We start from the raw sequence: 57,426 nt of genomic DNA, 5'->3' as shown, positions 1-57,426 counted from the left end.
GGCTGCCTTCCGGGCGGGAGAAGGGCAAAAATTCCAGGGGGTTGCACCCCATGCTACGCTGCGTGGTCCCTCCGAAATCCCCCCTCGATGGCCACCGACAGCGACACCCTCAAGCCCGCGCCCGACTCCAACGCCGCTGCCCCCGAGCTGCGCCTGTTGGATCGCCGTGCCTTCGTCGGATTTCCCTCCCTCGAGCTGGCGCCCGGGCTGTCCATCGCCGATTTCGCCCTGCAGATCCCCGACGTCACCTTCCCCTTCAACGTCAGCGCCGGCGCCTCCCGCTACCAGCGCAAGAAGCTCCTCTTCGGCTTCCTCGAACTGCACGTCGATGCGGACCTCGTGGCCCGCAAGGTCGCCGAGCTCGCCGGTCGCGTCGCGGGCCTCGGGGACCTCAAGCTGCACTTCCGCCCCGGCTACCTCGAGGGCCAGGCCGTCCTCCAGCCCCCCGAGCGTACCCCCGTCACCTTCAAGCTCGCCTTCGACGCCGATGGCGAACGGCTCGCCCTCTACGTCTACGACGTGCGCCTGTACGGCTTCTCCTCCACGCCGTCCGTGCAGATCCCCGGTCTGCTCGCCGCCAGCGTGGCCCAGCTCGGCCTCCTGCCCGAGGTGGAGGTGCGCGGCGCCACCGGCTTCTCCACCCGCGTGCTGCCCGCCCTCTGCCAGCGCGCCGCCGTGAGCCGCGGCTTCAAGATGCCCGTGCTCGACACCGCGCGCCTGTCCTCCGCCGAGGTCGGCCCCGCGGGTCTGCGTCTGCGCTTCGCCGCCGGCGGCATGCCTCCTCCCGCTCCCCCCGACGAGGAGCTGCTGCTCGCCCTGGAAGGCTCGCGCGCCTTCGCCGAGGCCGAGGCCTTCCTCGCCCAGGGCAAGCTCGCCGAGGCCCGCGACGCCTTTCTCCAGGCCGGTGACGCCCAGGACGCCCACCCCTTCGCCGCCGAGCGCCTCCTCTCCCTCCTCGTCGCCGACCCCCAGGCCCATGACCTGGCCCTCGACGTCGCCGCCACCCTCCTGCGCCGCCGCGACAAGAGCCCCGCCGCCCTCTGGGGCGAGGCCGTCGTGCGCGAGCGCCGTGGCGAGCACGCCCGCGCCGCCGAGCGCTACCTCGCCCTGTGCGCCCTCTCGCGTCGCGCCTCCGAGGAGGCCGCCGCCTTCTTCTCCGCCGAGGCCGCCGCCCGCGCCGCCCGCGACCACGCCCCCCAGGTCGCCGTGAAGGCCCTCCACGAGGTGCTCGGGCTCCGGCCGGATCATCTCCCCTCGCTCAAGGCCCTCGCCCGCGCCGCCGACCAGAGCCGCGACCGCGCCGGCGCCGTGCGCGCCTACCGCCGCATCGCCGCGCTCGCCCGCGATCCCTCCGAGGCCGCCGAGGCCCACGTGCACCTCGCGGACCTGTGCGCCCAGACCGAGGACGACGTCGCCGGCGCCCGTCTGCACTGCGAGGCCGCCCTGCGCCTCTCGCCGGATCATCCCGATGCGCTGCTCCTGCTCGGCGACCTGTGCCACCGCGGCGGCGAGCACCTGCGCGCCCTCAAGGCCCTGGACCGTCTGCGCGAAGTGGCCATGGCCCGCCACGAGCTGGACCGCGTCGGCCGCGCCAACCTGCTCGCCGGCCGCGTGTGGGAAGAGGGCCTGCAACAGCCCGACAACGCCCTCCTGCGCTACCGCGAGGCCGCCTCGCTCCTGCCCCACGAGCCCGAGGCCCTCTTCGCCTCCGCTCGCGTGGCCGAGACGCTCGGCAAGTTGCAGGAGGCCCTCGCCGGCTACCAGCAGGCCCTGGAGCTCGCCGGCCCCTCTCCGCGCTCGGAGTCCGTCCGCCGCGCCGCCCACCAGAGCCACCACGCCCTGGCCCGTCTGTCGCGCACGAAGCTCGGCGACCCCGCCCGCGCCCGCGAGCACCTCGAGGCCGCGCTCGCGTTGGATCCCCGCGACGCGGTCGCGCTCGACGAGCTGATTCCCTACTTCCGCGCCACCGGCCGCATGCTGGAGCTCGCCGAGGCGCTGGAGAAGGCCGCCGCCGTCCACGAGGAGCCCGGTCGCCGCGCCGCCCTCTGGGCCGAGGCCGGTGAGCTCTACCGCGGACGGCTCCAGCAGCCCGAGCGCGCCGAGCGTCTCCTCACCTCCGCGCTGGAGGCCGACCCCCAGCACGCCCCCGCCCTGGAGTCGCTGCTCTCCATCGCCGAGGCCCGCCGCGATGGCGGTCTGCTCACCCGGTGCCTGTCCACCCTCGCGCGCCTCACCCCCGAGCCCGCCGAGCGCGCGCGCAAGTACCGCCGCCTCGCCGTGGCCGCGAGGGATCTCGCCTTCGACCTGGACCTCGCCGCCTCCGCGCTCCAGGAAGTGCTCAAGTCCGAGCCGGATGACCTGACCACCCTGGGCGAGCTGTGCGCCCTGCAGCGCAAGCGCGCCGACATGGCGGGCCTCGCCGTCGCCCTCCAGGAGCGGGCACGCGTGGCCGAGGCGCAGGGCGACAAGCGGCTCGCGTCGGCGGCGCTGCGCGAGCTGGCCAACGTGCTGGAAGCCCGCCTGGGCCGGCTCGGCGAGGCGCTCGTGGCCCTGGAGAAGGCCGCGCGGCTGGCGCCGGAGCAGGCCGTGCTCCTGGAGCTGGCCGACCTGTCCCTGCGCTGCGAGCGCCCCGAGCACGCCCGGCGCGCCCTGGAGACGTTGCTGTCCACGCTGCCCCGCACCACTGCCCCCGATCGCCTCGCGGACATCCGCGCCCGTCTGGGCCGCGCGTGTGAGCTGGCCGGAGACCGCGAGGCCGCCATCACCGCCTACTCCCAGGCCTTCCCGCTGCGCCGCCTGGATGACGCCCTGGCCGAGCGGCTCGAGGCCCTCTACGCCGAGGCGGGCGAGACGCGCGAGCTGGCCGAGCTGTGGGCCTCGCGCGCCCAGGCGCTCGCCGCCGCCGACCGCGCCGCGGAGGCCGCGCCCCTCTTCCTCAAGAGCGCCCGCGCCCTCCTCGAGCGCGGCGAGAAGGGCCCCGCGCTCCTGCGCCTGTCGTCCACCCTGGACGCGAGCCCCACCGGGCCGCTCGCCGCCGAGGCCCTCGACGCGCTCGCCGAGCTGGAGCTGGAGCGCGGCGAGAAGCTGGAGGCCGCCCGGCTCCTCGCGCGCAAGGCCGCGCTCGTGCCCGAGCCCCGCGCCGGGGCCCGGCTCCTCTTCCGCGCCTCCGTGCTCTCCCTGGGCACCAGTCGCGAGGAAGCCTTCCTCGCCGAGGCCCTGGAGCGCGATGGCTCCTTCGCTCCCGCGCGCATGCGCCGGGGTGAGTTGCGCATGCAGGCGGATCCCCGCGCCGCCCTGGAGGACTTCGAGGCGGTGCTGGTGCTGCCCGCGACGGACCCGGACGCCCCGCGCGAGGACGAGCTGCTGGAGCTCACGCGCCGCGCCGCCTCCGCCGCCCAGCGCGCCGGCCGCCCCGACGCCGCCCGGCGCCTGCTCGGGCACTACTGCTCGCTCGCCCCCGAGGACCTCGAGGCCCAGTTGGAGCTCGCGGGCCTCCACCGTCAGGCGGGCGCGCACGAGCCGCTGGCGGACCTGCTCCTGTCCCTCTGGCCCCGTCTCACCGGAGACGCGCGCCGCGCCGCCCGCCGTGAGCTGGCCGGGCTGTGTCTCTCCCAGGGCCGCAACGCCGAGGCTGCCGATGCCCTGCGCGGCCTGCTCGCCGAGGAGCCCCTGGACACCTGGGCCACCCAGGCCCTGTTGGAGCTGCTGCCCCCGGCGGGCTCGGGCACCGCCCAACAGGAGGTCGAGCGCCTCACCCTGCTCGGCACGCTCATCTCTTCCTCCGAGGGCGAGGCCCGTGCCGAGCTGCTCGCCCGCCGCGCCGCCCTCCACCGCAACGCCGGCCGCGCCCAGGTCGCCCGCGACGACTTCCTCGCCGCCACGCGCCTGTCCCGCCGGCCCGCGCCCCTGTGGCTCGCCCTCGCCGCCATCGCCCGCGAGGAGGGCGAGGACGTGGACGAGCTGGTGGCCTGGCGCCACGTGCTCGCCACCGAGCCGGAGCTCGCCGAGAGCGCCCGCTCCCGGCTGCTCGCGCTCGCCTCGTCGCTCATGGACAAGGACGCGCGCGCCCCGGCCCGCGAGGCCCTGCTCGCCGCCGTGTCCCTGTCCCTGTCCCCCTCCGAGCGCTGTGATGCCTTCTTCGCCCTCGCGACGCTCGCGCACCGCGACGGGCAGCTCACCGCCGAGGCGGAGGCGCTCGCCGAGGCCGCGCGTCAGGGGCCCGTCTCCCGCCGCGTGGAGGCACTGCTCTCACGCGCCCGTCTCTTGGAGAAGGCCGGAGAGCGTGAAGAGGCCGCGCGGGGCCTGGAGGCGGCGCTCGCCCTCGCTCCCCGCCACTCCGGGGCCACCGCCGGGCTCCAGCGTGTGCTGCGTGACCTGGAGGACTGGCAGCGGCTCACGGCCCTGCTCGCCGCCGAGGCCCCCCACGCCCCGCCCGCCGAGGCCACCGCCCTCTACTCCGAGCTGGGCACGTTGTACCTGGAGCGCCTCGCGCAACCCGAGGCCGCCGAGGCCGCCCTGCGCCAGGCGCTGCGGCTCACCCCGACGGACAGCGCGCTGCGCCGCCGCCTCGTGGTCCTCGCCGCCAGCCGGGGCAACTCCACCGAGGCAGCGCAGTTGCTCGACGTGGAGGATGGGCTCCTGCCTCCGGACGAGGCCGCGTCCCTGCTGCGCGAGGCGAGCACCCATGCCCGGGCCGCGGGCGACATGTCGCGGGCGCTCGATCTGGCCCGCCGGGCCCACGCCCTCGTTCCGGCGCGGGACGGAGACCTGGCCGAGCTGGCCGAGCTGCTCTTCCTCCATGGCGACGTGCGCGAGGCGCTGCCCCTGCAGGAGCAGCTCGCCGCCGCGGCGGACTTCTCCTCGGACGCCGAGGCCTCGGAGAAGGCCTGGCTGCGTCTGGGCGCGCTCGCCGAGAAGCTCGGGGACACCCGGCGCGCGATGTCCGCCTACAAGCGTCTGCTCGCCGAGCGCCCGTTGAACGAGGTGGCGGTGCAGCGGCTCTCCGCGCTGCTGGAGAAGGACGAGCCCCGGGCCTCCTTCGAGGTGCTCGTCACCCACGCGCGCGCCCTGCCTCCCTCCGAGCACACCGCCCAGCGCCTCGTCGTGCTGTCCGAGCGCGCCCGCGAGTCCCTCGCCGATACCTCCCTCGCCGCCGCGCTGCTCACCCAGGCGGCGAACATGGCCGAGCACCCGCTGCCCCTGCACGAGGCGCTCGCGGCCCTCCACCGCGAGGCGGGTCAGCTCCCCGAGCTCATGGGGCAGCTTCAGCTCATCGCCTCGCTCAACGAGGAGGCCGGCCAGCGCGATGCCGCCATCTCCGCCTGCGCCGAGCACGCGCACCTGGCGGAGATGTCCGGCCGGGTGGACGAGGCCATGCGCTCGCTCAAGGCGCTGTGCTTCCTGCTGGAGAAGGAGGGCCGCAAGGACGAGGCCGCCGCCTGCGAGCGCCACCGCGCGGAGATGCTGCGCGACGTGAAGCTGGACATGTCCGCCGCCGAGGCCGCGCTGGAGCGCTCCTACGCGCTGTTCGCCCAGCTCGACACGGCGCGCATGGGCATGGAGCTCGCGAGCCGCCGGAACGATGCCGCCGCCGAGGCCCGGTGGCTCGAGCGCGCCCTGCCGCTCATGCCGGCCACCCCCGCCCGGGCCCGCTCCCTGCTGCGGCTGGCGCGCCTCTTCCTCGACGAGCTCGGGGACACGGACAAGGCCGAGGGCTTCCTGCGCGACGCGCTCCTCCAGGATCGCTCCCTCCAGGAGGCCGAGACGCTCTTGTGCGAGCTGCTCGAGCGCGAGGGCCGGGTGGCCGAGCTGGCCGCCTGGTTCGAGGACGCCGCTTCCCGCGTGGAGGAGCCGGCTCGCCGCGCGGAGCTGTTGATGCGGGCCGCCACGCTCTACCGCGAGCGCGCCCGGCGTCCGGATGCCGCCGCCATCGCGCTGCTCGCCGCGCGCGCCTCGCTGCCGGATGACCTGGACCTGACCCGGCAGGTGGCGGATCTCCTCCACGAGATGGGCCGATCCGCGGACGCCGCCGAGTTCGACGCCCTCCTCCTGGAGGCCGACCCCTTCCAGGAGCCGCGCTACTCGCGCCACCGCGCCTTCCTGGCGGAGACGGAGGACTTCCAGTCGCTCGCCGCGCTGTTGATGCGCCGGGCCCAGCGCCAGCCTCCCGTCGAGGCCGCGGAGAGCTACCTCGCCGCCGCCCGGGCCTTCCGCGAGGCGGGCGCCCTGGAGCGCGCGCTGCTGTGCGAGGATCAGGCCTTCGAGCTCGCTCCCTCCAGCGCCGAGGCCTTCCACCTGCTCCGGGCCCGGGCCGCGGGCGACGTGCGCCGCCAGGCGGAGTTGCTCGCCCTGCGCGCTGGCGCCGTGCGTCCCGAGCAGGCCATCCCCCTGCTGCGCGAGCGCGCCGAACTCCTGCTCAAGGCGGGCGAGTCGCTGCTCGCCGCCCAGGCCTTCGATGAGCTGCTCGCGCGCGCGGGGGACGACGTGGAGGCGCTCGCCACCCGCGCCGAGCTGGCGGCCGAGGGCGGAGGACCGGCCGCGGCGTGGCCCTATGACCGGCGGCTGCTCGCCGCGGGGGGGATTCGCTGCCGGTACCCCTGCGGGTGCGCACGCAGATGCGGCTCGGACACGCGTCGCTGGCGTCGGGGGCCCACCATGACGCCGCGCGCGCCTTCGAGGCCGTGGTGTCGCTGGATGGAGACGGGGCCCGGGGCCAGGAAGCCCTGTCCCTGCTCACCGAGGTCTACGGCCACACGGGCGACTCCAAGGGCCTGTACCGGGCCTCGCTGAAGCTCGCGCGCAAGGCGGACGCGGCCACCGCCGAGGTGCTGTACCGCCGCGCCGCGGACCTCTTCGACGACCCCAAGGACGCCATCGACGCGCTGCTGCACCTCATGCGCCTGCGTCCCGCGGACGCCACCATCATCGACCGCGCGGTGCGGGGGCTGCGCTCCCTGGGCCGTCCGGCGGACCTGGTCGCCGTCTACGAGGCCGGGGCCCAGGCCGCGGGGGGCTCGCGGGCCGCGGAGCTGCTCCTGGCCGCCGCCGAGGTCGCCGCCGAGCAGCTCGATGATGCCTCGCGCGCCGCGGCCCTTCGCGAGCGTGCCGCCGAGGCCGACCCGGACAACCTCCCCGCGCTCCGGGGCCGCCTGGTGGGGCTGCGCGCGCGCGGAGAGCAGGCCGCGCTGCGCGACGTGCTCACGCGCCTCATCGGCGTGACGGAGGACGCCGACGAGGCCTCCCTGTTGCGGCTGGAGCTGGCGTCGCTCGCGCGGGCCGCCGGGGACGAGTCCTCCGCCCGCGAGGCCCTGGAGGCCGTGGTCGCCCGGGGCGCCTCGGGGGCGGGCTACAAGGAGGCGCTGGAGGCGCTGGAGCCGCTGCTCGTGGAGAACCCGGGACGGCTCGCGGAGGTGTACCTGGCGCGGGCGGAGATCCTCCCCGACGCCGAGCGCACCCAGTGGCTGTGGGCGGCGGTGCGCGAGTTCGAGTCCGCGGGCCGTCTGCCGGAGGCGGTGCGCGCGGCCTGGTCCGCCGTGTCCGTTGCTCCAGATGGAGAGGCCCTGCGCCGGGTGTCCGCGCTGCACCGGGCCCTGGGCGAGTCCCGGCGCGCGGCCCAGGCCCTGGCCCAGGCCGTCCGCCTCGTGTCCGCCGAGGAGCGCCCCGCGTTGCAGTTGGACCTCGTCGACCTCTGGGAGGCCGCGGGCGAGCGCGCCGAGGCCCTCGAGGTGCTCGAGCGCCTGGCCAGTGCGTCCTCCCCGGCCGTGGACTCGCGGGGGGTCGCCGAGCGTTTCCTCCGGCTGGAGTCCCCCGTCCGCGCCGCCGAGGTGGGCTTCGCGGCCGTGCTGGCGTCGGGGGACCTTGCTGGAGCCCTGTCGCTCGCCGAGGGGGCCCGGGACGAGGCGCGGATCCGCGAGGCGCTCTGGGCGATGGTGGAGACGGGCGGCGCGGAGGAGGCCCACCTCACGCGGCTGACTGCGATGCTGCGCGACAGCGCCCAGCTGGACGGGCTGCTGCGGCTGGCGGAGCTGATCGCGCCGAGGGACGAGGCCCTGGCCACGTGGCTGCGCGACGAGGTGGTCAACGCGGAGTCGGCGCCGGTGGAGCTGCGCTTGCGCGCGTTGGAGCCGCTCTCGGCGGTGCCGGACTTCAAGCAGCGGCTGTGGCGCCTGCTGCCGGGATTGGGAAGTGCTCCGGCGGAGCTGGCCGAGGCGGTGCTGACGTATGTCCGGGCGCTGCCCGTGCCGGAGCGCGTCGAGGCCCTGGCCGAGGCGGCGGATGGGTGGCCGGAGCGGCGGGGCAAGCTGTTGCGCGAGCGCTTCCGGTTGCAGCGGGACGGGGGTCTCACGTCGGACGCGGCGGACACGCTGGGCCTGCTCATCCTGTTGGAGACGGAGCCGCGCGCGCGGGGCGAGCTCTACGTGGAGCAGGGCGACATGCTGATGTGGGCGGGCGACAAGGTGCGCGCCCGCGAGGCCTTCGAGAAGGCGCTGGTGGACGCGCCGGGCACGGTGCGTGCGTTGGAGTTCCTGCTGCCCCTGTACGAGGAGGAGCGCAACCACGCGCGCGTCGTGGAGGTGGCGCAGCAACTGGCGGCGGTGCTCGCGGGCCCGGCGGCCATGGGGCTGTGGCGCGAGCGGTTGGCGGAGGCCTACGAGGCGCTGGGCCGTCTGCCCGAGGCGGCCGAGCAGCTCCAGGCGCTGCCGGAGACTCCCGAGCGGCTGGAGCGGCGGGCGCGCATCGCCGAGGCGCAGGGCCTCACGGGCGAGGCGCTGCGGCTGCGCGAGCGCCTCACGGACGATCCGGAGCAGTTGCAGGACATCCTGCGCCAGTACCTGGACGCGCAGCTGGTGGTGTTCGCGGTGCACCTGGCCGAGCGCCTGTTCCAGGCGGACCAGCTCTCGCCGGAGATGAAGCGCCTGGTGGCCGAGCGGCTCTCGCCCACGGTGCATGGCGCGGCACTGGCCACCCACATCTGGCCGGAGCTGTTGCACAAGCAGCCAGCGGACGCGGATGGGTGGACGCTGTTCGCCGAGGCGCTGGCCGCCAGCGACGACATCCCCGTGGAGGTGGCGCGGGTGGACGGCTTCGGCGCGGCGCTCGTGTCGAGCACGGCGAGTGCCCCGGGGGTGAGCATCTCCCCGGTGTCCCCGCGCGACGGCTTCCGGCACGCGCTGCCTCCCGACGTGGTCGCGGTGACGGCCGAGGCGATGCCCCGGCTGCACACGGCGTTGCAGCTCACGCTCCAGTCGCTGGGGGCGGGTGGGGTGCGCGTCTTCCTGGCCCCGGCGGGCGGCGCGGAGGCGTACCTCGCCTCGTCCGAGGAGCTGGTGGTGGGCGTGGGCGCCCTGGCCTGCTTCGGGCTGGTGGAGCTGGGCTACCTGTGCGCGCTGGCGCTGTGCCTGGGCGCCTCGGGCGAGGCGCTGAGCCGGCCCGGTCCGGTGCCCGGCTTCGACGAGGCGGCGGTGGAGGCCTTCCGCGCGGTACCCGCGTCGCTCGCCGCCTCGCGTGTGCTGGCGCACCTGTCGCCCGAGGTCCGGGGCTCGGATCCCTCCGGGCTGGACGTGGGGGCGGTGCTGCGCGACAACCCGGCCTTCCACGCGGTGGCGCGCGCGGCGCTGGAGTCCGTGTAAGGTCGAAAGGTCATGCCGCTCCCGCGCCGTCCGCTCCTGTTGCCCCTGCTCGCGTTCGTGGCCTCCGCCTGTGTGGCGGAGACGGTGTACCCGGGGGACGTGGTGGTGGGCCTGTTCAGCTTCCATGCGCAGGCGGACTGGGCGAGCACGGACTGCGACGCGGGCAGCCCGGACTTCGGCCGGCTCGTCGACGGGGGCTTCGACTTCTCGGGGACCTTCTCGCGCGACAGCGTGGATGGGGGCGCGTGGCTCACGGTGAATGGCTTCTCGCGCCAGGCCACCTATGATCCGGCGACCCAGCGCTACGTGTCCGTCCAGCGCTCCGGGGCTCCGCTGCCGAGCTGTGGCGAGACGTGCCAGGGCGCGCAGATGGAGGAGACGCTGTCGGTGGTGGTGCTCAGCGACAGCCAGACCCAGGCGATGGGGAGCTGGTGCGTGAACCTGCCCACGGATGGGGGCCTGCCGGATGGCTCGGCGCCCGGCCCCACGGTGAACGGGTATGACGCCGAGAGGGCCTGTGGGAACTTGAAGGTGACCTTCCTCCCGGGCACGAGTGGGGTCTGCACTTGCACGACGTCGTGCACGGCGGTGTACGGCGTGGAAGGAGAGCGGCGTTTCAATGCTGGCAAGTAAGAAGAAGGCGGTGGTGTTGCTGTCGGGCGGGCTGGACTCGACGACCTGTCTGGCCATGGCGAAGGCGGCGGGCTTCGAGCCGGTGTGCCTCGCGGTGGCGTATGGGCAGCGGCACGCGGTGGAACTCGAGCGGGCGCGCGGGGTGGCCCAAGCGATGGGCGTCACGGACTACCGGGTGGTGACGGTGGACCTGCGGCAGGTGGGCGGCTCGGCGCTGACCGCGGACATCGACGTGCCCAAGGATCGGGCCGAGGAGGAGATGTCCCACGGCATCCCCGTCACCTACGTGCCGGCGCGCAACGCGCTCTTCCTCTCGCTGGCGTTGGGGCTGGCCGAGTCGGTGGGCGCGAGCGACCTCTACATCGGGGTGAACGCGGTGGACTACAGCGGCTACCCGGACTGCCGGCCCGAGTTCATCCGGGCCTTCGAGGCCATGGCGACGCTGGCGACGAAGGCGGGCGTGGAGGGCACGCGCTTCCGGGTGCACGCGCCGCTGTCGGGGATGACCAAGGCGGACATCATCCGCGAGGGCGTGCGACTGGGCGTGGACTACGGGATGACGCACTCCTGCTACGACCCGGATGCGCAGGGCCGGGCGTGCGGGCGGTGTGACAGTTGCTCGCTGCGGCGCCGGGGTTTCGAACAGGCGGGGGTGCCGGACCCCACGCGCTACACGACGGGAGCCTGAGCCATGGGGGGACTCGCGAACGGGTTGTTGGGGTTGTGGCTCGCCGCGGCGGGCTCGCCGGTGGTGGATGCCACCGAGGTGGTGGAGGACCTGATGGTGGACATGCGCTACGCCACCCCGGACAACTTCCTGAAGCAGAAGGTGTACCCGGACGGCGCCCGGTGTCTGTTGTTGCCCGAGACCGCCGAGCGCTTGAAGAAGGCGGCGGACACGCTGCGCGCCCAGGGCTACCGGCTGAAGGTCTACGACTGCTACCGGCCCATCGCGGTGCAATGGCAGATGTGGAAGATCATGCCCAAGCCGGGCTACGTGGCCAACCCCAAGAAGGGGGGCAATCACAACCGGGGCGCGGCGGTGGACCTGACGCTGGTGACGGCGGACGGTGCCGAGGTGGAGATGCCCACGCCCTTCGACTCCTTCGAGCGCGCGGCGCACCACGGCTACCCGGGTGGCACGAAGGCCTCGCGCGAGCATCGGGAGATCCTCCGCGCGGCCATGGAGGGCGCGGGCTTCAAGCGCAACGCCATGGAGTGGTGGCACTACGACTTGCCGGGCGCCACGAAGCTCCCGGTGCTGGACGTGCCCTTCACCGGGCGCTCCGAGGCGGAGTGAGCCGCCCCGGCCGCCCGGGCCTCACATCAGTGGCAACCGGGCGGCGACGGGAGTGACGATGCGCGCCGAGTAGTCCGGGGGCGTGAGCACCTGGACCGAGCCCGAATACGCGTAGCTCCTGCCGAGGAAGTCCGTGTAGGCGAGCTGGAAGGGGTAGGTTCCGGCGCCCAGCGAGGTGTACAGCGAGTTGGAGGAACTGTAGGTCACCCCCGACAGCTTCCAGGAGAAGCCACTCACGGCGAAGGCCTCCGCGCCCGCCGCGCGCCAGGTGGAGGCGAGGCTCAGCCACTCGTTCGAGCGGATGACGGTCCGTCCCGTGAACTCGGCCACGCGCGCGGCCTCCGGGTACATGATGTGGAGTCCGAGCCGGTCCAGCGCGGACAGACCATCCTGGCCGTAGTTGCCATCGATGCCGCACGTGGAGAACGCGTAGTGCATGACCGATTGGCGGTCATACAGGGTGATGTGCCCCGCGCTCGCGGTGCCGCCGTAACCCGCCGCGGTGCACGTGGCGGTGTTCACGTCATCGCGCACGTGCTCGTGGGCGAGGCCGAGCGCGTGACCGAACTCGTGCAGGGTGTGGTTGCGCCACGGGACACCGGAGGCGTCGGCGTCACTTCCGAGCTTGAGGTTGTAGCGGCAGCCCCGGTTCGCGGTGAGGTCATCGGGGGCGTTCGACCAGCTCCCCCAGCCATTGTTCTCGCCGGTGTACTGGCCATTGGCATCCAGGAACATGGGGCAGCCCTGGCCGGGCACCGCTCCCGTGAAGGGCACGCTGGTGGAGGGCAGCACCACCCGGATGTCGCCGCCGTACCAGTCATTCCCATTGGACAGCACGATGGGCGCCGGGCACGTGCCCAGGTAGTTGAAGCGGATGTTCGCGGCGCGCTCGAAGTCGCCGATGTACTCGAGCACCTGCTGGACCCGGGCGGGCTGGGAGCTGAGCGCGTCTCCCACGAAGCACACGCTCGGGGTCGCGCCGCGCACGCCGTTGTACCAATAGAGGGATGCCCGGGCATCGGGCGCGGCGAGCGCGGCCCCCAACAGGGCGGCGCTCGCCCAGAGGCGATGGAATCTCATGAGGAGCCTCGTGGAGGGGAGAGGGGAGACGCTCAGTAGATCGCGGCCCAGTTGATCAGCCGGCAGTCCGAGGACAGACAACCCAGCGACACCCCCGAGGTGGAGGACGGGTTGTAGTCGATGTAGACGGGCCGCCCCCCCGCGAGCGCCGTGGAGAACAGCGACAGCGTGCGGTTGGCGAACGCGGAGTCCGACGTGGAGAGGGCGAAGAAGTAGATGCCCCCGGCGGTGGAGGCGGTGCACCGCACGTGGATGCGGTTGGCGAACACCGCCACCTGGTTGGGCGTGCAGTTGGCCCCATCGGCGAGCGCGGGCGTGCTGGCGAGGGTCACGGCGAGGGCGGCGAGGGACAGCGAGCGGGTGATCTTCATTGGTGTGCGCTCCGGAAGGCGCGGGCGCGATGCGCGCCCCGCGTCTGCGTTACGCGGCCGGCTCCGGATATTCCCGGGTGATTTCTCGCGGCCCCGCTCACCGGTGGTGGGACTGGGACTGCTCGATTCCCCGGAGGATGAGCCGCAGGCCCCGCTCGAAGCGGTCATCGAATCTCGTGAACAGCTCCGCGCCCGCCGCGCGTGCGAGAGGTAGCCGCTCACCGTCGATGCGCTGGGCCCGTTGCTCCAGGTCGTAGGCCGGGTCGCGCTCGCCCGGCATGGGGTGCACCGCCTGCTCCTCGAGGGTGAAGCCCAGCGTGTAGTTGTAGACCGTGGAGAAGCCGGACACCGCGTCGCGCAGCGAGCACCCGGCATCCACCAGCCCGCGCAGCAAGGCGTCCATGGACTCGTAGATGGTGCCGTCGGTGAGTCGCGTGCCGCTGAACACCTTCGCCCCGTCCCGGTAGCCCAGCATCATCCGCCGCATGCCCCGGGCCATCTCCGCCAGGTTCTCCTCCCAGCCGCGCTGGGGCTGCACGGGCCTGGTCTTCCCGAGCTGCTCGCGCAGCATCGTGGTGGCCATCTCGTCGAGCAGCTCCTGCTTGTTCCTGAAGCGCCAGTAATAAGGATGGCGGCTGCGGCCGCTCAGCACATCCGTCGATCCGGTTTCGACGATCTTGTCGGAGTGCATCACCTGGAGCCGGTCCACATACTTCTCGACGACACCGATGTCGTGAGAGACGAGAATGACCAGGGTGAGGACTGGTACACCGCATCGATTAGACTGCCAGCATGTGAACGACACCGAACGACGGCGAGGCGGTAGGCCGCGTGGGAATTATCAACTGGGATGGCGCGTCCGAGGTATGGCTGCGCGCCACACGCAGCACCGCCGAGCAGAACATCCTCCAGACGCTGCCCTTCAACACGCACGTCCAGGTCATCAGGCTCTATGCCAATGGGTGGTCCTACATCTCCACCCCAGGTGGCCAGATGGGCTTCATCGCCTCCGAATACCTTTGGACCCACCTCCCTGAACCGGGCGCGCGTTTACACCGAGTGGAACCGGGCACTCCCAGCACGGCTATTGCCATCGCCGAGACGTATTACGACGACGTAGCTGATCAATGGGGCCAGGACCTGCGCTTCTATGTGAATGTCCTCGCCTATGCGAATCGAATCCCGGTGCCTGCGAGCACGACCGGATGGCGCGAGGTCCACTTCAATCATGGCACGTTGATCTGGATCCCGAGTCGTCGCTACGCCCAGTCCCTTCTGGGCGTCGTCAACTCCGGGTCCATCTCTCTCAACTTCGCCACGAGTATTGCCTCCTCAGCCGTTCGCATCGGGCAACTCTGGGACGATTTCGGCCGGGCAATCGCTCTGTCGGTGCGCTATCTGCGTGAGGCAGTCGGGCGACATGCCAAGAAGGCGCTGTTCGATGTCATCATGTCGCTGGCGGAGGTGGTGGTGGGCGGGATCGCCTTGCTGGCGATCTCGACGGCAGTGGGGGCGGCGATTGGAGCGTTGGCCGGCGGCGTCGGCGTGGCACCAGGCGCGGCCGCCGGGTTCGAAATCGGTCTCATCATCCTCGAATGGCTGGGGCTCGCGATGTTGTTGCAGTGGGCTGCCGAATCCCTCTGGAATGTGAGCGCGGCGTTCGTCAAGTTCATCGGGATCGTGTGGAATGCCCGTGGGAACGCGGCCGCGCTCGAGCATGCCGCACGGGAGTTCGCCGAGGCCGTCGCGCTCCTGCTGAGCGCCCTCATCGAAGGGCTGTTCATGCTAGCGGCTTCTCGCGGTGTGATTTGGATGGTGAGGACGCTGCGCGGAACCGCAACCGGCCGCGCCATCGGCGAGGCCCGGATGGCGGAATGGTTCAACGAGCGCCTCGATGCCTTTCGGGAAAAGCGTGGCGGACGTCCCCGGGATGTCCTGGGCCGCTTCTACCGGGGAGTGGAACTCGTCGAGCAAACCTCCAAGGGAAAGGAGAAGCCCAACGGGGAGTTCGATGGCGTCGACATGAACAGCAAGCTGTTCATCGAATACAAGGCGACCCGGGAGCTCCATCGCGAGAATCCACGCACGGGCCAGGTCCAACAGACCCCGGCCGAGTGGGCCGAAAAGCAGATTCGAGCCAAGACCGAGAAGCGTATCCAGTCCCTTCTCCACGATGCGGTCAGGACTCGATCGACAGTGAATGGCTCGGCCCAGGTGCCAGCCCTCGCGGAGATTCGAGGCTTCCGGCGCATCCAGTTCCGCATTGATGGTGACACGCCAGCACTGCGCACAGCCGTGGCGCAGGCGCTCAATACTCTCCGTGCGAATCACTTGGGATGGATGTTCGAGATACGTTTTGGTGTCAACCTGCTCCTGCCGCCTCTCCCCGACTGGGCGACCGCGGGACATTGATTGCGGAGACTCCTGATGTCCGTGGCGATCCTCATTGAGTTCAAGGCACCAGACCGGGAGGAACTCTATATCCCGGTGGCCACCCAGGGGGTGTACAGCACCGAGTGGGTCCCCATGGCGAGGAATCTCGGCCTCAAATGGTTACCGCTGTTCCGCACCGGAAGCCCCGTGGACGTGGAAGACCTGCCCATGGTGGTCGATGAGATCCGACAGTTACGCGCCGCACTGTCGGTCGATCGCGGGAAGGCTGCACTCCTGGAACGTATCGATTTCATCCTCGAAGCCCTCGACGAGGTGAAACCCGAGGAGATCGCCAGTATCTTCATCGGGTGAAGCCCTGGCTCGAGCCGACGTCCAAGCCCTCGGGAGCGGACTAGGAGGAGGCCGACAGGCCCACCCCGATTCCGCGGAGGATGAGCTTCAGGCCCCGCTCGAAGCGGTCATCGAATCTCGTGAACAGCTCCGCGCCCGCCGCGCGTGCGAGAGGTAGCCGCTCACCGTCGATGCGCTGGGCCCGCTGCTCCAGGTCGTAGGCCGGGTCGCGCTCGCCCGGCATGGGGTGCACCGCCTGCTCCTCGAGGGTGAAGCCCAGCGTGTAGTTGTAGACCGTGGAGAAGCCGGACACCGCGTCGCGCAGCGAGCACCCGGCATCCACCAGCCCGCGCAGCAAGGCGTCCATGGACTCGTAGATGGTGCCGTCGGTGAGCCGAGTGCCGCTGAACACCTTCGCCCCGTCCCGGTAGCCCAGCATCATCCGCCGCATGCCCCGGGCCATCTCCGCCAGGTTCTCCTCCCAGCCGCGCTGGGGCTGCACGGGCTTCGTCTTCCCGAGCTGCTCGCGCAGCATCGTGGTGGCCATCTCGTCGAGCAGCTCCTGCTTGTTCTTGAAGTGCCAGTAGAGCGCCGGGGCCTGCACGTTCAGCTCGCTCGCGATCTTCCGCAGCGTCAGCCCCTCGAGCCCCACCTCGTTGAGCACCCGCAGCGCCGTCTCCACCACCCGTCCACGGTCCAGTCGCGTCGCCACCTGGCTCCTCCTCCCGCTCGCGAGCTTGACAGCTTAACGATGTTAAATTACCACTTAACGTCGTTAAATTGCCGAGGAGAGGCGCATGGAGACTCGAGGAACGATTCCGGTTCTCGTCGTGGGGGCGGGGCCCACCGGGCTCACGCTGGCGTGTGACTTGTTGCGGCGGGGCGTGGCCTGCCGGGTCATCGACAAGGTGGCCACCCCCTTCGCGGGCTCGCGGGGCAAGGGGGTGCAGCCGCGCGGCCTGGAGGTGCTCGAGGACCTGGGCGTGCTCGACGGGATGAAGGCCCTGGGCGCCGCGCCCTATCCGCCGCTGCACGCCTACAAGGGGAGCCAGGTCGTGTGGACGGGCCTCATGCACGAGCACCGGGAGCCCTCGCCCGACGTGCCCCATCCCCTCCCGTTGATGCTCCCGCAGTACCTGATGGAGCAGGCGCTGCGGGCCCGGCTCGCCGCGTTGGGGGGACGGGTGGAGTTCGCCACCGAGCTGAGTGCGTTCGAGCAGGACGGCGAAGGGGTGACGGCCACGCTCGTCTCCCCGGGGAGCGAGCCCGAGCGGGTCCGGGTGCTCTACCTGGTGGGCGCCGATGGTGGGCACAGCCTCGTGCGCAAGCGGCTGGGGGTGCCTTTCGAGGGAGAGACGCGCGAGGACGATCGGATGCTGATCGCCGACCTCCACGTCGACGGGCTGGATCGCCAGGCCTGGCACGTGTGGTCGGACCTGGAGACGCGCAAGCTCGAGGTGGGCCTGTGCCCGCTGGCCGGCACGGACGTCTTCCAGCTCATGGCCCCCCTGGCTCCGGGCGAGGTGCCGGAGCAGTCGGAGGAGGGAATCCAACGGCTGTTCAACGCGAGGTCCGGCCGCTCCGACCTCCGGCTGTACGGAGTGCGCTGGCTGTCGGTGTTCCGGACCAACATCCGGCTGGCGGAGCGCTACCGGGTGGGCCGGGTGCTGCTGGCCGGTGACGCCGCGCACGTGCACCCGCCCGACGGTGGGCAGGGCCTGAATACCGGCATCCAGGACGCCTACAACCTGGGCTGGAAGCTGGGCGAGGTGCTCGCGGGCGCCCCGGAGGCCCTGCTGGACACCTACGAGGAAGAGCGGCTGCCCATCGCCGCGGGGGTGCTCGGCCTCAGCACGCGGTTGCATCAGCGCGGGGTCCGGAGCGATGCGAACGCCCCCCAGCGCGGTGCCGAGACGGAGCAGCTCGGGCTGCACTACCGGGAAGGCCCCCTCTCCCGGGACGAGCGCTCCGTGAGGGGGCGCGTCGAGGCGGGAGACCGCGCCCCGGATGCGCCCTGTCACGATGCCGCCGGCAACGCCCTGCGCCTGTTCGACGTGTTCCGTGGACCGCATTTCACGCTGCTGGCCTTTGGCTCCCTGCCCGGTGACACCGTCGCCGGACTCGAGGCGCGGTATGGCGCCAGGGTACGTGTGCGCGCCGTGGTGCCACCGGGAGGGGGCTCGGGGCGGCACGTCCTCGTCGACACCCACGGCCATGCGCGCCGGGGGTATGACCTCGAGGGCCCCGCGCTCGTGCTGGTCCGCCCGGATGGCTACCTCGGGCTCGTCACGCCGGGCCTCGGCACGGAGCGCGTGGAGGACTACCTCGCCCGGGTGCTCGCTCCCTCGCCTCGCCTGGGTGCGGTGGCCTCCGCGTGACCGGTGGGGGTGCTCTCCGGGCCGCTGTGCGACGGACAATCGCCCGGGGCAGTGCGTTGTTTCCTGGCGGCGCTTGGACGATCCTCTCGTGCCACCCTCAGGAGTCCACCCGATGTCCCCGCGAAACTTCGTGAAGCAGGCCCTGCCCTGGGTCGCGCTCGTCCTGGCGATCGCCGCCCTCGGCTACACGTGGAGGTGGGCCCTCTCGAAGTCCTCTGATCGCCAGCGGATGCACCACGCGTTCAGCACCGGCACCACGGACTACATCTTCAGCCTGTGTCCGAGCACCCCGCTCGCGCAGAGCGAGCCCCGGTGGGCGAGCGACATGCGCGGCCGCTGCGTGGTTCATCAGCCCACCTGGGGCACCGCGCAGCAGGGTGGCGCCCGCCCCGAGCTCGACATCGAGAAGGGCTCGACGTGGCAGTCCCTCCAACTGCTCTCCCGGCTGGTGTTGGAGATCTCCCCGGGCAAGATGCTGTCGTTGCTGTCGCTGGTGGTCATCTCCCTGGCGGGCACCCTGGGCGTGCAGCGCAAGGGCTGGCTCGAGCGTCAGGGCCTGAGCCTGAGCATCACGCGGGGGGCCGCCGTGTCCATGCTCACCGTCGTCCTGGTGGCGCTGAGCGTCTCGCTCGTGCTGCTCGACGAGCAGGAGACGCTGTCGATGTGCCAGGTGACGAGCGGCACCTACGCCAACCTGCTGTCCGTGGACACGCGCTGCTCGCAGCAGACGATGCTGTTGCGCGAGACCCAGGAGAAGCTCGAGCAGAAGAAGGGCGAGCTGGACGCGCGTGCCCAGGAGCTGGAGGAGCTCAAGCGGGAGATCGCCTCGCTCGGGGTGATGCGTGACGCGCTGGGCTCGTTCAAGACGGAGCTGCAGAGCCAGAGCGAGAGCACCCAGCAGCTCATCCGCGCCGTCACGGGCGCCACGCTCGAGGGCATCAACAAGGCGTTGGACCCCATCCACGCGGACGTGAAGGGGCTGGACACGTCGCTCAAGACGGACTTCAAGAAGGGCCTGCGCGGCGAGCTGCAGGAGGACATGACGTCCCTGGTGCGGGCCGAGTTGAAGACGTCGCTCCAGGGCGAGCAGCTCCAGGAGCTCATCCGGCGCGAGGTGCGGGCGGCGTTGCGAGAGGACCTGCGCGAGGTGGTGCGAGGCGAGCTGCGCGAGTCGGTGAAGGCGGTGCTGGCGGCGAGCCCCGCGGTACTTCCCCCGGCCCCGAAGCCCGAGACCAAGACGCCGGCGCGCACGAACGTCACCGCGGCTTCCTCCAAGCCCGCCGCCGCCCCCGGGCGCAAGCCGTCCCCACCGCCCGCTCCGTCCAAGCGCTGAGTTCCTGCTCAGCGCGTCTGGCGCCGGTGCACGCCCTGCTCGCTCAACTTCCGGGCGAGGTCGCGCGCGGCCTCGAGCTCGAACGGCTTGCGGATCCACAGCAGATCCGAGCGGCCCACGCGCTGGGCGACTTCATCCCGGGAGATGTCGGAGAAGGCACTGCAGATGGCCACCTCCAGCCGGGGGTCCTTCTCCAGCATGTGCAGGATGGTCTCCAGCCCGTCCCAGCCGGGCGGCATCCGCATGTCGACGAGGGCGAACGTGTAGGGCCGGTCCTCCTCCAGGGCACTGACGACCTTCTGGTAGCCCTCCATGCCCTGCGAGGCGGTGTCGATGGCGAACCCCGCGTCCGTGGGCGCGGCGGGCGGAGTGGCCCCGAAGAGCTTCTTCTCCAGGTGATCCAACGACGAGGGAGCGGTGCGGGTCCCCAGCACCCGGCGCCAGACCTTGAGGATGGCCGGGTCATCGTCGACCACCAGGATGCGCCGCTGGCCCTGCCCCTCCGCCCTGGGCCCGCTCGACGCGATCGGTGGACGCACCCCCGCGCCCGGGAACCCGGGAGGGGAAGCGGCCATCCAGGATAATGGATCGGGGCGCCAGGGGAGCGGAGCCGTCGGGGTGCTGCTCATCGGCATTGGGTTGTCCTCCCAGCCATTCTACGTGGGTCCAGAAAAGGTGGAAGACACCGCTTTCATGCTCCTTCTCCTTCCAAGGGGCCGGAGGGCGCTTCCGGTGTCCGGGTGGTGGACGTCCAGGTCCTTGCTCATGCCTTGCAGATCCTCGTGGAGTTCGAGGAGCCCATCTCCTGGCACTTCGGCCGCGCCTCGTAGCAGTCCAGGTTCGTGGAGCAGCGACGCACGCACTCCTGCTCGTCCGGGTGGCAGAGTTCGGAGTCGAGACAGTCCTGGTCTCTCTGGCACGACAGGTCCAACGACCCGCAGGCCGTTCCCCCCAGGGCCAGCGCGCTCAGGGCGACTCGCATCCACACCATCGTCCGAAGCTGCATGCTCGACTTCCTCCCGAGGGACCGCTGTCCGCGGGGCGAACACCTCCGCCGCCCCGCGCACCGACCGGGTCTTCTGCTTCCCGGTCCCGTTCGCGGTAGCCCGCCGTTCTCGCATACCTCGCCGCTCAAGTCTTCGGGGAATCCCCGGCTGCTTGATTCCCGAGCCGGCTTGGGGAGAAGACAAACATGCCCACGCGGGGAACTTTCCCGTGGCACGGGCCGCTCTTCGCGTCAGCGGCTGTCCTGACGGAATGTCCTACTTTGTGGTTGGCAGGCGCCCACCGGTGCCTTCCATGGGTGGAACATCGCCGCCTACGCGGTGAACCGGGCCTTCTGACCATTACAGGGTCGCGTTCAGCTCCAGGATGGGGAGCTTGGGCGTCATCACGTCCGGGTATTTGATGCCCGCGCCCGTGTTGAGCAGGAGCACGCGCTGGCCCGCGTCCAACCACCCCTCGCGCAGCAACTGGCGCGCGGCGCCCACGAGCGCGGCGCCCTCGGGGCAGATGAACGCGCCCTCCTGGCGGCTGATCTGCTCGAGCCCCCACAGCGTGTCCGCGTCGGACACGGCCACGCAGGTGCCGCCCGTCTCGCGCACCGCCTGGAGCACGAGGAAGTCCCCGAGCGCCTTGGGCACGCGGATGCCCTGCGCCACCGTGGACGCGTTCTCCCACTTCTCCGAGACGTCCTTGCCCTCGCGGAAGGCCTTCACGATGGGCTGGCAGCCCTCGGCCTGCACGGCGACGAGCTTGGGAAGGCGCACGCTGTCCGGCAACCAGCCCAGCTCGCGCATCTCCAAGAGGGCCTTGTAGATGCCGATGATGCCCACGCCGCCCCCGGTGGGGTAGAGGATGACGTCGGGCAGGCTCCAGCCGAGCTGCTCGGCGATCTCGTAGCCCATCGTCTTCTTGCCCTCGATGCGGTAGGGCTCCTTGAGCGTGGCGGCCTCGAACCAGCCGTGCGCCCTGGCCGAGCGGCCCACGATGGCGCCCGCGTCGGTGATCTGCCCGCGCACCATATAGGCCTGGGCGCCCACGGCCGTGGCCTCCAGCACGCTCATGGCGGGCGCGTCCGTGGGCATCACCAGGGTGACGGAGATGCCCGCGCGCGCGCCATAGCTCGCCCAGGCGCCGCCCGCGTTGCCGTTGGTGGGCATGGCGAGCGCGGTGACCCCCAGCTCCTTGGCCCGACTCACCCCGGTGGCGGCACCCCGCGCCTTGAACGAGGCGGTGGGGTTGAGCCCCTCGTCCTTCAACCACAGGTCGGGCAGCCCCACGGAGGCGCCCAGCCGGGGCAGGGGAAACAGCGGCGTCATGCCCTCGCCGAGCGTGATGAGGTGCTTGTCATCGCGCAGGGGCAGCAACTCGCGGTAGCGCCACAGGGAGGACACGCGGCCGGCGAGATTCGTGGGGCGCACCGCGCGGGCGGCGGCCTTCAGGTCATAGCGCACGAGCAGCGGTCCGCCACACGTGCACAGGTTCTGCAGCCGGTCCGCGTCATGGGTCTGGTGGCAGCGCGAGCACTCGAGGTGGGAGAGGAAGGAGGACATGGCCGCGTCTTATTCCCTTCCGGCGCGGATCTCGAACTCCGAGGAGAAGGTGGCCCCGGGAGCCACGCTCAGCAGCCCCTCGCCGGTGCGGAGCGCGCCGCCGGGTGCCGTCCACGGCTCCACGCAGACGAAGTCCCGGCCCGTGAGCGTCCACACCACCACCGTGGTGAAGCTCTCGCTCCAGGACAACACCACCGGCCGCAGCCCCGGACCGCGATGGAGCGTGGTGCCCGGCCGGGAGTGGTCGAGCAGGTGCATGTCCACCTCGGCGCTGGTGAGGTCCAGGCCGGAAAAGGTGACGGGCGCTCCGGTGCGGTTGTCCCAGGCGCGCGTGGCGTCCGTGTCGAGCCGCGTGACGGCCTTGTTCGCCTGGGGCACGTGGAAGTACGGGTGGTAGCCCAGGTGCAGGGGCATGGGCCGGGTGTCGCGGTTCTCGGCGGCGAAGCCCAGGCGCAGCGCGCCGCCCGAGAGCGTCACGGTGAGGCGCGCCTCGAAGCGCCAGGGAAACTCGCGCAGCGTCTGGTCCGAGTGCCCGAGCACGAGCTCCGTGCGCGCGTTCTCCCGGTGGCGCACCTCCCAGGCCAGATCCCGGGCGAAGCCGTGGCGGCGCATCGTGTAGTCGCGGCCCTCGGCGGGGTAGGTGCCTCCGGGAAGGACTCCCGGAGAGGGGAAGAGCACGGGGATGCCGCCCCGGACGTTCTTGCCGGGGTCCGCCAGGGTGCTCGCGTCGAGGAAGAGCAGCTCTTCTCCGCCGACGGTGAAGCGGCTGACGAGCGCTCCACGTTCCGGGACGATCTCGGCGACGCAGTCGCCATCCTTGAGCAGCACCGTGTCCTCCTCCTGCATGGGAGGGCGCGTCCTACCCCAGGCGCCGCGAGGATTCACGGGGCTCGTGGGCCAAGTGCTTCCCACACGTCAGGAGGAAGGCGGGCCGAGCAGGTCCAACCGTGGGCTCACGAAGGGTCGCCTCCGTAGCGGCGCTGGCGCGGCATGAGCTGGGCGGTGTGGCGCTCGGGCTCGCGGTAGAGCGCGTAGAGCCGGCCGACGATCGCCTCCGCCAGGCGCGAGTGGAACCAGGTGGGGCCTCCGAGCCGCTCCTCGGCCTCCGGCGTGAGGCGCACGCGCTGGGCGCCCTCGGGCGGCTTGCCCAGGCCCGCGAGTGGATCCTGCCGCGCGAGCAGCTTCGCCACGCCGCGCTCGCCGATGCGGTGGTCGCTCATCGTCTCCGCTTCCAGCCCCGGGACGATGACCTTGAGCGAGACGACGGAGTGGTTCGTGGGCGACATGTCCGCCACGAGGATGTCGAAGCCCGCCTGGGTGAGCTTGCGCACCAGCACGTCGGCGCGCTGCCGGGCGTCACCGGGGTTCGGGGTGGTGGGCAGCGAGGCGAAGGGCATCCGGCCTCGCTCGGCGAGCACCCGCTGCTCCATGAGCGAGCGCATCTGGGCCGCGGAGAGCTGGGCCCAGTCGGCCATGGCCTGCAGGGCGCGGGGCTCCTCGTCCTCCAGCTCGAGGTAGGGCAGGAAGCGGTCCATGTACCCCGGAGGGGCGATCTTCTCCGCCAGCTCCAGGGGGCCGTTGGCGAAGGCCTTGCGCGTGCGCGACCCCGCGTACTCCAGCAGCGCCCTGTGCAGCGCCCGCTCCCGATCCAGGTCCGCCGCCTCGCCGCACGCCGTGAGGGCCATGGGCTGATCGCGCAGCGCCGGGTCGCGTCCCACCACGTACAGGCCCACCAACCCGAAGTCCGTGCAGGCCAGCTTCGGAATGATCTCGATGCCCAGGCGCTCGCAGTGCGCGAGCAGGGACTGGAGCTCGGGGCCGAGGGCCGCGTCCTTCAGGTCGATCACCACGCCTTGATCGAGCGCGCGGGTGCGCAGGCCGTTGCCGTCGCGCTCGAACAGCTCGAGGAGGCCGTGGGTCAGGGCCTGCTCGTGGGTGAGGCCCGCGCCCTGGCCGTGGGTGATGGGGGAGATGAGGGGCGTGCGGCCCTGGAGCTGCCCGCTCCTGGTGGCCACCCATTCCTCGGGGAGGAGCACCTTCTCCCCGGTGGTCAGCCGCGTCACCGTCACCCACGTCAGCTCCATGTCCGCGTGGTAGGGGCTGCCCGCGGGGAGGCACAGCTTCAGCGGATCCACCACGCCGGAGGGACCGCGGGTGCGCGCCAGCTCGCGGTAGGTGCCCCTCTCGCGCGCGTGTGCCCGGAGCGAGGTCTCGGTGAAGACGCTCTCGGCCAGCTTCCCGAGCGCGCTGGCCTCGGCCTCCTCCGGGGTGGTGCCGTGACCATGGGTGGCGAACTGCGTGCCGGTCTTCAGCCGCAGGCTCGCGGCCACCGCCGGGATGCCCACGCGATCGATGGGATCCGCGCGGAACATCTCCAGCTCGCCGGGCGGAAAGGCCGCGCGGTAGGCTTCACACGCTTCCTGCTGACTCTTCTTCGCGCTCATGACAACTCCTTCAGGGCAAGGGGCCGGGTGTGCGGCATGCCCGGCAGCAGCCGGTCGAACGGGGCCAGGGCATGGGCACGGGTCGGCACGGCTCCAGGGTCGTGCTCAGTGGGAGAGCCCCACCGCGGCGAGCACCGCGTTCTCGTAGGCCCGTATGGGCTCGTCGTGGGTGAACTCCAGGTCCTCCAGCGCCTGGCGCGGGGTGAAGCCCGCGGCGCGGGCGTGCGCGTCCGTCTCCAGCACCCGATCCAGCGTGTTGGCGGCATGGAAGGCGCGGGCCTCGGGCGTGTCGATATGGGAGAGGAGCCGCCGCGCCTCGCGCACGCGGTGGGCGAGCTCGGACGGGAGCGTGTCGAGCACCTGCTCGGTGATGCGCGCCATGAGGGGCGCCAGGTGCTCCCCGAGCAGCTGGTTCCCGTGGCCGCCCGTGTCGGGCAACACGGCGTTGGCGAGGTGATGGCTCAGCGCGGCCACGAAGGGCCCGGTGGGATCCGCCCCGAAGAGGGGGGAGACGAGCACCGAGGCGACGGCCACCACGTAGCAGTGGTCGGCGTGGCTCTCCGCGGGCAGGAGCGCCACCCGCTGCGTGTTGGCGTGGGGGGGACCGGCCCGCGGCTGGCGGACCAGATGCTCCACGAAGGCGGGAGGCTCGGCGCCCACCCACGTGGAGGCTTCGGCGAGCGCGGTGCGCAGTCGATCGCGCAGCCCCTCGTCCACGGACGCCGTCGCGGCCTCGAAGCCACGGCGCAGCACTCCCAGGATCTGCTCGGGGGAGAGGCCGACGCGGCGCAGGACGTCGAAGTCCATACCCCCCAGTTGCACGGCGCTCAGGGCGAGGGCCGTCTCGCGCAGCGCCAGGGTGGCCGGATCCTCGCCCGAGACGAGTGCCGCCCACGCCCGGCGGAAGCCGTGGGCCGCCAGCCCATCGGGCTGCTCGGGCGTGCGCACGCGTTTGAGGATCATCAGCTCGCTCACGAGGGAGCGCAGTCCGGCCAGGCGGTGGGGAACCGGGGCCATTTCCAGCGCGGGGTTCTCCATGGCCTAGCCCATCCCCGCCAGGGCCGCCGTCACCACGGCTCCACCCAGACCGACCCACGCGACTCCCAGACGCTCCATCCCAGACATGTGCCTGTTCCCCCTGTGGTCACTGCACGACCGCCCGTGAGCTTCCCTGACCGGAACGGGCGCCACGCTTTCGAGGCGAGGTGCGTTCAGGTGGTTCCCCATCGCTGGGTCGTTCCCGGGGGCGTGGGCAATGATTTGGCACGTCTTCGTTATGTCACAAGCCCTGGAAACCAATACGGCTCCTCGAGACGAGGTCCGGGTCTGAAAGTCAAACAAGGGCTCCTCTCATCCTGTCCCGCGGGGTGGTTCCAAGGTGTGGAAGCGGACGGCACGGAGGCGGTGGCCTTTCGCATCCAACCCTGGTCGTCCTGGAGTGGGTCACTCAACGGTGGGTACTCTCAACCGATGGCGACCGATTACCCCCGATTCCGCCTCCGAGGCATTCCCGAGGTCCGGGTGTTGATGTGCCCTGGAGGGATTCAGCGCCCCGAGCGGCGACTGCTCGCGCGTGATGTGTTTCGTATTGTTTTCTACATGCCTCACGATCACCCTGACATCGCGCATGGGGTGAGTCATGCCATCGATTGTTACATGCGAGCCGTGGGGGAGGGGCCCAAGACCATCAATTACGTGAGCCGGTCCTATGACGAGGGCTCCGCCTTGACCGCGGAGCAATGGGGATGGGCGCGCCTTCTTCTCCAGAACACTAGGCGCTGGTCCTTCCCGGATGATTATGAAGACTGGGCGCAGAGGGAAATCGAGAAGCGACGCTTCGAGCGGGGGCTTCTCTTCACGGGGGGCTCTGGCAACCGGAATGGCTACGAGTTCGAATACAAGGCCCGTATTCCGTGGCGGCCCGCTCCCGAAACGACCTTCGTGAGCCTGCTCACGGCGACGCTCCCCATCGAATTCCTCGAGCGGCATGGGCCGGGGCCCGTGCGTCGGTTGGTGCTCGACATGGCCTCCCAGCTCCGTTTCGCCTCGGGGCACGCGGGCCTGGCCTTACGGCTCTATTGGTGGCTTCCACGGGCGGACGAGGCCCTGCGCATCGGGCCCCTGCGCTACCCGGGTCTGGATCTCCGCGATGCCTGGCGTCACGAGAATCAAATGGGCTTTCAGGTGGACGGTGTCCACTGGCTCAACTTCCTCGGCTCCCCCGTCCTCACCCAGCTCGGCGGCGCGGAGGCCCTGCGCTCCCGATTGCGGTCGGCCGGGACGACCGTGGTCCCGCTCGACGACGAGCGCGCCGTGGTCTCCCTGGGCGAGCGGCCCGAGGTGGGAGACCTGTCCGCGGGGAAGACCCTTCCCGCGTATCGTGAACTCGCCCAGGTGCTGGAGCCCTGGCTCGAGCCGTTGTTCCTCGGCCCCTCCGGGGACATCGCCGGAGAGACGCGGTACACCTCGCTCCTGCTCACCGAGGGCGAGGCGCGGCGTTGGTGGAGACGTTTCCTCGACTGAGCTAGCCGAAGAACACCTGGGCGACCTGGAAGAACTCCTGCGGCACCTTCTTGAGCTCGCGCGTGGCCTCGGACAGGTCCACGCTGACGATCTCATTGCCCCGCAGGGCGGCCATCTTGCCGAACTCGCCCTGGGCCACCATGTCGCAGGCGTGCACGCCGTAGCGCGTGGCGAGCACCCGGTCGTGCGCCGTGGGCGCGCCGCCGCGCTGGATGTGGCCGAGCACCGACACGCGCGTCTCGTAGCCCGTGCGCCGCTCGATTTCATTGGCCAGCAGGGCGCCCACGCCTCCCAGCCGGGGCCGACCCGCCTCGTCCAGCGCGCCCGAGGTGATGAGCTGCTCCTGGCCCTCGTGCGACAGCTTGATGCGCGTGCCCTCGGCCACCACGACGATGGAGAAGGTACGCCCGGAGGCGTGGCGGTGCTTGATGTGCTCGGCCACGCGCTCCAGGTCCGCGGGCACCTCGGGCACGAGGATCACGTCCGCGCCGCCGGCCAGGCCCGCGTACGTGGCGATCCACCCCACGTGCCGGCCCATCACCTCGCACACGATGACGCGCTTGTGCGACTCGGCGGTGGAGTGCAGCCGATCAATCGCCTCGGTGGCGATGCCCACCGCGGTGTCGAAGCCGAAGGTGAAGTCCGTGCCGTTCAGATCGTTGTCGATCGTCTTGGGCACGCCCACGATGCGCACACCCTCCTGGGACATGCGCGTGGCGGCCGACAGCGTCCCCTCACCGCCAATGGCGATGACGGCGTGGATGTCATTGCGCTCGATGGCGCGCTTGACGCGCTCCAGCCCGTTCTCGACCTTGAACGGGTTGACGCGGGAGGTGCCCAGGATGGTGCCACCCCGGTGGAGGATGCCGGAGGTGGTCTCCCGGGTGAGCCGGAAGTGGTTGTCGTCGAGCAGACCCTTCCACCCATCGCGCAGGCCCATCATCTCGAAACCATGGGCGCTCGCGCGGCGAACGACAGCGCGGATGACCGCGTTGAGGCCGGGGCAATCACCCCCGCCCGTGAGAACGGCGACTTTCATGAACGCGACTTCTAGCTCACCTCCCGCGCGAGTCATCCTCGAAGTTGAGGTGAATTCGCCCGTTCGAGGGGGGGCCACCGGTCCCGGGGGGCGGTCCCCGGGCCGACCCTACCCACCTTGCCGAGGGCGCCCCGCCCGATGCGATGGGTGACGGGGGCCTCGGTGGGCGCTATGCTGGAGACCTTCCCCAGGCCACGGTTCTTCCTCCTTGAACGTCCGCGTCTTCTCCTCGGAAGTGGAAGCTGCCGCCGCCTGTGCCGCCCACGTCGCGGCGGCCGTCCGTGAGCAGCCTTCCCTGGTGCTCGGTCTGCCCACGGGACGCAGCCCCCTCAACGTGTACCGGCAGATGGTGGCGCTCCATCAGCGCGGGGCGCTGGACTTCTCCCGGGTGACGACCTTCAACCTGGACGAGTTCCTCGGCCTGCCTCCGGACGATCCATGCAGTCTGCGCGCCTACATGGACCGCCATCTCTTCCAGCACGTGAACCTGGCCCCGGAGCGCGTGCACTTCCTGGACGGCAGCGCGGAGAAGGCCCAGTGGGAGTGCGCCCGCTACGACGCCGCCCTGGAGGCGGCGGGGGGAATCGATCTGCTGCTGCTGGGCATCGGCTCCAACGGGCACGTGGCCTTCAACGAGCCGGGGGACAGTCTCCAGGCGGCGAGCCATCGGGCGAGGCTGTCGCGCGAGACGCGTCAGGCCATGACGCCCATGTTCGGGGATGAGATCTCCCGGGTGCCCATGGCGGCGCTCACGCTGGGCATGGGGGCCCTCTTCAAGGCGCGCCGCGTCATCCTGCTGGCCTTCGGGGTGAACAAGGCGGCGGCGGTGACGGCCATGGTGCGCGGCCCCATCACCTCGCACTGCCCGGCCTCCCTGCTCCAACTGCACGGGCAGGTGGAGGTGTGGGTGGATCCCGACGCCGGGCACGGCCTGGAGGGCTCGGGCTGACTCAGTCCGGGTAGCTCGCGGCGACGGACGCGGTGCGCCACTCGCGCACCTGGCGCAGCAGGCCGAGGAACTCGGAGCGGTCCGGCTGGCCGTCCACGGACTCCTCGGCGAGGGACTCGGCGGTGGCGAGGCTCCATTCCCGGGCCTCGGGAGCGCCCCGGAGGATGTCCGCGGTGCCCGCCACGGCGGCGGCGAAGCGCAGGTTGGAGGAGGCCTCGTCCAGGTGGGCGTGCAGGCTCGCGCGCTCCAGGGGGAAGGTCTGCTCGGCGGCCTCCACGCCACCGGGCCGCTTGGAGCGCACGTGCACGGTGGCCACGCGCGAGCCCTCGCCCGTGAGATCCACCTCGTACAGGGCGGTGACGGTGTGGCCGGCGCCAATCTCCCCGGCATCCACCTTGTCGTCGCGGAAGTCCCGGTCGGCGATGGCGCGGTTCTCGTAGCCGAGCAGCCGGTAGCCGCGCACGGCCTCCGGGTCGAACTCCACCTGCACCTTCACGTCCTGGGCGATGACCTCCAGCGTGCCGGCCAGCCGCTCCTGGAAGACGCGGCGCGCCTCGCGCTCGCTGTCGATGTAGAAGCTGTTGCCGTTGCCCTTGTTGGCCAGGCGCTCCATCAGGTCATCCCGGTAGTTGCCCATGCCCAGGCCGATGGTGGACAGCGTGACGCCCTCCTGCACGTAGCCCTGGATGCGCTCGAGCAGGTCGTCCGGGTTCCGGGGGCCGATGTTGGTGTCGCCGTCGGTGAGGACGACGACGCGCGAGACGTTCCGGGGGTGGGCGTTGCGCGCCGCGTGCCGGTAGGCGAGCTCCAGCCCGTTGCCCATGGCGGTGCCGCCCCCGGCGGTGAGCGAGTCGATGGCGGCGAAGAGCGTGTCGCGCGCGGAGGCCGGGGTGGGGGGCAGCACGTCGCGCACGCCGCTCGCGTAGGTGACGAGCGCCACGGTGTCCGTCTCGTTGAGTCCATCCACCATCAGCTTCATGGACTTCTGCGCGAGCGGCAGCTTGTCCGCGGCGTTCATGGAGCCGCTGGTGTCCACCAGGAAGACCAGGTGCGTGGGCTTGCGCTGGCTCTTGGCGATGGTGCGGCCCTGCAGCCCCACCTTCACCAGGTGTCGGCCGCGCGTGTACGGCGAGGGGGCTCCCTCCAGGTCCACGCGGAAGTCACCGTCCGTGGGCGAGGGGTAGCGGTAGCGGAAGTAGTTCACCCACTCCTCCACGCGGATGGACTCCGGCGGGGGCAGGCTGCCCTGGGTGACGTAGCGGCGGAAGAGCGTGTAGGAGGCGGTGTCCACGTCCACCGCGAAGGTGGAGAGGCGATCCTCGCTCGCGCGGGTGAAGGGGTTGGGGCGCTCGGCGGAGTAGGTGTTTCCCCGGGAGCTGGGGCCGGCTTCTTCCCCGTTGCTGCCGAAGGTCCGCAGGGACTTCTTCGCCAGGTGCGGGGCGTACTGCACGTCGCTGCCCGCGAGTGCCTCCGCGCTCGCGCCGGTGAGCTTGCGCAGGTTGTTGCCGAAGAGGGTGACGCCTCCGCCCATCACCGCCAGGGTTCCCATGCACAGGACGACGACGCGCTTCGAGATGCTCGAGGGCTTGTTCATGCGTGTGGAGATCTCACGGCTCGCGCTCCACGCGCGTCGGTCATCCGGCGGAGATCGGTCAACCGGCCGAGGGTCGGTCACCCGGAGGATGGCGCGCGGTGGAGCGCACCGGGCGGGCCTGTCGCTTCACGCCGGCCGGAGGCGGTGGAGGTCGGTGGCGCGCGTAGGCGGCGAGCACCTTCTCCACGTAGAACTCCGTCTCGCCGTTGTGCGGCACGCGGCCGCGCACGTTGCCGGGGCCCGCGTTGTAGGCGGCCACCGCGAGCGTCACGTTGCCCCGGTAGCGCGCGAGCTGCTCGGCGAGGTAGCGCGCGCTGCCGTCCAGGGCTCGCGCCGGATCGAACGGGTCCTCCACGCGCATGAGGCTCGCGGTGGAGGGCATGAGCTGGCCGGGGCCCATGGCGCCCGCGGGGGAGATGCGGTGGGGCTGGGTGTTGGACTCCACCTCCACCACCGCCTCGAGCAGGCCGGGGGGCAGGTGGTGGCGCTGCTCGCTGTCGCGGATGAGGGGCTCGAGCTCGGGGTGTCCCTCGAGCAGGCACTGGGGCCGGTGGCGCGCGTAGGCGGCCAGGGCGTGGGCCTTCTCCGCGAGGAAGGACACCGAGAGGGGAGACACGCGGGTGTCGCCGAAGAAGGCCACCGCCAGGTTGAGCAGCACGAGCGGCACCAGGGCGCACAGCCCCACCTTCACCCAGGGAAACCTGTTGGCCCTGTTGGTCCGTTTGCGCCGCACGCCTTCCTTCCTACGGGCGCCCCGGCGTTCCGTCCAACTTCCGGCCCGTCAGGATCTCCTGGGACGTGTCCGCTCGTGGATGCGGCGCAGTGTCTCCACGCCGGGCGTGAGCTGCCGCCGGGCCATGGCGTGCACCGCCTCCTGCAACTGTTCGTTCACCGGCACCGCGAGGCCGTGTGCGCGCGCGTGCCGCACCACCTCGCCATTGAGGAAGTCCACGGGCGGCTCGCGCCCCCGCTCGAGCGCCGCCAGCATGGACGAGCGCATCCGGCGGTAGCGCAGGCCCACGGCGAGCAGGGCCGCGTGCTTGAGCACCAGCGACGGCGAGCCCCACGCGTGCCGCTCGGCGTCGCTCAGCGCGAGCCAGTCCAGCCCCAGCGAGGACGCCACCTTCTCCAGCTTCACGCCCTCGGCGCGCGCCACCTGGACCACCTCGGTGAAGATGTCCAGCGCCAGCTCGCGGATGAAGCGGTGCCGCAGGAGCGGCCCCAACCGGCTGCCCCCCACGGTGCCCAGGGTGGAGATGGCGCAGTTGATGCCCAGCTTGCTCCAGCGCGCGCCGCGCAGGTTGGGGGTGAAGTCCACGGGGCCCACCGCGCGCAGCACCTCGGCCAGGCGCTCCAGGCGCGCATCCGGCTCGCCCCGGAGCGTGCCGAGCACCATGCCGCCCACGGCCGTCTGCTCGTAGACGCCCGTCGCCGGTGACGAGGCGCCCCAGGCGACGATGGTGCCGATGACCCGCTCCTCGCCCACGATGGCCGCCACCCGCTCCTCGCACAGCCCGTTGGGGAGCACGGCCATGGCGCCTCCGGGCGCGAGCAGGTGCGTCGTGTCCCGGGCCGCCTCCTCCACTCCGGTGGGCGGCGTGGCCAGCAGGAGGAAGTCGTAGGCCCCTTCGGCGGGCGGCTCGACGAAGACCTCCAGCTCACCCCGTACGGTGCGCTCGCCCTTCGCGTCACGCAGCACCGGGCCGCGCGTGCGCAGCACCTGGGCGATCTCCTCGCGGCGAGCCACCGCGGAGACCTTCCGGCCCGACTCCAGCAGGCGTGACAGCAGGACGCCGCCGATGCCACCACAGCCGACGACGAGGATTCGAGGAGCGGTTCGCGTGGAGTCCATGGCCCCGGCTGCCTACCACGAGCCACGCCGATCCGGGGGGGCTTCGACCCGGTTCGTGACATGACCTTCGCCGTCATCTACAGTGAGGTGACCGCAGAGGACACCCTTCCGAGGAGAATTCCGTCATGTCATCCGAGATCTCGCTGCCCGGCTTCGAGCACCTGTTGGAGGTCTGTCTCATCCGGGCCCACCCCTTGAAACTGGAGCCGCCCCTGGAGCCGGAGCGCCGGACGGAGGACTCCGTGGCCGGGCAGCCGATGGATCCCCAGTTGGCGGCCGTCCACTCGCGCGCGGGCTACCTGTGGATCCACGGCGAGCTGTTCCTCTTCCCGCTCCGGCACGAGCGGCGGCCGGATCTGCACCGGGTGAATGCCCACTGGCGCCGGGACTGGAAAGCGCCCTTCGGCGAGCTGCTCGTGTTCGCCAAGGATGACCGGCTGGCCTACTGCTACGCCACGGTGCCCGAGCGGGCGGACGCCGAGGGGGTCCAGCCGGTGGTGTGGGTCGACGTGTACGAGTCGCTGTACGCCATCCCCGTGGCCTCGAGCGTGGACCGGTTCCTCGCCGCCTACGCGCGCTACCTGGAGGTCGCTCCCTCCTCCACGGCCGACAGCGAGGATCTGCCTCCGCCCCGGAGCTTTCCCTGGGACGCCGCCGACATCATCGCCCGCGACGAGGTGCTGGTGCGGCGCATCCAGGCCGGGCACTTCGACTACCTGTTCCAGGCCAATACCCGGGCGCGCGAGTGGGTGGCGTTCCAGCTGGGCGCGGGCGTCAGAAGATGAACCTGAAGGCGTGCACCTCGGCGCGCACCCCCACGCATGCCTTGATGTTCGCCGTCCACGCCTGGGCGGGCAGGGTGCCGCGCGCCTCGAGCACCAGCTCCAGCCGCTCGTCCCGTGCCAGATCCGGCACGCTCGTCGCCTCCACTGCTCGCAGGGCGAGCAGATTCGGGGAGAACGCCTGCGAGGGCTGGCTGTACTCCAGCAGCGTCCGGATGAGCTCCGTCGAGCCCTGCCGACGCAGCGAGACCTTCACCGTCTGGAGCTTGCTGAGGTCCGCGTCCCCGTCCGTGACCTCGAGCGTGAACAGCTGCAACGAGAGTTCCGTGTCGACCCGTCCCTCGGGCAGATCCTGGCCGATCTGCCCCAGGGGAACCTCCAGGGTGCGCTCGAGCGTCTCCTGGCCCGGAGCGGCACCGGAGAACGACACGCCGGACTCGCTCTGGCAGATCTGATCCGTCTCGGCCGTCACCACGAAGAAGGTGTCGGCGATCTTCCGGCAGCCGGAAGCGAGCAGCGCGAGGGTGGTCAGCAGGAGGGCTCGGGCAAGGGCGGGCACGCGGGACACTCCGTCAGTTGAAGTAGACGATGAGGCCGAGCCTCACCACGGGCGTGGAGAGGGTGAGCAGCAGGGAGTTGGCGGTGAGCGGCGGCTCCTCCTCCCCTGCATTCGCCTCCGCCTCGCGGATGAAGGCCGTCGCGTCGCTCACCCCGAGGAACCAGTAGCTGATGCCGGCGCCGCCGAAGAAGGTCACGTGGCGCCAGGGCGAGAACTCCAGGCCCACGCTGAGGTTCACCTGGTCGTAATCCACCTGGCGGATGCCCGTGACGGGGGTGGTGGGCTGGCCGTGCAGCCGCGTGAGCAGCCGCTCGTAGTCCGCGCGGAAGGTGTGCCCATACTCCAGTCCCAGCACGGGCGAGACGAGCAGTCGCACGGGCAGCAGATCCACCCCCGCGCGCACGCCGGTTCCCAGACTGTTCCTCGCCGCTCCCGCGTGCACCCGGAGCCAGGATCTCGGGTGGATGAGCAGGGCGACGCCCGTGCCGTCGGGAGCACCCGTCAGCAGCCTCGCCCCATAGCGCGTCTTCCACTCGGGCTCGGTGTCGGGACTGACGGGAGTGGGCGCCGGCCGCGTGACCTCGGTCTCCGGTGGTGGCTCCTCGTCTTCCACCTCCTGCGCCGACGCGCTGCCCGGGGCAAGGCCCAGGAGCAGCAGCGGGAGCAGTCCACGGAGGAGCGGGGCGGCCTTGTTGGAGGAAGGGAAGGGGAGCATCGCCGGAGCAGGGGGAGCGGATTATTCGCGAGCCCGAAGAGGGAGAGAAGGCCCGTGCGGGAATTCGCGGGGGGCCCTGGTGGACAGGGTTCGGGCGGGAGGTGGGTTCTGCTACGGTGCGCCATCCGGGTGCACCCGCTCCCCGGAATCGTTCGATGCCCAAGAAGATCCTCATCGCCTTCGCGAGCCTGCTGGGGCTCCTGCTCGTCATTGGCCTGTTGCTGCCGACGACGTACCGTGTCGAGCGCTCGCTGCTCATCCTCGCACCCCCCGAGGCGGTGTACGCCCGGGTGGCCCAGCCTCGGCACTGGGGGGAGTGGACTCCCTGGAACACGGAGCGCTACCCCGGTGGGCAGTGGATGTTCGGAGGGCCGGAGCTGGGCGCGGGCTCGGTGCGGACCTGGGAGGGGGGTCCCCTGGGCCGTGGCACGCTCTCCCTCTCCGAGGCGGACCCGAAGACGGGCGTGGCCTATCAAGCGTCGCTGGATGGGGGCCGGTTCTCCGCGCGGGGCCGCATCTCCCTCGCGTCCGTGGAGGGGGGCACCCAGGTGACGTGGGTGGACGAGGGAAGCCTTGGCCGCAGCCCCCTGCGACGCTACCTCGCGCCCTTCATCCGTTCCCGCCTGGGCGCTGGCATCGAGCAGGGACTCGGCCGCCTCAAGCAGGTGGTGGAGTCGTCGGAGGTCGTCGCCCCTTCCGGGGAGACACCCGCCGTGACCGGGCCCACCCCTTCCGCTCTCCCCGACGCTCCTGGCGCTTCTCCCGTGATCGCGGCTCCGCCCGTTCTCCCCTCCGCCGAGCCCACGGTGTCCGCGCCCACGCCAGATTCCACCGCGACGCCGTCCCCGGGGGGCACGCCGCCTTCGCTCACCCCGGACCCGGCCGTGACGGCGCCGGCGTCGCCCACCGATGGGGGCGCGGTGTCCGCCCCGGCCCCGGAGCAGCCCGCGCAGGCCTCGACGGGCGGCTCCTCGCCAGTGGATGCCGGTGCCGCCGTGCCCCCGCCCGCCGCGCCGGGGGACGCGGGAGCGCCCCGTTAGGCAGCGGTTCCTCGCGCGCTCGTTGGCTTGCCATGGCGGGCCCGCTGCACTAGTGCTCGGCTCATGGCCGATGTGCTTCCCGAAGCGTTCCTGCGCGCCGTGGCCGAAGGGTTCCCGGCGGACTTCCTCACCCGTGAGCCGAGCGAGCTCCAGGAGTACGGACGCGATTGGACCCGGGTCCATACGCCCGCGCCCTCGGCGGTGGCCTTTCCGCGCACCACCGAGGAGGTGGCGCGCCTGCTCGCCCTGTGCGACGCGCACCGCGTCCCCGTGGTGCCCTCCGGTGGGCGCACGGGGCTCGCGGCGGGCGCGGTGGCGGCGCGGGGCGAGCTGGTGCTGTCGCTGCGGCGGATGACCCGGATGGAGCCGGTGGAGCTGCTGGGCAACACGGTGCGGGTGCAGGCGGGCGCGGTGACGGAGGCGGTGCACCAGCACTGCGCCGAGCATGGCCTCACCTGGCCGGTGGACTTCGCCTCCAAGGGCTCCAGTCAGGTGGGGGGCAACATCGCCACCAACGCGGGCGGCGTGAAGGTCATCCGCTATGGCCTCACCCGCCAGTGGGTGCTCGGCCTGCAGGTGGTGACGGCCCAGGGCAAGGTGCTGGAGCTCAACGGCTCGCTGGAGAAGAACAACACCGGGGCGGACCTGCGCCAGCTCTTCATCGGCAGCGAGGGCACGCTGGGCGTCATCACCGAGGCCACCCTCAAGCTCACGCCGCTGCCGGGCAAGCAGGACGTGTTCCTCTTCGCCGTGCCGGACGTGGCCGCCGTGCTGCGGCTGTTCCGCGAGGCGCGCCGCGCGCCGCTGCTCCTGAGCGCCTACGAGTTCTTCACCGACAAGTGCCTCGCGCGCGTGCAGCGCCACCGCAAGCTGCGCTCGCCCTTCGAGGCGCCCAGTGGCTGCTACGTGCTGATGGAGGCCGAGGGCAAGGACGCCAACGCGGTGGAGGAATGGCTGGGCTCGCTCTTCGAGCGCGGGCTGGTGACGGACGGCACCCTGGCGCAGAGCCCCTCGCAGGCCAGTGAGCTGTGGGCGCTGCGCGAGAGCATCAGCGAGAGCCTGTCGGCCACGGGGCTGCCCCACAAGAACGACGTGTCGCTGCCGGTGGCCGCGCTGGAGGCCTTCTGCTCCGAGCTGGACTCGGTCTTCCGCGAGCGCTACCCGGACTGGGAGATCGCCCTGTTCGGCCACATCGGGGACGGCAACCTGCACATCAACATCATGAAGCCCGAGGGCATGGAGAAGGCCGAGTTCCTCGCGCGCACCAGGCAGGCGGACCCCACCCTGTTCGAGCTGGTGCGCAAGCACGGCGGCAGCATCTCCGCCGAGCACGGCATCGGCCTGCTCAAGAAGGACTACCTGTCCTACTCGCGCTCGCCCGCGGAACTGGAGATGCTGCGCACGCTCAAGCGCGCCCTGGACCCGAACAACATCCTCAACCCGGGGAAGATCCTCGACGTGTGAGCCGGCACGGGGGGCTCTCCGCTGGGAGCGCCCCCCGTCCCGCGCATCAGGTGACGATGCGCGTCTTGATGTCCGTCTTGAGGCCCGCGATGGCCTCGCACACCGGGCGGCCCACGTTCTGGTCCAGGTCCATGAGCAGGTAGCCGATGTCCGCGTCCGTGCTGAGCACCTGCGCGTGGATGTTGGCGTTGAGGTCCGAGACGATGCGGTTGATGTCGCGCAGCACGCCCGGCGTGTTGCGGTGCACGTTGAGGATGCGGTGCGTCTTGGGGATCAGCGGCGTCTCCACCTGGGGGAAGTTCACCGCGCCCGTGGTGGCGCCGCTCTTGACGAACTTGATGAGCGAGGTGGCCACCTCCTTGCCGATGGATGCCTGGGCCTCCTCGGTGGATCCGCCGATGTGCGGGGTGAGGATGACGTTGGGCAACCCCTGCAGCGGGGTGATGAAGCCGTCGCTGTTGGTCTCCGGCTCCTCGGGGTACACGTCCACCGCCGCGCCGGCGATGTGGCCCGAGCGGATGGTGCGCGCCAGCGCCTCGATGTCCACCACCGTGCCCCGGCTGGCGTTGATGAGGAAGGAGCCCTTGCGCATGCGCGCCAGCTCCGCCTCGCCCAACATCTTCTCCGTGGAGGCCGTGGCCGGCACGTGCAGCGTCACGAAGTCCGAGGACGCGAGCAGCTCGTCCAGCGTGGCCGTGGCGCGCGTGTTGCCCAGCGGCAGCTTCGTCATCACGTCATGGAAGAGGACGCGCATGCCCATGGACTCGGCCAGCACGCCGAGCTGCGAGCCGATGTGCCCATAGCCGATGATGCCCAGCGTCTTGCCGCGCACCTCGTAGCTGCCCGTGGCCACCTTGCGCCACTGGCCCGCGTGCACCTCGCGGATGCGGTCCACGAGCTGGCGGCTGAGCATGATGATCTCCGAGATCACCAGCTCCGCCACGCTGCGCGTGTTGCTGAAGGGCGCGTTGAACACGGGCGTGCCGTGGCGGTTGGCCGCCTTCAGGTCCACCTGGTTGGTGCCGATGCAGAACGCGCCGACGGCCAGCAGGTTCGGAGCCTTGGCGAGCGCCGGCTCCCACACGTTCGTCTTGCTGCGGATGCCCAGCACGTGCACGCCCTGGATGCGCTGCTCCAGCTCCTCGGGCTTGAGCGCTACCTTGAGCCGCTCCACCTCGAAGCCCTCCGCGCGGAACATCTCCTCCGCGGACGGGTGGATGTTCTCCAGCAACAGTACTTTCGGGGGACCTTCGATGGAGATGGGCGTGGAGGGCGACGGGAATGGAGACGTGCTCATGGCTCCGCGCGTTAGATCCCGCCCACCACACTGTCAAGCGACATCACCCATCACTCGTCGTCGGGATGGCGCAGCCACGCCAGGGCCGCTTCTCGCGTCTCGAAGGTCCGGGTGGGAATGGTCAACAGCGCCCGCTTGGTCATGCGCCAGGCCTGCAACCCCGACGCCGCGTCGCTCACCACGCGCGCCGAGCGCTTCATGCCGTTGAGCTGCGCGAAGGCGTTGAGGCTCGCCATGGTGTCCACCATCTCCGGCGACATCACCCGGAGCTGCTCCTGGTCCACCAGGGCGCTCCACGGCCCGTTGAGGCGGAGGATCGTCTCGCGGATGCGCTTGAGGTAGTCCGCCACGTCCTCCGCGCTGGGCTGCGGAGGATAGACGACGTCGATGATGCGATCCGCCTCGTGGACGGTGATCTGAAAGGGCATGTGTTGCTCGGTGCTCCCGGTGGCGGCGCACTCTACCCGCTGTGCGGCCCGGGTCGACAACCTCGCCGGTTTCTCTCCTCTCCTCCCTCCCCCGGCACTCGTTCTCTCGTCCGCCATGGAAGCGGCTGTGGGTAGAAGTGGCATGGCACTCGGGGGCGAGGTGGATGGGGCCGGGAATGCAGCGGGGAGGGATTGGTCGTTCGAAAGAGCATGGAGATTTCCAACCAACTGCGTGAGTTCATCCGGACGACCTTCCTGCGAGGGGACAACCTCGAGTTGTCCGACACCACACCGCTCATCAGCTCGGGGCTGTTGGACTCGACGGACGTGCTCGAGCTGCTCCTTTATATGGAGAGTGAGTTCGACATCACCGTGGGTGATGACGACTCCGGACCGGAGAACCTGGACACCCTCGAGCGCATCACGGCCTTCATCGAGGCGAAGCGCGCGGCGGGCGGGGCCGGGGACGAGACACGGGCGCAGACGCGGGAGGGAAGCGAGCCCCTCGCGCGCTGACGCGTTGCCCTCCGGGCGGAGGAGCGTGCGGAGGGCATACGTGTGCATTCTTCGGAAAGGATCGGTGAGGACTTCCCGTTGTGCGGGGCATGGACGATCCCTCCCTCCCCTTCAAACACGCCATCGGTCATGGTGAGTCCTGGTCCCACCGAAATGAATTGGCCGCGCCCGTGATGGAGTGGGTCGAGCGAAGTGATGCCTTCCTACAGGCGGACGTGTGGTTGCACGACATCGTCACGCGGCTTCAACGGGGCGATGTCGAGGCCAACATGTTTGCCCTGTACCAGGGGCTCCACCTGTTGCGCCGCAAGTGCGACCGGGAGGAGTGGCACGTGTTCTGTCTCGAGTCCACGCGTGCCCACCCGCTGCGCGGGCTGTTGCACCTGTGTCCCTACTCGCGCCACAGCTACGAGCGCCCGAGAGGCTACGCGGGAGACGCGGACCTCATCGACTACGTCTACTCCCAGCGCCAGACCGGGGCGCCGCCCATCGGTCAGTCCATCTACCGCTTCCTGTATCAACAGACAGGGCCGCAGTGCGTGCGGGAGCGGCGGATGATCCTCGCGCGGGAGATCGACACCATCGCCGAGCGGGTGCACCAGCCCCGGGTGCTCTCCATCGCCTGTGGACACCTGCGCGAGGCCGAGGTGTCACGCGCCGTGGCCGAGCGCCGTGTCGGTCAGTTCCTCGCGATGGATCAGGACACGTCGAGCCTGGAAGAGGTGGCGCGCCAGCACCCGGGGGGCCTCGTGCGTCCCGTCTGTGACAACGTGCGCTCCATCATCCTGGGCCGCAGCGTCTTCGAGCCGCAGGATCTCATCTACTCGGCGGGCCTGTACGACTACCTGTCGCAGAACGTGGCCCAGCGCCTCACCCGGCGGCTCTTCGAGATGTTGCGTCCGGGGGGCCGGCTGGTGATCGCCAACTTCGCCCTGAGCACCCCCGACGCGGGCTACCTGGAGGCCTTCATGGACTGGTGGCTCGTCTACCGGGACGAGGAGCAGATGCGCGACCTGGCGGCGGAGATCGAGCCCGCGCAGGTCTCGCGCATCAACCTGTTCCGCGACAGCGTGGGCCACGTCATCTATCTGGAGCTGGAGCGCCATTGAGGGCGCGGGGCTTCGGGCCCTCGAGCGGCAGCAGCACGGTGAAGGTGGCGCCCTGCCCGGGCGCGCTGCGCACCTCGACGCGGCCGCCGAGTGCCTGGATGATTTCCCGGACGATCCACAGGCCGATGCCGAAGCCGCCATAGTGGCGCACGGACACCGCGCGCTCGAAGCGCTCGAAGATGCGCTCGGTGTCCTCCGGGGCGATGCCGATGCCCTGGTCGCGCACCACGAGCCGCGCGTGGGTGGTGTCCCCCTCCACGGTGATGTCGATGGGCCGCCCCGCGCCGTACTTCATCGCGTTGGTGAGCAGGTTGAGCACCACCTGCTCCAGGCGCATGGCGTCCCAATGGCCCACCACCTCGGAGGCCAGGTGCAGCCGCAGCTCGCACTCGGCGCGCGCCAGGCCATCACGCGTGCGCTCCACCACGTTGTGCACCACCTTCACCAGGTCCACCGACTCCAGGTCCCCGAGCAGGTTGCCCTGGGCGATGCGCGAGATGTCCAGCAGCTCGTTCACCAGCTTGCCCATGCGCTGCGTCTGGAGGTTGGCCGACTCGAGCTTGGTGGCCAGCCGCTCGGGGGACATGGAGCGGGCGCCCGGGCGCAGCTGCGACATCAACCCCTGCAGGTGGAGCTGGAGCGAGGTGAGGGGCGTCTTGAGCTCGTGCGCGGCGATGGAGAGGAAGTCGTCCCGGCGCCGCACCGCCTCCTGCTCCTCGCGGTAGAGCCGGCCCTGCTCCTCGCTCAGCGCCGCCATGCGCTCGAAGCCCTCGGCGTTCTCCAGGGCGGTGCCCGCCAGGATGCAGACGAAGGAGGCCAGCCGCTCCTCGTCCTCGCCGAACAGCTCGCCCACCTGTCGGTGGCTCGCGCACACACACGCCACCGTCTTGCCACGCACCTGGATGGGCGCGCACAAGAGCGAGCGCACCCCGAGCATCTCCATGCTCTCGCTCACCCCGCCGGGCATGCCCTGGCCCATGATGGCCGGGCGTCCCGTCTCCATCGTGCGGTGCAGGGCCGTGCGCGCCACGCCCGCGGCGGCCAGCTCCTCCTCGGGCAGGAGCGTCCGCGGCTCGAACACCACGCAGTGCTCGGCGCGCAACAGCTCCTGCATGGACTGGCGCACGGCGTCGAACACCGCCTCGCCCGTGAGCGCGGAGGCGATGCGCCGCCCCGCCTCGAGCACGCGCGGGAAGCGGTCCACGAGCGACAACGTCTCCAGGCGCTCCGGCCCCTTGTCGGGCGCGGAATGCCCGGTGGTGCCCAGCCCCTGCTCCATCTCCCGCAGCTCGCGCCGGGCCGTCTCCAGGTCCTCCGCCGCCCCGGGCCAGCCGAGCTCCTGGCCCACCTGGCCGCGCGCGAGCCGCGTCTGGGCGGCCTCGTGGCGCATCTTCAGGGATCCGGCCACGCGCAGGCTCTCATCGAGCCACTTGCGGGCACGGCGGGGGTGTCCCTCCATGGCATGCAGCAGGCCGCGCTCGCGCAGCAGGTGGGCGAGGTTGTTGCGGAAGGCCTCCGCCGAGGGGCGGGAGCGCTTCTCCACCAGCCACGCCCGCTTGAGCAGCGCCGCGCGACGGTGGGGCGAGAGCGGTGACACCCGCGAGGCCAGCAGGCGCAGCGCGGTGATGAACCAGGGGCCCACGGGCGTCACGTACTCGTTGCGCAGCTTCGCCTTCTCCACCATGCGGTGGGCCTCCTCCAGCGTGGCCACCGCGCCCTCCAGGTCCTCCTCGCGCATGCGCCGCAGGGCCTCCACCTGGAGCAGCCCCGTGTGCGTCTGCGTGTCGAGCCCCGGGTCGGCCAGCGCCTCGTCCAGCAGGCCCTTGGAGATGCGGCCCACGGCGGCCTTGCCCCAGGCTTCCAGGCTCAGTCGCACGGCGTACCGGTCGCCGATGGCGAGCGCGGAGGCGTGCAGTTGCTGGCTGGACTCCTCGGCCTCGCGCAGCCGGCCCAGGCGGTAGAGCGACATGGCCAGGTGGTAGTGGGCGTTGTGCATCTCCCACTTGTCCCCGGTGCGCGCGAGCAGTCGCATCCCCTCGCGCGCCTTCTCGATGCTCTCCTCGAAGCGGCCGGAGACGTAGAGCGCGAGCGAGTAGAAGTGCAGCGTCTGGCCCTGGCCCCACGTGTCGCCCCACTGCCGGCGCATGGCCAGCGACTTCTCCAGGTAGGCGATGGCCCGGGAGAACCAGGGCACCTGGGTCATCACCGGCGAGTGCGTGGAGTAGGCCTGGGCCAGCTCGGGCGTGGGTGGATAGCGCTCGGCGGTGTTCACCTCGCGCAGGTGGGCCCAGAAGGTGGGCACCGGGCCGCGCTTGTACCAATAGCCATACGTCAGCCGGTTGTAGAAGTGCACGGCGAGGAGATCCTCCTCGGCGTGCTCCAGCGAGCGGCGCGCGAGCCGCTGGGGCATCAGCGTATGGCCCGCCTGGATGAGCAGCTCCCAGGCGGCGCGCAGGCCATAGGTGATGTCATGGCCGGGCACCCAGCGCCGCAACAGGGCGAGTCCCTGCTCGTTGGCGGCGTTGCTCTCCTCCATGTTGCCGCGCTTGAACTCGAGCTCCCCGAGCTTGGAGGAGATGCGCGCCTGCTCCAGGGGGTTGTGGGCCAGCTTCTGGGCGAGCTCGAACTGGGGCTGGGCGTCGTCGTAGCGGCCGCGCAGCATGAGCACGTCGCCGAGGCCGGTGGCGATGCGGAAGCGGGTGCTCGCATCGGCCTGGGCCGCGCCGCGCTCGGCGATGCGGTAGTTGAGCTCCGCGGTGCCCAGGGCGAACTGGGTGCGGGCGCGCTCCGCGGCCACGATGGCGTGGGGGAGCGCCAGGGCGTGCTCGCCCGCGGCGTCGAAGTGGTAGGCCAGCTCGAAGGAGTCCGCCTTGTCGCGGGCGGCGAAGGTGCGCGCCGCCAGGCGGTGCAGCTCCCGGCGCTCGTCCGGCTTGAGCATGCCCAGCAGCGCCTCGCGCAGCTTGTCGTGGACGAAGGTGTAGTGGCCCTCCTGTCCCGCCCACAGCATGTGGCGGTGCTGGGGCTCCACGAGCGCCGCCACCACCTGCTCCTGCGGGGTGCCCGAGAGCGCGGCGACCTGCTCCAGCGCGAAGCTCTTGCCCAGCACCGCGCCCACGGACAGCAGGTGCAGGGACTCGGCGGGCAGGAGCTTGAGCCGGCGCACGAGGAAGGACGCGGCCTGCCGCGAGGAGCGCACGTGCGCCATGGCCGCCGGCTGTACCTTCCAGCCGCGCTCGCCGGGCACCAGCGCCCCGTCCTCCACCAGCCCGTGCATCACCGCCGAGGCCATGAAGGGATTGCCCTCGGACAGGCGCACCACCAGCTCCATGGCCTCGCGGGGCAGGGGGCCCGCCATGGACTCGAGGAGGCGGGTGATTTCCTCGGGGCCGAAGGCCGCCAGCCGCAGGTGCGCGTCCGGGCGCAGCCGCCGCAGCGGATGGTCGGCGCCCACCTCCTCGCTGCGAAAGGCGATGACGAGCAGCACATGGCCCGGCCCGTCCCGGAGCGGTCCTCGCTGGAAGCCCTCCAGGGCCTTGAGCGTCGGCTCATCGGCCCACTGGCAGTCGTCGAGCAGCACCATGGCGGGCTCGGCCTCGCTGCCGAGTGCTCCGAGCAGGGCCGAGAGGGCGGCGATGCCGCGGCTGGCGCCGAGTGACTCGGGTCCGAGGTTCTGCTGCTCCGGGCGGAGGATGGGGGTGAGCTGCGGCAGCACCGTGCACACCGCCACCGCCTGCTCCTTGAGCCGCTCGCGCAACCGCTCGCCCAGCTCGGGCCGCTCCAGGGCCGTCTGGGTGATGCCCGCGGCCACGTCGGTGAAGAGCTGGAAGGGGCGTTGCGCGGCCTGGGCCACGGCCTGTCCCTTGAGCAGCGAGGCGCGGTGGCGCGGGGCACGCGAGGCGAACTCCTCCAGGAGCCGGCTCTTGCCTCCGCCGCTCTCGGCCTCCACCACCACCAGGCGTCCGGGTTCCGAGCGCGCGCGCTCCAGCTCGCGCTCCATCTGCGCCAGCTCCTCGTGGCGGCCCACGAAGGACGGCTCGGTGAGGCTGTGGCGCGTGTCGTGCGCGCCCGTCACCAGCTCTGGATCCTGATCGCCCCGGGCCAGGGCCACCTCGATGGCGTGCAGGTCCTCGCGCGCGGACTCGGCGGACTGGTAGCGATCCTGGGGGTCGGTCTGCAGCAGCCGGGCGACGACTTCCTCCAGGGCGCGGGGGACCTCGACACCGGTGGCGCGCAGGCGCGGGCGCGAGGTGAGGTGTTGACGCAACACCTCGCCCACCGAGGTGCCGTCGAACGCCGGGTGGCCCGCGAGCGCCTCGAAGAGGACGGCGCCCAGCGCGTACAGGTCCGAGGTGGTCTCCACCGGGCGGTTGAGCAGTCCCGCCTGTTCGGGCGAGAGGTAGCGCGCGGTGCCCACCGGCAGGTCGCGCAGGGACGGGTCCAGGCGCTCGCTGCGCGCCAGCCCGAAGTCCACCAGGGTGACGTGGGTGACGTTGGGGATGCCGTCGACGATGATGTTGGAGGGTTTGACGTCCCGGTGGATGACGCCCTGGGCGTGGGCCTCGGCGAGCGCGGACAGCACGCCCTGGCCCAGCGTGAGTGCCTCGGAGACGGACAGCGTGCCGCTGGTCAGCCGCTCCTGGAGCGACCGGCCGGGCACGAAGGGCGTCACGAGGAAGAGCAGCTCCCCGCCGGTGCCGAAGTGCAGCAGCGGCACCAGGTGGGGGTTGTTCAGCGAGCCGAGGACCCGAGCCTCGTGCTCCAGACGCTGACGGGCGGTGGGCACGAGGGAGTGGGTGGCGGTCGTCTTGATGACGAGCCGGGCGCCGGTATGCAGGTCGGTCCCCAGCCACGTGACGATGCCTCGGCCCTGCTTGATGCGCTGGGTCAATTCGAAGCGGTTACCCAGCCTGCGGCCCGCGTGCACGCCTTCCCGTGAGGGTCCCACCTGTTCGTAGCCCTCCGACATGAAAGCCCCTCCCCTCGGGTCGCACCACGACGACGTGATGGGGTCGGCACGTCCACCGACAAGCTTGGGACCGCGTGGTGCGGTGCCAAGGGGGATGGTGTGGTGCCGTTTGCCAAAAGGTAGGGTTCACCAGATGCGCTGGCTTCCCTGCTCGCGCATCCGTTCGAACGAGAGGGCCTGGGCCCGTTGCGCCGTCGGGAGGGCGGGCGGACGGGCCCGCCCCGTCCGGCTCATGTCTGGGGGCCGGTCTGCTGCCCGAGCGAGCGGGCGAGCTCCGTGCGCGCGGTGGCCAGGTTGTAGGAGGCCTGGACGCGCTGGACGGCGGCGTTGGTGGCGGAGAGCTGGGCGTCGGACAGCTCGATGATGTTGCCGACGCCCGCGCGGTAGCGGCCCTCGGCCAGCCGCAGCCGCTCGCGGGCATTGGCCAGGGCCTCGTCCGCGGCGGTGACGCTCTCGCGCGCGGCGTGCACGGCGAGCTGGGCACGCTCCACCTCCAGCCGCACCTGCTGCCGCAACGCATCGCGCTGGGCCTGGACGCTGGAGATGTTGGCCCGCTGCTCGCGCATCTGGGCGAGCGTGAGGCCGCCCTGGAAGAGGGGCCAGCTCAGGCCCACCTGTCCGGTGACACCCCACTGCAGCTCGGCCGGGGTGGGCCCCGACTCGTTCGCCGACAGCGAGACGTTGATGCTCGGGAAGAAGTTGCCCCGGGTGGCGGACAGCTGCTGCTCCTGGGCGAGCAACTGGTGGTCGGTGGCGGCCAGGTCCGCGCGGTTCTGGAAGGCCATGTCCACCAGGGTGCCCGTGGGCTCGTCCTCGCCCCGCACCAGTCCGATGACTTCTTCCTGCACGGCGTAGTCGGTGGGGCCCTCCACGCCCATGGCCTGGTTGAGCTGGGCCTTGAGCGTGGCGGAGTTGTTGCGCGCCTGGATGAGCTGGAGTCTGGCGTTGGCCACCAGGGTGCGCTGCTGGACCAGATCGATCTCCGGCCGGGTGCCGACCTGCACCTGGGCCTGGACCTGGTCCAGGTGCGCCTGCTGGTTTTGCAGCGTCTCCTCCGCGACCTGCACGAGCACCTGCTGGGCGAGCGCGTTGAAGTAGACGGTCTGCACGTTGGCCAGCACGTCGCTCTGGGTCTGCTGCTCGTTGCTCTTCTGGGCGGCGGCGGTCTCCTGGGAGGCGCGCCAGCGGCCCGTGGTGCGGCCGAAGTCCCAGACGAGCTGGCTGACGGTGGCGCCCACGTTGAAGCCCTCGCGGCGGATGATGCCGGAGGTGGGGTCCGCGGTGCCGAAGTTCGTGTTGCTGGAGAAGGAGCGCTGGTAGGAGGCGTTGGCGCTCACCTGGGGCAGCAGCGAGGAGAAGTTCTGATCCACGCGGGCGTTGGCCGCGGTGGTGCTGGCCTGGGCCTGGCGCAACTGGGGCTGGCGCTCCTGGGCGGTGCGCAGCGCCTCGGCCAGGGTGAGCACGCGCTGCTGGGCCGGCGCCGGTTGCTGCTGCGGGGGTTGTTGCTCTGGCGGCTGCTGGGCCAGCACCGGGGTGGCGGCGAGCAGGAGGGCGGTCATCGGGAGGAAGGAACGCATTACTCGTACCTCAAGGCATCGATAGGGTCGAGCCGGCTCGCCTTGCGTGCCGGGTAGAGGCCAAAGCCCACGCCGATCAGCGCACTGAAGCCGAGCGCGAGCAGGATGACGTCGGGTCGCACCAGCAGGGGCCACTGGAACTGGGACGCGAGGAACCGGGCCACGCCCAGGCCCACCGCGGCGCCGATCAATCCTCCGAGCAGCGACAGCGTCAGCGCCTCGATGAGGAACTGCAGGAGGATGTCCCGGGGACGCGCGCCCACCGCCACGCGCACGCCAATCTCGCGGGTGCGCTCGGTGACGCTCACCAGCATGATGTTCATGATGCCGATGCCCCCCACCACCAGGGACACGGCGGCGATGGAGGCGAGCAGCAGGCTGAGCGTCTCGGTGCTCTGCTGGCGGCTGTTGGCGATCTCCGACAGGTCGCGCACGTCGAAGTCGTTGGGGTCCTCGTCGGAGGTGATGCGGTGGCGCTCGCGCAGGAGCACGGTGAGGTCGCGCTGGGCGCGGGCGGTGCCGGCGCTCGCGTCGGCCTGCACGTAGAGCACGCCGGTGATGTACCGGGCGAGGCTCTGCGACTGCACCTGCCGCTGGAAGGTGGTGGCGGGCACGAGGATGCTGTCGTCGTAGTCCTGCCCCATGGGGGACTGACCCTTGCGCGCCGTCATGCCCACGATGGTGAAGGGCGTCTTCTTGATGCGGATGACCTGCCCCACCGGATTGAAGCCCGCGCCATAGAGCTTCTCCACCACCGTCTGGCCGATGACGGCCACCTTGGCGCCCGCCTCCACGTCGGCCTCGTTGAGCTTGCGGCCCTGGGCCATGGACCACCCGCGCACGTCGAAGAAGTCGGGCGTGGTGCCCGTCACGCTCGTCGTCCAGTTCTGGTCCTCGCTGAAGACCTGGGCGCTCGTGCGCATCTCGGGCGCGGCGGCGCGCACGCTCGGCACCTGGGTGCGGATGGCCTCCAGGTCGTCCCAGGTGATGGAGGGCTGGCTACCGAAGCCGCCCCGCGCGCCTCCGGTGTTGCTGGAGCCGGGCATGACGATGAGCATGTTGGTGCCCATCGAGTCGAACACCTTCTGCACGTTGGCCCGGGCGCCATCGCCGATGGCCACCATGGCGATGACGGCGCCCACGCCGATGATGATGCCCAGGGCGGTGAGGAACGAGCGCATCTTGCTGCGCAAGAGCGAGCGCACCGCGAGCATCAGGGTCTCGAGGATGTTCATGAAGCGGCCTCCTCCACGGGGGGCACGTGCGCGGCCACGGGCGTCTGCCGTTGGTCCGAGCGGATGAGGCCGTCGCGTACCACCACCACGCGTCCGGCGTAGCCGGCGATGTCCGGCTCGTGCGTCACCAGCACGAGTGTCATGCCTTCCTGTCGCAGCTCCTGGAAGAGCGCCATCACCTCGATGCTGGTGCGCGAGTCCAGGTTGCCCGTGGGCTCGTCGGCGAGGATGACGCGCGGCCGGCTCACCAGGGCCCGGGCGATCGCCACGCGCTGCTGCTGACCGCCGGAGAGCTGGCGGGGGTGGTGGTCCAGGCGCGCGCCCAGGCCCACGCGCTCGAGCGCCTCGCGTGCCCGCTCGTGCCGTTCGCGCGCGGGCACCCCGGCGTAGAGCAGGGGCAGCTCCACGTTCTCCAGGGCGCTCGTGCGCGCCAGCAGGTTGAAGCTCTGGAAGACGAAGCCCAGGGTGCGGTTGCGCACGAGCGCCAGGTCATTGCGGTCCAGGCGCGCCACGTCCTGGCCCTCGAGCAGGTACTCGCCCTCGGTGGGCCGGTCCAGGCAGCCCAGGATGTTCATCAGCGTGGACTTGCCCGAGCCGCTCGAGCCCATGATGGCCACGAACTCGCCGTGGTTCACCGTGAAGTCCACGTGCTTGAGCGCCGCCACCTCCACGTCGCCCGTGCGGTAGATCTTCTTCACGCCCCGGAGCGCGATGAGAGGCTGTTGTTCTTGAGTGCCGTTCATGGTCGTCGCGCCTTTGCCCGCCCTAGAAGGGACCACCGCCACGCCGGCCGCCACCGAAGCCGCCGCCCCCTCCCCCTCCCATGGGACGCTGGCCTCCGCCCGAGCCCGGAGCCGCGCCCGTGCCCGTGGTCGCCGCCCCCGCCGTGCTCAGGGAGGTGATGACCTGGTCGCCCTCGTTCAGCTCGCCCTCGACCTCCGTGTACGAGCCATCCGTCACGCCGGCCTTCACGTTCACGCGCACGGGGCGCCCCTGGCGCAGCACGTACACCGTCTTGGTGCCGGCGGGCGGCGGCGCCGCGGCGGTGGCCTCCTGGCCGTCCGCGCCACCCCGGCCTCCGGGCCTGGCGCCCTCGGGAGGGGCGGGGGGACGGAAGCGCAGCGCCGCGTTGGGCACGGTGAGCACGTTCTCGCCGCGCGCGGTGACGATGTTGACGTTGGCCGTCATGCCCGGCTTGAGCTTCATCTCCGGGTTCTGCACGTCGATGACGGCGTCGTAGGTGACGACGTTCTGCACCGTCTGGGCCGCGTTGCGGATCTGCCGGATGACGCCGTCGAAGGTCTGTCCCGGCCAGGCGTCCACGGTGAAGGTCGCGGCCATGCCGTCGCGCAGCCGGCCCACGTCGGACTCGGAGACGCTGGTGTCCACCTGCATCTTGCGCAGGTCCTCGGCGATGGTGAACAGGACGGGCGCCTGCAGCGACGCGGCCACCGTCTGGCCCACGTCCACGCTGCGCGAGATGACGATGCCATCCGTGGGCGACACGATGGTGGCGTAGCGCACGTTCACCTCCGCCTCGTTCTGCGCCGCCTGGGCCTGCGCGAGCGCCGCCTCGGCAGACGTCACCTGGGCCTGGGCCGACTGGGCGGTGGCCTCGGCGGTGTCCAGGTCCGCCTGGGCGATGAACTGCTGGGCGCGCAGCGCCTTGGCCCGATCCGCCTGCAATCTGGCGTTCTGCGCCTCCACGCGGGCGCGCTGTAGCCCGGCCCTCGCGGACAGCAGGTTGGCCCGGGTGCGCTCCAGGGCCGCCTGGAGCAGTTGGGGATCGATGCGGGCGATCACCTGGCCCTTCTTCACCAGCGAGTTGTAGTCGACGAGGATCTCCTGGATGCGTCCGGACACCTGGCTGCCGACCTGCACCGTGACGAGCGCGGACAGGGTACCGGTCGCCGACACACGCGCCTCGACGGTGCGCCGCTGCACCCGCGCCAGCTCGAAGTTGGCGGCGGGATCCTTGGGCTGGGGCCAGAAGAACCAGGTACCCGCGGCCGCGATGACCACGAGCCCCAGCAACCACCAGCCCCAGACTCGGGGCGGACCCCTGTGCCGGGTGGGCTCACCGGGCGCGGGGCGGTTCTGGATGGAAGGAGAGGACTTCTCGTCTCGCTGTGGCAGCTCACTCATGGGCCTCATGGTCCAAGAATTAAGCGCCAGAGCATTTGGATGGATGAAGTGCAGATTACGAAATGTGACGTCGAGCCTGGTTGGCCGCTATGCGGCGGGGGCTCCGGGAAGCTGGACCCGGGCCGTTGTTCCTTGACCCGGCTGGCTTTCCAGGCTCAACGAGCCGCCATGGGCGACGACGATGCGGCGCGCCAGGGCGAGTCCCAGCCCCACGCCGCCGGTCCGCCGCGCCCGGCTCCGGTCGCTTCGGAAGAAGGGCGTGAAGAGCTGCTCCATGTCCTTGGCGTCGATGCCGATGCCCTGGTCGGCGACCTCCACCTCCAGGCCATGGTCCGTGCGTCGGGCACTCAGGCGCACCGTGGTGTGGGGCTCGGAGTACTTGCCCGCGTTGTCGAGCAGGTTGTCCAGGGCCCGGCGCAGCAGCACTGGATCCGCCTCCAGCTCGGGCAGCGTGGAATCCATCCTCACGTCCAGTGTGTGCTCGGGCCGGGAGGCGCGGAAGCGCGCGGCGGCCTTGTCCATCAGGGCGCGCGTCTCCACGCGCTCCAGGCGCAGGGGCGGGGTGGCTCCCGGAGTCTGCGTGGTGGTGAGATCCAACCGGGCCGTGGTGAGCACGTCGTCCACCAGCCGCTCCAACTCACCCAGATCCTCGGCGATGTCCGCGAGCGACTCGCGCGCGAGCACGGCGTCGCCCTCGTTGGCCAGGTCCAACGCCACGCGGATGCGGGCCAGGGGCGTGCGCAGCTCGTGCGACACGTTGGCGAGCAGCTCCTTCTGCGAGCGCAAGAGGTGGGTGATGCGCTCGGCCATCTCGTCGAACGCATCGGACACCTGTCCCAGCTCGTCGCGGCGGCGCAGGCCCACGCGCGTGCTCAGGTTGCCCTCGCCGAGCGAGCGCGCCGCGGCCGCCAGCTTTTGCAGGGGCACCGCCAGGGTCCGGGCGAAGAAGAGCGAGGTGACGGCCAGGCTGCCCAGCATGATGAAGAGGGGCACCATCATGCGGCTGGGGGGTGGGGGCGGCCGCGGTGGCCGTGTCTCCTGCATGAGGGCATAGGCCTCCATCGGACCCGTCTCGGGGATGGCCACCGCGACCCGGTGTGGCCGCTCGGAGTAGAGCATCACCCGCTCCCCCTCGAGCGCGCGGAGCATCTTCGGAGACAGGGCCTCGAGGGGGGGTGAGATGTTGGCGCCGAGCAGCCGGCCGTCGGGGGCGCGCACCGTCGCCCTGGCTCCCGGGCGCATCTGCTGCAGCGCGGCCTGGAGCGCGTCGGGGTCGTTCCTCGAGGAGGACCATTCGGCCACCCGGCTGGCCATGTCGCGCTCCACGCCCTCCTTCCAGGGCGCATCCAGGACGTACTTCTGCAGGAACGTCATGCACACGATGAAGAGCACCAGTTGCGCGACGCCCACCAGGTAGATGCGCAGCAGCAGCCGGCTGGTGAAACGAGGCCGCCGGGGGCTCACGACTCCTCACCGCTGGCGAGCAGGTAGCCCGCGCCGCGCACGGTGCGCAGCAGCTTCGGGTTGCGCGGGTCCTCTTCGATCTTCTGGCGGATGCGGAAGATGTGGACGTCCACGGAGCGGTCGAAGACCTCCTCCGCGTTGCCCTTGACCAGGTCCAGGAGCTGCTCGCGGCTGAGCACGCGGCCGGCGCGCTCGGCGAGCACGCGCAGGAGGGCGAACTCATAGGTGGTGAGTGGCAGCACCTTGCCATCCAGCGTGGCGCGCAGGCTCCGGGGATCGAGCGACAGCTTGCCCGCCTGGATGGGCTGGGACGAGGGGCCGGCACGTCCCCGGGCCCGGCGCACCTGGGCGCGGATGCGCGCGAGCAGCTCGCGGGGGGAGTAGGGCTTGGCGAGGTAGTCGTCCGCGCCCGTCTCCAGACCGAGCACCCGGTCGACCTCCTCGCCGCGCGCCGTCACCATGATGATGGGGATGTCGCTGCGGGTGCGCAGCTCGCGGCACACCTCGATGCCATCGCGCCCGGGGAGCATGATGTCCAGGAGGATGACGTCGTAGGCGTGGCGGTTGGCCTCGGTGATGCCCTCGGGGCCCGTGCGCGCCACGGTGACGAGCAGACCATGCTCCTGGAGGTAGCGGCTGGTGAGCCGCGCCAGCCGATCATCGTCCTCCACCAGCAGCACCTGGATGGTGCCTTCCTCAGTGGAGTGTGTTGTCTCCTCCATGTCCCGATTCCTCCTGCCGCGTGGGGCTTGCCCAGGTTCCGCCGTGGTGAAGATACGGCCTGGGCGCGGCGGATGGGGGGTTGCTTCCCCCTATCGCACCGCAGGATGCCGCCGGGACATGTCGGGCGGGCTTCCCCTGGATGAAGAAATATTACGCGCGCTCTCACGCTCCGTGTGGGAGCGAGGGAGCGTCCAGGGGGATGGGGGTGGGGTCGCGCTCCTCTCCGCGCATCAACCGGCGGATGAGCGGGGTGGCGATGAAGGTGGAGACGATGGCCATGAGCACCAGCATGGTGAACATGCTCCGGGGGAGCACGCCCAGGTCGTACCCCACGTTGAGCGCGATCAGCTCCATGAGGGCGCGGGTGTTCATGCAGACCCCGAGCACCATGGCCGAGCGGTGGTCCTCGCCGACGAGGCGGGCCCCCACGTAGGCGCCCCCGAACTTGGAGACGAACGCCACCGCCATCACGAGCAGGCAGATGCCCACCTCGCGCAGGGAGGACAGCGAGCCGACGTTCGTGCGCAGCCCCGTGTACGTGAAGAAGAGGGGGAGGAAGAACGTGTTCACCAGGGGGGACACCCGCGTCTTCCACTCGTTGACGAACTGGCGATCGTCGTGCAGGGCCGCGCCCATCACGAACCCGCCGATGATGGCGAACACGCCGATGAGGGACGTGATGGACGCGGAGGCGAAGACCACGAGCAGGATCAGCGCCACGGCACTCGTCTGGAGCGCGCCGCGGCGCCGCAGGTGGGTGCTCACGAACCGCTTGAGGAGAGGTCGCGCCACCAGCAGCACGAAGGCGACGTACGCGGCGAGCGTTCCCGCCCGGAACAGGAGCTTGGAGGGGGCGAACTGGTGCTGCACGAGCAGCGTCACGACGCCCAAAAGCAGCCACCCGGCGATGTCGTCGATGGCCGCCGCCCCGATGCTCAGGGCCGCGACGCGCGTGTGGGACAGGCGCAGCTCCATGAAGATCCGCCCCAGGATGGGGATGGCGGTGATGGACATGGCGATGCCGAAGAAGAGCTGGAACCCGAACAGGGCGGGCCGGGGCTCGGCGAGCCGCTCATGGAACCAGGGCGCGCTCAGGTAGCCCATGGCGAAGGGCAGCAGCAGCCCCACCATGCTCACCACCACGATGGACTTCTTCGACGTGCCCAGGTTGGCCTTGAACTCGAACTCGAGGCCAATCTGGAACATCAACAGGATGAGGCCGACCTGGGAGAGCCCGACGAAGGTCTGCGAGGTGGAGCCGTCGAACAGGGTGTGCATCAGGTCCGGCGCGAGGGCGCCGAGGATGCTGGGGCCGAGCACCAGCCCCGCGAGGATCTCCCCCGAGACGTCCGTCTGGCCGAGCTTCCGGGCCACGTACACGACCAGGCGCGTCGTGGCGAGGATGGCGATGAACTGCCCGAGCAGGTGCAGGACGAGTTCTTCCGCCTTGGTGCCGACGGCCGATTGGGCACCATCGGCGGTGGCCTGGACGAGGGAGGGGAGTAACGCGAGCGGGCTCATGGGTGCACCTCGAAGGAGAAGTCCGGGCGGGTGGCCCGGAGGCACAGGTCGTCGAAATAGTGCGCGGACGTCTCGAGGGCCGCGGCGATCCCTTCCGCGATGGGCATGCGCACGCGCGGATCGCGCCGCACGCTCTCCTCGATGACGTTGTCGCCCCAGTCGCGGGCGTGGTCGTCGTCGCAGGCGAGGTGGACACGGATGAACTCCATGTCGGCGGCCGCGAAGCCCAGGCGCTCGAGCCCCTTGCCCATGTGCTCGAGCCGGTAATGGGCGATGGCCTCGGTCGCGAAGAGCGAGCCGATGAGGTTCCAGGGCTCGAGGTAGTAGCCGTAGTAGAGGACGAGGCAGCGATCGACGAGGCTCGGGTACGTCGCGAGCGGGAGGTCTGGGCTGGCCTTCGCCTTCACCGCGAGGAACAGCCGCCGCATCAGGTCGGCGTGGGGGACGGGCACCTGCTCGTCCTCGATGTTGCGGACGATGGCGGCGCGCGCGGTGTCGGTGAGCGGCAGGTCGAGCGTGCGCCGCACGAGCGGGAGGAAGGAAGGGTAGGCGGCGTTCTCCAGGAGGAACGTCGCGTACTCGCGCACGCTCACCTCGTGGGCCAGCCGGCCATACCAGGGGTGGCGGGCCGCCGGGTGCTGGAAGATGGCGGCTGCCCACTGGGACTCGGGGCGCGAGAGGAGCGCGTTCGTGAAGGCGCTCCGCTGCCCATGCTCTCGTGCCCACCAGTGGCGGAGCGCGCTCTCCTCCGCCGGCTCGAGCCGTGAGCCCATCCGGGCCGCGCACGCCTTCAGCAGCTCTGAATCCGTGGGATGTTCCATCATGCACTCCGTTTTTCGGTCGAGGGGGGGCGGATCCTGGAGAAGGGGCACCCGGAGGGTTGGGCGCTGGGGGGAGCGGCCTCGCGCTCGGCCTCGAAGTAGCGCTGGCACAGCTTCAGGCGGCGCGCGTCGAGGACCATGTACGTGCCCAGGACGAGCTGCAGGACGCTTCGCCCGACGTCCTCCCACGGCTCGCGGGCGCTCATGGCCGCGAGGAGGCGCTCACGCGCGCGGGGCTCGGGGGGCTTGTTCCTCGGCTCCAGCACGCACGGCCCGCGGTGGGGCAGCGAGCGCGTATGGGTCGCCGTCGAGAAGGCCCGGAAGCGCCGGATCGTCTCTCGCGCCACGGCCCGCATGGTGACGAGGGCGATGGCCTGGGCGGGGCAGGGCCGGTTCGCCGGGGCCCCGAAGGGCATGTAGTTCACGTCCTTCGTGGACTGCTTCAGCCAGCGATCCGGATCGAAGCGGCCCGGGTCCTCGAAGCCCGCGTGGTGGTAGGCCTGATAGTTGAAACAGAGGACCGAGCCCTTGGGGATGGGGGGCACGCCTTCGAGCGTGATGTCGTCGGTGGTGATGCGGTGGGCGATACCGAAGAGGGGATGGACCCGGAGGGACTCGGTGATGATCCGGTCCAGGTAGCGATCATCCTCCAACGTGTCCGCGAGCCGCTCCTGGACGGCCGCGTCCTGCGCGAGGAAGAGCAGCAGGTGGGCCATGGCCTCGGACATCTGCACCACGGCGGTGTTGAAGTAGACGCCTTGCAGGTAGAGCGCCCGCTGGTCGAGGGACATCCAGGAGGGCAGCTCGTGCGCGACGTGGCCCGCCTCGAGCCGCCCGCGCAGATAGCGCGTGAGCCGCAGGCGCCGGCGCATGTGGCGGAGGCTCGAGCCCTTGAGCGAGGTGACGACGTCGTCCGCGTTGCCCACGATGAGCTCGCGCGCCTCGCGGGGGCACGGCTCGCCGAAGACGACCTCGTAATAGAACTCGGCCCAGATGGGCATCATCAGGTCGCGCAGGCGCACGCTCGTGGGCTTCTGGAAGCCCTGCTCGTCGAGCACGCGCGCCGCGCACCGGGCCGCGAGCTCCTCCGCGCTCTTCCTCGGCAGCGCGAGGATGCGCTTCGTCACCCGGGCGACCTCCTCGTAGCGCTCACCGGGCTCGAGGTGTTCCTGGTGCAGCTCGGCGCCGGGGGACAGCCAGTACCAGAAGAGGTCGGACAGGCCCGCGCCCTCGCTCCGGCCGTTGGCGGCGGGGTGCGAGTACAGCTCCTTGAAGCGCGACACGTCGATGCGCTCGCTGGGGACGGGGAGGCCTTCCTCGCCGTTGATGCGCGTGAAGATGCGCGTGCGCAGCCCGATGATCGCGGCGGGCAGGCGGGACGTCAGGAGGTTCGCCATCGGGGTTCCCATCGTGAGAAGTGCAGCAGTTCGGGGCTGGCGTCGTCCGCCGAGCCGCAACCGCACAGGGCCAGGGCGCGCTCGAGCTCCGAGCGCAACAGGGAGAGGACATGGACCACGCCGGCCTCGCCGCCCACCGCGAGACCCCAGAGCACGGGGCGGCCGATGGCGACGGCGCGGGCGCCGAGGGCGAAGGCCTTGAGGGCATCCGTGCCGCGCCGCACGCCCCCATCGAGCACCAGGGGGAGCCGGTCTCCGACGGCGTCCGCGAGGGGGGCGAGCAGCTCCAGGGGCGAGGGGACGGTGTCGAGCTGCCGGCCCCCGTGGTTGGAGACGAAGAGCGCGTCGACGCCGCTGTCCAGGGCCCGCTTCGCGTCCTCCGGGTGCAGCACGCCCTTGAGGGCGATGGGCAGGGAGGTGAGCCCGCGCAACCAGTCCACGTCCGCCCAGGACAGGGTGGGGGAGAACGCGATGGAGCGCGCCGGGCCGCGCTGGCCGTCGGGGCCGAGCGGGCGCATGTTCTCGCAGCACAGGCCGGGCGGCAGATCCATGAAGCCGTTGCGCAGGTCGCGCTCGCGGCGGCCGAACACGGGTGAGTCGACGGTGACGACGAGCGCCTTGCAGCCCGCGGCCTCCACGCGCCGCACGAGCGCCTCGGTGAAGCCGCGGTCGGGCTGGAGGTAGAGCTGGAACCAGAGGGGACCGCCCGCCTGGGCGATGTCCTCGATGGCGGTGGTGGACGCCATGCTCACGGTGTAGATGGCGCCCGCGGCCGCGGCGGCCCGAGCCGTGGCCCGCTCGCCCTCGGGGTGGGCCAGGCGGTGGAAGGCGGTGGGCGCGAGGACGATGGGCATGGAGGCGCGGCAGCCGAGCAGCTCGGTGTCGAGCCGGGGGGCTCCCCGTCCGCGGAGCACCCGCGGCACGAGGCCGACCCGGGCGAACGCGTCCTCGTTCGCCCGGAGCGACACCTCGTCATCGGAGCCCCCCGCGAAGAAATCATGGATACCGGGCTCGAGGAGGGCGCGGGCCGCGGCCTCGAGTTCCCGCAGGGAGAGGGCCTTCATCGCGACGGGGGCCGTGGGTGCTCAGGCCGCGGGCCGGTTGTTCTTCTCGGCGGCCCGGGCGAGCTCCCGCTCGAAGAAGGCGCGCAGGGGGCCGCGGTGGACGGCCTCGTTCGTCCAGTCGTTCTCGAGGTTCTCGGTCACGTGGTGCGTCGCCACGAGCTCGCGCTGGTGGTAGCAGCGCACCACGGGGTGCAGGTAG

At 71.2% G+C, this 57,426-nt stretch carries 45 protein-coding genes (1 of these 45 only partly in view); 15 read left to right on the top strand and 30 right to left on the bottom strand.

Going from position 1 to position 57,426, the window contains the following annotated elements; all coding sequences use genetic code 11:
- The first annotated feature begins 87 nt into the window (after positions 1–87).
- The 4 genes from CYFUS_RS44535 (at position 88) to ddpX (ending at position 11,562) form a co-directional block, all read left to right on the top strand.
- Positions 88–6,789, top strand: coding sequence for a tetratricopeptide repeat protein (locus CYFUS_RS44535; RefSeq protein ID WP_332468324.1), 6,702 nt, complete (start codon positions 88–90; stop codon positions 6,787–6,789).
- Positions 6,790–9,641: 2,852 nt separating this feature from the next.
- A complete protein-coding gene (locus tag CYFUS_RS44530) occupies positions 9,642–10,262 on the top strand; it encodes a hypothetical protein (protein WP_095990755.1) in 621 nt (206 codons plus the stop codon).
- Complete coding sequence (queC, locus tag CYFUS_RS44525; protein ID WP_095990754.1) at positions 10,249–10,950, top strand: 7-cyano-7-deazaguanine synthase QueC; 702 nt, start codon at positions 10,249–10,251, stop codon at positions 10,948–10,950. The genes CYFUS_RS44530 and queC overlap by 14 nt, the downstream gene beginning before the upstream one ends.
- Positions 10,951–10,953: 3 nt before the next feature.
- Positions 10,954–11,562, top strand: coding sequence for a D-alanyl-D-alanine dipeptidase (gene ddpX / locus CYFUS_RS44520; protein WP_095990753.1), 609 nt, complete (start codon positions 10,954–10,956; stop codon positions 11,560–11,562).
- A gap of 21 nt (positions 11,563–11,583) precedes the next feature.
- Here the strand turns inward: ddpX and CYFUS_RS44515 are convergent, their stop codons facing one another.
- The 3 genes from CYFUS_RS44515 to CYFUS_RS44505 form a co-directional block, all read right to left on the bottom strand.
- Positions 11,584–12,642 carry a hypothetical protein gene (locus CYFUS_RS44515; protein WP_095990752.1) on the bottom strand — a complete coding sequence of 353 codons (1,059 nt, stop codon included), beginning with the start codon at positions 12,640–12,642 and terminating at the stop codon, positions 11,584–11,586.
- 32 nt (positions 12,643–12,674) lie between these two features.
- The gene (locus CYFUS_RS44510) at positions 12,675–13,013 is read right to left on the bottom strand and encodes a hypothetical protein (RefSeq protein ID WP_095990751.1); all 339 of its coding nucleotides are present in this window, start codon (positions 13,011–13,013) and stop codon (positions 12,675–12,677) included.
- Positions 13,014–13,110: 97 nt separating this feature from the next.
- Complete coding sequence (locus CYFUS_RS44505) at positions 13,111–13,722, bottom strand: TetR/AcrR family transcriptional regulator C-terminal domain-containing protein (RefSeq protein ID WP_232537162.1); 612 nt, start codon at positions 13,720–13,722, stop codon at positions 13,111–13,113.
- 122 nt (positions 13,723–13,844) lie between these two features.
- Between CYFUS_RS44505 and CYFUS_RS44500 the strand changes: the two genes are divergently transcribed.
- On the top strand, positions 13,845–15,425 hold the full coding sequence (locus CYFUS_RS44500; RefSeq protein ID WP_198316352.1) for a DUF6861 domain-containing protein: 1,581 nt from the start codon (positions 13,845–13,847) through the stop codon (positions 15,423–15,425).
- 15 nt (positions 15,426–15,440) lie between these two features.
- Entirely contained in the window at positions 15,441–15,758 is a 318-nt protein-coding gene (locus CYFUS_RS44495) for a hypothetical protein (protein WP_095990750.1), read from the top strand.
- A 40-nt stretch (positions 15,759–15,798) separates the two neighbouring features.
- Here the strand turns inward: CYFUS_RS44495 and CYFUS_RS44490 are convergent, their stop codons facing one another.
- Positions 15,799–16,449: a TetR/AcrR family transcriptional regulator C-terminal domain-containing protein gene (locus tag CYFUS_RS44490; protein ID WP_095990749.1), complete on the bottom strand. Its 651-nt coding sequence runs from the start codon at positions 16,447–16,449 to the stop codon at positions 15,799–15,801.
- An 85-nt stretch (positions 16,450–16,534) separates the two neighbouring features.
- Between CYFUS_RS44490 and CYFUS_RS44485 the strand changes: the two genes are divergently transcribed.
- Positions 16,535–18,115, top strand: coding sequence for an FAD-dependent oxidoreductase (locus tag CYFUS_RS44485; protein WP_095990748.1), 1,581 nt, complete (start codon positions 16,535–16,537; stop codon positions 18,113–18,115).
- 112 nt (positions 18,116–18,227) lie between these two features.
- Positions 18,228–19,448, top strand: coding sequence for a hypothetical protein (locus CYFUS_RS44480; RefSeq protein ID WP_095990747.1), 1,221 nt, complete (start codon positions 18,228–18,230; stop codon positions 19,446–19,448).
- An 8-nt stretch (positions 19,449–19,456) separates the two neighbouring features.
- Here CYFUS_RS44480 and CYFUS_RS44475 read toward each other — a convergent pair whose 3' ends face one another.
- The 6 genes from CYFUS_RS44475 to CYFUS_RS44450 form a co-directional block, all read right to left on the bottom strand.
- Positions 19,457–19,987 (bottom strand): response regulator, encoded by a 531-nt coding sequence (locus tag CYFUS_RS44475; RefSeq protein WP_157759004.1) that lies wholly within the window; start codon positions 19,985–19,987, stop codon positions 19,457–19,459.
- Positions 19,988–20,211: 224 nt separating this feature from the next.
- Entirely contained in the window at positions 20,212–20,454 is a 243-nt protein-coding gene (locus CYFUS_RS44470; RefSeq protein WP_095990745.1) for a hypothetical protein, read from the bottom strand.
- Between the two features lie 340 nt (positions 20,455–20,794).
- Positions 20,795–22,003, bottom strand: a complete 1,209-nt coding sequence (locus tag CYFUS_RS44465) for a threonine synthase (RefSeq protein ID WP_095990744.1) — start codon at positions 22,001–22,003, stop codon at positions 20,795–20,797.
- A 9-nt stretch (positions 22,004–22,012) separates the two neighbouring features.
- Positions 22,013–22,849 (bottom strand): aldose epimerase, encoded by an 837-nt coding sequence (locus tag CYFUS_RS44460; protein ID WP_095990743.1) that lies wholly within the window; start codon positions 22,847–22,849, stop codon positions 22,013–22,015.
- Between the two features lie 107 nt (positions 22,850–22,956).
- Positions 22,957–24,447, bottom strand: a complete 1,491-nt coding sequence (locus CYFUS_RS44455; protein WP_095990742.1) for a YcaO-like family protein — start codon at positions 24,445–24,447, stop codon at positions 22,957–22,959.
- A gap of 105 nt (positions 24,448–24,552) precedes the next feature.
- Complete coding sequence (locus tag CYFUS_RS44450) at positions 24,553–25,485, bottom strand: HD domain-containing protein (protein ID WP_095990741.1); 933 nt, start codon at positions 25,483–25,485, stop codon at positions 24,553–24,555.
- A 432-nt stretch (positions 25,486–25,917) separates the two neighbouring features.
- Here CYFUS_RS44450 and CYFUS_RS44445 point away from each other — a divergent pair, with 432 nt between their 5' ends.
- Positions 25,918–26,970 carry a type VI immunity family protein gene (locus CYFUS_RS44445; protein WP_332468323.1) on the top strand — a complete coding sequence of 351 codons (1,053 nt, stop codon included), beginning with the start codon at positions 25,918–25,920 and terminating at the stop codon, positions 26,968–26,970.
- A gap of 1 nt (position 26,971) precedes the next feature.
- On the opposite strand, the gene CYFUS_RS44440 is transcribed toward CYFUS_RS44445, so the two are convergent.
- Positions 26,972–28,009 (bottom strand): 6-phosphofructokinase, encoded by a 1,038-nt coding sequence (locus CYFUS_RS44440; protein ID WP_095990739.1) that lies wholly within the window; start codon positions 28,007–28,009, stop codon positions 26,972–26,974.
- Positions 28,010–28,217: 208 nt separating this feature from the next.
- Between CYFUS_RS44440 and nagB the strand changes: the two genes are divergently transcribed.
- Positions 28,218–28,958, top strand: coding sequence for a glucosamine-6-phosphate deaminase (gene nagB / locus CYFUS_RS44435; RefSeq protein WP_095990738.1), 741 nt, complete (start codon positions 28,218–28,220; stop codon positions 28,956–28,958).
- A gap of 1 nt (position 28,959) precedes the next feature.
- Here nagB and CYFUS_RS44430 read toward each other — a convergent pair whose 3' ends face one another.
- From CYFUS_RS44430 to CYFUS_RS44420, 3 genes are read right to left on the bottom strand one after another with little or no spacing between them, the layout of a single operon-like run.
- Positions 28,960–30,552, bottom strand: a complete 1,593-nt coding sequence (locus CYFUS_RS44430; protein ID WP_095990737.1) for a vWA domain-containing protein — start codon at positions 30,550–30,552, stop codon at positions 28,960–28,962.
- 58 nt (positions 30,553–30,610) lie between these two features.
- Complete coding sequence (locus CYFUS_RS44425; protein ID WP_232537160.1) at positions 30,611–31,285, bottom strand: lytic transglycosylase domain-containing protein; 675 nt, start codon at positions 31,283–31,285, stop codon at positions 30,611–30,613.
- A 48-nt stretch (positions 31,286–31,333) separates the two neighbouring features.
- Positions 31,334–32,404 (bottom strand): ketopantoate reductase family protein, encoded by a 1,071-nt coding sequence (locus tag CYFUS_RS44420; RefSeq protein ID WP_095990736.1) that lies wholly within the window; start codon positions 32,402–32,404, stop codon positions 31,334–31,336.
- A gap of 125 nt (positions 32,405–32,529) precedes the next feature.
- On the opposite strand from CYFUS_RS44420, the gene CYFUS_RS44415 reads away from it, so the two are divergent.
- Positions 32,530–33,189, top strand: coding sequence for a hypothetical protein (locus tag CYFUS_RS44415; protein ID WP_095990735.1), 660 nt, complete (start codon positions 32,530–32,532; stop codon positions 33,187–33,189).
- On the opposite strand, the gene CYFUS_RS44410 is transcribed toward CYFUS_RS44415, so the two are convergent.
- Together CYFUS_RS44410 and CYFUS_RS44405 are read right to left on the bottom strand one after the other, a co-directional pair.
- A complete protein-coding gene (locus CYFUS_RS44410) occupies positions 33,179–33,745 on the bottom strand; it encodes a hypothetical protein (RefSeq protein WP_157759003.1) in 567 nt (188 codons plus the stop codon). The two genes, CYFUS_RS44415 and CYFUS_RS44410, sit on opposite strands and share 11 nt — an antisense overlap.
- Positions 33,746–33,758: 13 nt before the next feature.
- Positions 33,759–34,460: a hypothetical protein gene (locus CYFUS_RS44405; RefSeq protein WP_095990733.1), complete on the bottom strand. Its 702-nt coding sequence runs from the start codon at positions 34,458–34,460 to the stop codon at positions 33,759–33,761.
- A gap of 155 nt (positions 34,461–34,615) precedes the next feature.
- Between CYFUS_RS44405 and CYFUS_RS44400 the strand changes: the two genes are divergently transcribed.
- Together CYFUS_RS44400 and CYFUS_RS44395 are read left to right on the top strand one after the other, a co-directional pair.
- Positions 34,616–35,500, top strand: coding sequence for an SRPBCC family protein (locus CYFUS_RS44400; RefSeq protein WP_095990732.1), 885 nt, complete (start codon positions 34,616–34,618; stop codon positions 35,498–35,500).
- A gap of 63 nt (positions 35,501–35,563) precedes the next feature.
- A complete protein-coding gene (locus CYFUS_RS44395; protein ID WP_095990731.1) occupies positions 35,564–36,964 on the top strand; it encodes an FAD-binding oxidoreductase in 1,401 nt (466 codons plus the stop codon).
- A gap of 46 nt (positions 36,965–37,010) precedes the next feature.
- Here CYFUS_RS44395 and serA read toward each other — a convergent pair whose 3' ends face one another.
- Complete coding sequence (serA, locus tag CYFUS_RS44390) at positions 37,011–38,261, bottom strand: phosphoglycerate dehydrogenase (RefSeq protein WP_095990730.1); 1,251 nt, start codon at positions 38,259–38,261, stop codon at positions 37,011–37,013.
- Between the two features lie 50 nt (positions 38,262–38,311).
- Positions 38,312–38,689, bottom strand: coding sequence for an STAS/SEC14 domain-containing protein (locus tag CYFUS_RS44385; RefSeq protein ID WP_095990729.1), 378 nt, complete (start codon positions 38,687–38,689; stop codon positions 38,312–38,314).
- Positions 38,690–38,899: 210 nt separating this feature from the next.
- Here CYFUS_RS44385 and CYFUS_RS44380 point away from each other — a divergent pair, with 210 nt between their 5' ends.
- Positions 38,900–39,205 carry an acyl carrier protein gene (locus CYFUS_RS44380; protein WP_095990728.1) on the top strand — a complete coding sequence of 102 codons (306 nt, stop codon included), beginning with the start codon at positions 38,900–38,902 and terminating at the stop codon, positions 39,203–39,205.
- A 173-nt stretch (positions 39,206–39,378) separates the two neighbouring features.
- The gene (locus CYFUS_RS44375) at positions 39,379–40,314 is read left to right on the top strand and encodes a class I SAM-dependent methyltransferase (RefSeq protein WP_232537888.1); all 936 of its coding nucleotides are present in this window, start codon (positions 39,379–39,381) and stop codon (positions 40,312–40,314) included.
- On the opposite strand, the gene CYFUS_RS44370 is transcribed toward CYFUS_RS44375, so the two are convergent.
- The 12 genes from CYFUS_RS44370 to CYFUS_RS44315 form a co-directional block, all read right to left on the bottom strand.
- Positions 40,286–45,280, bottom strand: coding sequence for a protein kinase domain-containing protein (locus CYFUS_RS44370; protein ID WP_095990727.1), 4,995 nt, complete (start codon positions 45,278–45,280; stop codon positions 40,286–40,288). The genes CYFUS_RS44375 and CYFUS_RS44370 overlap by 29 nt on opposite strands.
- A gap of 230 nt (positions 45,281–45,510) precedes the next feature.
- Positions 45,511–46,857 carry a TolC family protein gene (locus CYFUS_RS44365; protein WP_095990726.1) on the bottom strand — a complete coding sequence of 449 codons (1,347 nt, stop codon included), beginning with the start codon at positions 46,855–46,857 and terminating at the stop codon, positions 45,511–45,513.
- Positions 46,857–48,092, bottom strand: coding sequence for an ABC transporter permease (locus CYFUS_RS44360; protein WP_095990725.1), 1,236 nt, complete (start codon positions 48,090–48,092; stop codon positions 46,857–46,859). Before CYFUS_RS44360 ends, CYFUS_RS44365 begins: the two co-directional genes overlap by 1 nt.
- Positions 48,089–48,835 carry an ABC transporter ATP-binding protein gene (locus CYFUS_RS44355; protein ID WP_095992590.1) on the bottom strand — a complete coding sequence of 249 codons (747 nt, stop codon included), beginning with the start codon at positions 48,833–48,835 and terminating at the stop codon, positions 48,089–48,091. The genes CYFUS_RS44360 and CYFUS_RS44355 overlap by 4 nt, the downstream gene beginning before the upstream one ends.
- 22 nt (positions 48,836–48,857) lie before the next feature.
- Positions 48,858–50,237, bottom strand: coding sequence for an efflux RND transporter periplasmic adaptor subunit (locus CYFUS_RS44350; RefSeq protein ID WP_095990724.1), 1,380 nt, complete (start codon positions 50,235–50,237; stop codon positions 48,858–48,860).
- 87 nt (positions 50,238–50,324) lie between these two features.
- On the bottom strand, positions 50,325–51,701 hold the full coding sequence (locus CYFUS_RS44345; protein WP_095990723.1) for a sensor histidine kinase: 1,377 nt from the start codon (positions 51,699–51,701) through the stop codon (positions 50,325–50,327).
- Positions 51,698–52,423, bottom strand: a complete 726-nt coding sequence (locus tag CYFUS_RS44340; protein ID WP_095990722.1) for a response regulator transcription factor — start codon at positions 52,421–52,423, stop codon at positions 51,698–51,700. Before CYFUS_RS44340 ends, CYFUS_RS44345 begins: the two co-directional genes overlap by 4 nt.
- A gap of 163 nt (positions 52,424–52,586) precedes the next feature.
- The gene (locus CYFUS_RS44335) at positions 52,587–53,945 is read right to left on the bottom strand and encodes a cation:proton antiporter (RefSeq protein WP_095990721.1); all 1,359 of its coding nucleotides are present in this window, start codon (positions 53,943–53,945) and stop codon (positions 52,587–52,589) included.
- A complete protein-coding gene (locus CYFUS_RS44330) occupies positions 53,942–54,769 on the bottom strand; it encodes an iron-containing redox enzyme family protein (protein ID WP_095990720.1) in 828 nt (275 codons plus the stop codon). The genes CYFUS_RS44335 and CYFUS_RS44330 overlap by 4 nt, the downstream gene beginning before the upstream one ends.
- The gene (locus CYFUS_RS44325; RefSeq protein ID WP_095990719.1) at positions 54,766–56,163 is read right to left on the bottom strand and encodes a cytochrome P450; all 1,398 of its coding nucleotides are present in this window, start codon (positions 56,161–56,163) and stop codon (positions 54,766–54,768) included. Before CYFUS_RS44325 ends, CYFUS_RS44330 begins: the two co-directional genes overlap by 4 nt.
- A complete protein-coding gene (locus CYFUS_RS44320; RefSeq protein ID WP_095990718.1) occupies positions 56,148–57,227 on the bottom strand; it encodes an alpha-hydroxy acid oxidase in 1,080 nt (359 codons plus the stop codon). Before CYFUS_RS44320 ends, CYFUS_RS44325 begins: the two co-directional genes overlap by 16 nt.
- Before the next feature lie 21 nt (positions 57,228–57,248).
- Positions 57,249–57,426, bottom strand: partial view of an NAD(P)-binding domain-containing protein gene (locus tag CYFUS_RS44315; RefSeq protein ID WP_095990717.1) — the final stretch only. 1,397 nt of this gene lie beyond the right edge of the window; the window shows 178 of its 1,575 coding nt (coding positions 1,398–1,575); the start codon falls outside the window, past its right edge; the stop codon is at positions 57,249–57,251.

Source organism: Cystobacter fuscus (assembly GCF_002305875.1).
In the GTDB taxonomy this organism is placed as follows: Bacteria; Myxococcota; Myxococcia; order Myxococcales; family Myxococcaceae; genus Cystobacter; species Cystobacter fuscus_A.
The sequence above is the reverse complement of the archived record's forward strand: the minus strand, read 5'-3'. Positions and strand labels throughout refer to the sequence as shown.

Bases quoted from the DNA above. Each gene is read 5' to 3' on its own strand.
- CYFUS_RS44535 (WP_332468324.1), top strand. From the start codon at position 88: ATGGCCACCGACAGCGACACCCTCAAGCCCGCGCCCGACTCCAACGCC.
- CYFUS_RS44530 (WP_095990755.1), top strand. From the start codon at position 9,642: ATGCCGCTCCCGCGCCGTCCGCTCCTGTTGCCCCTGCTCGCGTTCGTG.
- queC (WP_095990754.1), top strand. From the start codon at position 10,249: ATGCTGGCAAGTAAGAAGAAGGCGGTGGTGTTGCTGTCGGGCGGGCTG.
- ddpX (WP_095990753.1), top strand. From the start codon at position 10,954: ATGGGGGGACTCGCGAACGGGTTGTTGGGGTTGTGGCTCGCCGCGGCG.
- CYFUS_RS44515 (WP_095990752.1), bottom strand. From the start codon at position 12,642: ATGAGATTCCATCGCCTCTGGGCGAGCGCCGCCCTGTTGGGGGCCGCG.
- CYFUS_RS44510 (WP_095990751.1), bottom strand. From the start codon at position 13,013: ATGAAGATCACCCGCTCGCTGTCCCTCGCCGCCCTCGCCGTGACCCTC.
- CYFUS_RS44495 (WP_095990750.1), top strand. From the start codon at position 15,441: ATGTCCGTGGCGATCCTCATTGAGTTCAAGGCACCAGACCGGGAGGAA.
- CYFUS_RS44485 (WP_095990748.1), top strand. From the start codon at position 16,535: ATGGAGACTCGAGGAACGATTCCGGTTCTCGTCGTGGGGGCGGGGCCC.
- CYFUS_RS44480 (WP_095990747.1), top strand. From the start codon at position 18,228: ATGTCCCCGCGAAACTTCGTGAAGCAGGCCCTGCCCTGGGTCGCGCTC.
- CYFUS_RS44470 (WP_095990745.1), bottom strand. From the start codon at position 20,454: ATGCAGCTTCGGACGATGGTGTGGATGCGAGTCGCCCTGAGCGCGCTG.
- CYFUS_RS44465 (WP_095990744.1), bottom strand. From the start codon at position 22,003: ATGTCCTCCTTCCTCTCCCACCTCGAGTGCTCGCGCTGCCACCAGACC.
- CYFUS_RS44460 (WP_095990743.1), bottom strand. From the start codon at position 22,849: ATGCAGGAGGAGGACACGGTGCTGCTCAAGGATGGCGACTGCGTCGCC.
- CYFUS_RS44455 (WP_095990742.1), bottom strand. From the start codon at position 24,447: ATGAGCGCGAAGAAGAGTCAGCAGGAAGCGTGTGAAGCCTACCGCGCG.
- CYFUS_RS44450 (WP_095990741.1), bottom strand. From the start codon at position 25,485: ATGGAGAACCCCGCGCTGGAAATGGCCCCGGTTCCCCACCGCCTGGCC.
- CYFUS_RS44445 (WP_332468323.1), top strand. From the start codon at position 25,918: ATGGCGACCGATTACCCCCGATTCCGCCTCCGAGGCATTCCCGAGGTC.
- CYFUS_RS44440 (WP_095990739.1), bottom strand. From the start codon at position 28,009: ATGAAAGTCGCCGTTCTCACGGGCGGGGGTGATTGCCCCGGCCTCAAC.
- CYFUS_RS44430 (WP_095990737.1), bottom strand. From the start codon at position 30,552: ATGAACAAGCCCTCGAGCATCTCGAAGCGCGTCGTCGTCCTGTGCATG.
- CYFUS_RS44420 (WP_095990736.1), bottom strand. From the start codon at position 32,404: ATGGACTCCACGCGAACCGCTCCTCGAATCCTCGTCGTCGGCTGTGGT.
- CYFUS_RS44415 (WP_095990735.1), top strand. From the start codon at position 32,530: ATGTCATCCGAGATCTCGCTGCCCGGCTTCGAGCACCTGTTGGAGGTC.
- CYFUS_RS44405 (WP_095990733.1), bottom strand. From the start codon at position 34,460: ATGCTCCCCTTCCCTTCCTCCAACAAGGCCGCCCCGCTCCTCCGTGGA.
- CYFUS_RS44400 (WP_095990732.1), top strand. From the start codon at position 34,616: ATGCCCAAGAAGATCCTCATCGCCTTCGCGAGCCTGCTGGGGCTCCTG.
- CYFUS_RS44395 (WP_095990731.1), top strand. From the start codon at position 35,564: ATGGCCGATGTGCTTCCCGAAGCGTTCCTGCGCGCCGTGGCCGAAGGG.
- serA (WP_095990730.1), bottom strand. From the start codon at position 38,261: ATGAGCACGTCTCCATTCCCGTCGCCCTCCACGCCCATCTCCATCGAA.
- CYFUS_RS44385 (WP_095990729.1), bottom strand. From the start codon at position 38,689: ATGCCCTTTCAGATCACCGTCCACGAGGCGGATCGCATCATCGACGTC.
- CYFUS_RS44380 (WP_095990728.1), top strand. From the start codon at position 38,900: ATGGAGATTTCCAACCAACTGCGTGAGTTCATCCGGACGACCTTCCTG.
- CYFUS_RS44375 (WP_232537888.1), top strand. From the start codon at position 39,379: ATGGAGTGGGTCGAGCGAAGTGATGCCTTCCTACAGGCGGACGTGTGG.
- CYFUS_RS44370 (WP_095990727.1), bottom strand. From the start codon at position 45,280: ATGTCGGAGGGCTACGAACAGGTGGGACCCTCACGGGAAGGCGTGCAC.
- CYFUS_RS44365 (WP_095990726.1), bottom strand. From the start codon at position 46,857: ATGCGTTCCTTCCTCCCGATGACCGCCCTCCTGCTCGCCGCCACCCCG.
- CYFUS_RS44360 (WP_095990725.1), bottom strand. From the start codon at position 48,092: ATGAACATCCTCGAGACCCTGATGCTCGCGGTGCGCTCGCTCTTGCGC.
- CYFUS_RS44355 (WP_095992590.1), bottom strand. From the start codon at position 48,835: ATGAACGGCACTCAAGAACAACAGCCTCTCATCGCGCTCCGGGGCGTG.
- CYFUS_RS44350 (WP_095990724.1), bottom strand. From the start codon at position 50,237: ATGAGTGAGCTGCCACAGCGAGACGAGAAGTCCTCTCCTTCCATCCAG.
- CYFUS_RS44340 (WP_095990722.1), bottom strand. From the start codon at position 52,423: ATGGAGGAGACAACACACTCCACTGAGGAAGGCACCATCCAGGTGCTG.
- CYFUS_RS44335 (WP_095990721.1), bottom strand. From the start codon at position 53,945: ATGAGCCCGCTCGCGTTACTCCCCTCCCTCGTCCAGGCCACCGCCGAT.
- CYFUS_RS44330 (WP_095990720.1), bottom strand. From the start codon at position 54,769: ATGATGGAACATCCCACGGATTCAGAGCTGCTGAAGGCGTGCGCGGCC.
- CYFUS_RS44325 (WP_095990719.1), bottom strand. From the start codon at position 56,163: ATGGCGAACCTCCTGACGTCCCGCCTGCCCGCCGCGATCATCGGGCTG.
- CYFUS_RS44320 (WP_095990718.1), bottom strand. From the start codon at position 57,227: ATGAAGGCCCTCTCCCTGCGGGAACTCGAGGCCGCGGCCCGCGCCCTC.